Genomic DNA, 57671 nt, shown 5'->3' with positions numbered 1-57671 from the left:
GAGTCAGCGCGTCAGCACTTCTGAATTTTCTCAACAGGATGCGATGCGCTGTTGATCGGCGTATAGAGAGTGCGAGGCTGTTCTTATTTCTTGAGGTTTGCCGAAAAGAACTTCAGCACACGCTCCCGGGCATCCTTTGCTGCTTCCTCCACGTAGTTGCGGCCAGTGTCATTAAAGAACGCATGCGCAGCGCCTTTATAAACCACAATTTCAAAGACCTTGTCAAAATCTACCAGTGCCTTCACGAGTTCATGAATGTGTTCGTTGATTCTCTTGTCAAGACCGCCGTAAAGTCCGAGAACGGGTCCGTTTATGTTCCTGACACGGTCCAGAGGCTCTGGATTCTGTCCGTAGAAAATAACGGATGCTGCAGTTTTACCTGTGCATGCAAGTTCTGCCGACATCGCTCCGCCAAAACAGAAACCGGCGCTTCCAATCGCCCCGTGCGAAACGTTGTCCCTTCCGTTCAGAAAATCGACACCGGCGGAAAGTTCCTCGGCAAGTTTCTGTCTAGGCAGACTGAACATAGAGCCCATCAGCGACTGAATGACGGCCCTCTTGTCCTCATCGTACTTTGAAAGCGATGCCTGGACGAATTCCATGTCCCTCTGTTTCTCCGGCGGAAGTGACATGAAGAATTTCATCGTCATGTTGATATTTTCTTCCGTCATGCCGGGCGGAGCGTATCCGCTTGAGAAAAGATGGGGTGCGAGTACGACGTATCCGTGCCGTGAAAAGCTGTCAGCAACACTCATTATGTGCTTATTCAGGCCAAATATTTCATGCACAAGCACGATCGCCGGAAATCTGCCTTCGCCCGCCGGCTCAGCCAGATATGCGTCTATCTGCCCCGTAGCGCCTGCATACTTCACCATTTTGCCGTTTGTTTTAAATTCGCTCATTCCATTCCCTCAGTTTTGTGTTGCCGAAAACGTCCTCATAGCTATTATCTTTGACGGATCAGACGATTCTCCACGGAGGAAGCCGAAGGCCTTTATTCATTGGATAGTGGCGATGCTCAAATTTATTAATGCGCAATACGTGAAGTGAAACACGTACATCGAGTGCAACCGCAGGAGACAGCAGGTAAATGTCTGAGGGCCGTTCCCCCCGCAACATTTGCCCCGCGTCTGTCTATGACCTTCGGAAATGAAAATTGCTGGAGGATGCAGATGACAAAATATGTCCTTGTTTCGGATGCAACGCTGAGCTACGATTACAGGAATTTCCCACTGCTGGATTTCCTGTCCTGTGCACCTTCCGATATTGTGCCGGAGATGTTCTACAACTACCTCAAGGGGAAGTCTCCACCAGCCCTGCCGGACGGAAGAGTGAAGTTTGCCCCATATTCTGTAAGGAAACTGGAAGCAGCACTACTGAGGGGGAACCGTAGGGAGGATGTTGTTGTAGCGCACGAAGACCATCTTTCAAATTTCATCCGCGACGATACAAAAGTGATTGGCATCAGCACCATGGATCCTCTCGGTACAGGACCGCTCACAGTCTCATACGCCATATTGTTCGGCAGCAAAGGTTATCCATGGGTCCGCAGGGAATGGTACAGACTCATAGCAAAAATAGCCGCGGTGAGGAAAAGCAAGAAGGCAAAACTGGTCGTCGGCGGTCCGGGGGTGTGGGAATTCACTCTCTTTCCAGAGGAGCTTGACAGCTGTGGCATAGATTATGCATTTCAGGGCGAGGCGGATGATGTCGCATGCAACCTGTTCGAAAGCATTTCGGATGGAAACGCCGGTTCAGAATTTTTCTATAACGGATATGTGAGCTTTGATGAACATTTTCACAGGAGCTACAGGAACGACGACAGGTTCCTGACAAGAAAACAGGGAGTGAAGGGCCATCCGTCCCTTGATGATATACCGGAGATTCTTGCGCCATCGGTCAAAGGCATGACGGAGGTTATGAGAGGATGCGGTGTCGGATGCGACTTCTGTGAAGTCACGCTCAGGCCCTCGAGGTATTACCCTACAGAGAAGATAAAGAAGGAAATTGCCGTAAACGCAGCAGGCGGATTCAGTAATGCATGGATACATTCGGACGAAATATTCGCGTACAGGCACGGAAGACTGTTCGAGCCCAACAGGGATGCACTCGTCGAACTGTTCTCATCTGTCATGTCTGTTCCCGGGACCACGTCAATGAATCCCACGCATGGTCGCATTTCCATTCCGGCGGCCTACCCTGCACTGATAAAGGAACTGAGCGACATTGCGAGAGCAGGTCCGTCGAACTGGATCGGCATACAGGTGGGCGTGGAAACCGGTAGTGAAAGACTTGCCAGGATACACATGCCAAACAAGACGCTGCCGCTGCGCATCGGTTCTGACGGCAGCTGGCAGGACATCGTCTGGTGGGGTGTCCACAACTTCAACAGGAACTTCTGGCGGCCTGCGTTCACCTGCCAGGTTGGCCAGAGAGAGGAGACCGACGAAGACAACTGGGACACCGTCGAGCTGATAAACAGGCTGAGCAATTCAATGGTCGACGGCAACCCGTTCGAGTTCACTATCACGCCGATGCAGAACGTGCCGCTCGGTCTGATGAAGAGCAGGTCATTCTCCCGCGTGCAGCTGAACGAATCACAGCTCGCCGTCTATTATGCCTCCTACAGGCACCTTGCAAAGATTGCCGCGCGTGATTCTCCTTCATCCAGTCATGGTAGGGTCGTGTCCAGAGTTGGCATTTCGAGCCTCATACCGATTGGCGGATGGCTCATGATGCGCCGCATCGAACACATCTGCCGCAGCCGCGGCATGGATGTGGAGAAGGTGAAGAGATACGGCCTTGGCTCAGGGCGAGAGGTTCCGAAACCGAAGAGTATTGCCACGTGATACGCGCCAGGTAAACCGCTGTTGCCGCACACACTCGAACGGTTGCGCTCGCAAGCGGTTTATACTTTGTTCTTGCTTGACCCTTCATGGCCAGAGACAGTGGTTCATACGGCGCTTCCCACGGATATCACAGACATGGCGACGGTCATGATTTGGACGGAATGCTGAGTCACCTCCTGTCAGAAGAGAGAAGAGAGTGGCAGGATCCGGAAAAAATACTCGATGCCGTACTTCCGGCGGGCGTCGGCACTGTCGTTGAGGTGGGATGCGGCCCGGGCTATTTCACTCTGCCACTGGCCCGGAGAATCGGCTCTGGCGGAACCGTCATCGCTCTGGACGTAAACGCCACATCGCTCTCAGTATGCAGGCAGAGACTGCTTGAAGCGAACCTGCATAACTTCGAGTTGCTGCGGCTGGATGCCGACAGGTTCTTTCCACTTGCGGATGGGAGCGCAGATTTCATACTGCTGGCGAACGTGCTGCATGACCTGAAGAGGCCGCAGAATACCCTTTCAGATGCACTAAAACTGCTGAAGAAGAACGGACGTGCCGTGGACATAGACTGGAAGAAGGAGTCGTTGCCATTCGGTCCGCCGCCTGAGATCAAATTCTCCTCAGATCACAGCAGGGACCTGCTGATCGAAGCCGGTTTCAGGGATGTTTCCGTTTCCGAGATCGGGCCTTACCACTACTGCGTGCTTGGAACGAAATGAATGCCGCCTTCTCAGTCAGGGATCGATCAACCTTATGTCCTTGAAGAATATCGGATGTAGCCGTCAGACAAATCCCGGAGACGATTAATACAATGCTCGAGGAAACGTTTGCACGTATTGGCAGCTTCTCACAGAGAAACAGCGGCAAAATAATCGTTGCATGGGTAATCTTTATCGTTGTTTTCGGGCCATTTGCACCAATGCTTTTTAGTGAAACTTCATACAACATCTCTTCCGGATTCTTCCCGTCAAATTCCATGTCTGCGCATGCGCAGAAGTATCTCGCGCAGTATTTCCCGAAGGAGGCATCCGCAGGCAGTCAGAGTCTCGTCGTAGTCACCACAGGCACAGATGTCAATTCGCCAGGCGTTGTGTCTGCATTCGGTGCCATTCAGACAGGCGTTAACGGATATCTCAGGAGTCAGGGTGTCGGCGGCAACGTAACGTCGATACTCTCTGTCGAAAACAGCACGCTGACAGCCATCACCTACGGTGCAAAAAAAGAGCTGAACGCCACATACACGCTTCTTTCACAGACAAACAGCGCAGTTACAACGCTGAACGTAACGCTGAACAGGACGCTGCAGATGATCTACGGAGTTCCATCACTCTTTCTTTCCTATTATGCTGCCGTCAACAATTCCTCTGAAGCCAACAACCTTACGCTGCGGCAGCTGAATGGAGCTGACACGCTCGTCACGCTGTATTACGGCACTTTTTACGGTTACTGGAATTCCTCGCGGATATCTGCATCGGCGCCGAGGGCGTATTATGCCATAAATCAGACCGTGAATAACGGCACCTCCACATATTACGCAGTTTCAGTGCAGAACGGCAGCCCGCTTCACAGCATTTCCGCGTCGATTGCTGGTAATTTCTCCCTGTCCGATTATGCGCAGAACAACACACCGGACAGAGTGCATTATGATGCCTACGCTTACATGTACATCCTGAGTGCCGTCCTTCCCGGACTCGGTTCGAACAGTTCGGTTGTTTCCTTCCTTCAGACCGATTTGAACATAACTGCGAGCGATTTTTTCGACAATGCGTTCTACCTCCCGCAGCCAGCCACAACCCCAGCCGTGACTGCTCGCTCGGTAAGTCTTGTTGCGAAAGGTCTCGAATCTAACATGCGGTTCAATCCGCTTGTGAGTGCTGTTCCAGCGTATGTGGCGCCTTATCTGCTGAAAGTCAACGCGACGGCTGACATACCCGCGCTCGTTTCCATCACGCTGTCCTCATCGGGCTTTGCAGGCTATCCCTTTGTTCCCTCTCCCTACATTTTCCACCAGTTCGTCGGGTACGACAATTCCACAACAATTCTGATAGTGACGACAACATCTGTCCTGACGTTGAGTCAGTCAAACGCCATATCCTCCTCGGTACGAACATCGCTCAGCGGCATTGCAGGAAGCAAATACTATATAGCCGGCTCGGAGCAGCAGAGCAGACAGCTTTCAAGCTCAACGCTCTCCGGTATGGTGAGGGCACTCATAATTGGAATAATCCTTTCGGTTGTTATCGTGGGCCTGTACTTCAGGTCCGTCACGGCTGCTTTCCTTCCTCTGCTCATGTTTGCAGTAAGTGCCATCTCGGCGTTCTCGGTCAACGCGCTTCTCTACAAGTACATTCTTCATTCAACAGTATCGTTCATCACACCGACGCTGCTTCTCATATTGCTCCTGGGGCTGTCCAGCGATTACGTCGTCTACATCATGTCGAGGTTCCGCCGTGAACTCAGGAACGGCAACAGAAATCCTGCAATAATCTCCACGCAGTGGGCAGGACACGCCGTGTTCACCTCTGGCGTTACTGTCGCAGTGTCGTACATGGCGCTCTACGTCGCAAACGTGCCTCTCTTCAGCGACTCCGGAATAACAAACGCCATCGGAGTGATGCTGGCCGTGCTCGTGGCAAACACACTGCTCGTGTCCATTCTGAATATCGCACGCTCCAGAATATACTGGCCGGCCAGGATTAACGGCCCGGTCGATGAGCGAAAAACGGTAATGTTCCGCGTGTCGGGTTTTGTCCTATCAAACAAGGGCAAGATAGCGGTCGTATTCCTTGTTGCCGCCATTTTATGCGCCTACGTGTATGCCGCAACACCGACAAATATGGATGTTTTCGATCTGTTGCCCTCAGGCAGCGGCATAAACGCGATCCGTGTAGCCACCGCCGGCTTTCATGGCGATCCATTCGATATTGGATACATTATAGTGCAGTTACCGACACCGCTGATCGGTACAAACGGCACATACAGCGCTAATGAAATGTCACAGATCACCGCTATTGAGAATGCCGTAGCATCCAACACACAGATAAGGCAGGTCCAGGGACCGACATACCCGTTCGGCTACTATGTGCCATACAACCTTACAGGCATACCTGCTGAGTATCACAGCGCCTACAAGTCACAGATCGGCACGTTCATCGGTTCGGATACACATTTTGTGCGCATAACGTTCGAGCTGTCTTCACTGGCGTGGAAGACTTCCGCTTCGGAGTTTGTGAACAGACTGCCTGCAATCATACATGCAAGGGCCGGCGGAAGTTATTCCATGTATATCGGAGGTCTCACGCAGGGTTTCAACGACGCCTATGCGTACACTAGCAGCAGTTTCGGTAATCTTGTTCCAATACTTGCTCTGGCCATCTTCGCCGTGCTATCGCTGCAGCTCAGCTCGCTTTTTACGCCTGCAAGGCTCATTCTCATGGTCCTGTCCTCAGTCGTCATTTCACTCGCAATTACATACATCATACTGTATTATGTGCTGCACATGCCGCTGGTGATATTTCTGCCAATGTTTACCGTGATCACTCTTCTGGCAGTTGGTCTGGATTATGACATTTTCATGGTTACGAGGGTAAGGGAGGAAGTGACGCACGGAAAGAGCGATCAGGAAGGCATTACGACCAGCATTACAGAAAATGGCGGTGTGATCATAACGCTCGGCTCCCTCCTCTTCGCAACCTTCGGCTCACTGACATTCAGCGGTATCGGTATCATGGAGGAGATAGGCCTGGGACTTGCACTCGGTGTGCTGGTCGACACGTTCATCAGCTGGCCTTTCTTTGTCCCCGCAGTTATGCTCTATCTGCGAAAGTACAACTGGTGGCCATCAAAAATAGGGAAGAAGAGACGCGTGGTGTACAGGCGTTTGAGCCCCAGAACAAGATGATTGCAAGACTCGCCGGCAGTCAGTCTCAGTAGACAGGTGCCTTCTCTTCCTTCCCGTCCGCATTATTGGCATATCTCGCAGCCACGTGAAGGAAATCGGCCAGCCTGTTCAGGTATCTCAATATTTCGGGGTTGAATCCCTCCTTTCCTGACGCGGCAACGACTCTCCTTTCTGCTCTTCTGGACACCGCTCTTGCGAAGTGGAGAAGTCCACCGGCTCTTCCTCCGCCGGGAAGTATGAATGTCCGCTGTTCAGGTATTCTGGCAAGCATGCCGTCAATTTCCCTTTCCAGTCGCTCTGTCATTACGCTTCCGACTCTGGGCAGGTTCTTTATCTCCTTGCCAGATGAATTCAGATCGGCTCCCAGCGCAAAAAGTTCGCTCTGTATTCTCCTCAGTATTGTCGCCAGCAGTTCATCTCTGATTTCGGGAATGGCCATGCCGATGACACTGTTCAGTTCATCGATCGAGCCTAGCGCCTCCACCATCGGATCTGTTTTCGCGACTCTTTCGCCTGTTATCAGGCTTGTTTTGCCGGTATCTCCAGTTCTCGTATAGACCTTCGACATCCTATGCCTCAGATCAGCGGTATGAGATAATGGTCAACGCTTATCGCTCCGGCACCGAGGAAAAATAGCGCCAGACCCATGGCGAAATAGGCAATGTCCCTTTCATAACCGAAGGCATAGCTCTTCCCCATAATGCGGGAGTACAGGTAGACGGCCACCAGCGCCTCTACTGCCACGAGCAGACCGACGATCTGCGTTCCGGCCCCTAATACCAGCAGTATTCCTGCCACAAACTGGAAGTATCCCACAAGCAGCGTCACAGGGCCGGGTATGCCTCTGGTCCGCATTACGTTAATTATGGAATTTCGCCTGGAGCCTATCTTTGGGTAGCCGTGAACAATGAGTGCGAAACCGATAACCACCCTGAGCACAAGCAGTCCGTAATCCTGCAAACCCTGTATCAATAAATACGATCCAGCCATCTGATTACCATCTGCGAGCCAAATGAGTGCGAATGACACGGGCATATATTGAACTTTTGGACCAGGCGACCGTGTCCACTCCCCTGAAAATAGTGACTTGAAGGCTTCCGCTCAGCATCTTTGTATTGCTGCATGGCCTCATCAGCCTCCCGCTCCTGCCAGGGTCACGGGCAGACACACCGGGTTCGACCGTGACCATATGTTCCTGGCTGCGTTGAAGTCACGGTCATGTGTGGCACCGCACGGGCATTGTGATGTGCTGTCCACATGGGGATGTACTTTGAGAATCTGTCCCTTAAGGAAAACCGAACGTGCAAGCCGCTGATTTCAGCCGATGGTGATGGTAGTTAACCCGGGAACTATCTTTCCCGGACTTCTCGCCCGGTACGATGCTCGTTCCTATGTTTCTGCACGAAGAAATTGACCGTAATGTTCATATATGAGTGCAAACATAGTTTTTACGAAGTCTCGGATGGTGTTTTTCTTGAAGAAAGAGGACAAGATATTGAGGGTCGCCGAATCAAAGACGTATGATGTAGGCACAGGAATTCTCAGAGTCGACGGTCAGATAATGCAGCACATGGGCCTGGTTCCCGGTGACTATGTGCAGATAACAGGCAGGAAGAGAACCGCAGCCGTCCTGGGAGCTAGTTTTCCCGAGGATGAAAACAGGGGTATAGTGAGGATGGATGGCATACAGCGCAGGAATGCCGGCGCGTCTCTTGACGACAAGGTTGCCATTTCGAAGGTCGTTCCAAAGAACGCCGTCAAAATCACGGTCGCACCGGTCGAGGAGCTGAAGCTCACCGGAGCGGAGGAATATGTCTCAACAGTTCTGGACGGCAGGGTCGTTTCCAAAGGCGACATCGTGCAGCTGAACGTGATGGGCAGCAGGGTTGAACTGATGGTCACCGGCTATGTGCCCAGCGGATCGGCCGCGATAATATCCCGGAACACAAAAGTCACCGTATCGGCCAAAGCGGCCAAAGACTCGCCGGCAACGTTGACCGGTATGTCGTACGACGACATCGGTGGTCTCTCCGATGAGGTGAAGAAGGTCAGGGAGATGATTGAGCTGCCGCTCAAGCATCCGGAACTCTTCGAGCGCCTCGGCGTCGAGGCACCGAAGGGCGTGCTGCTCCACGGGCCTCCGGGCACGGGCAAGACGCTGCTTGCTAAAGCGGTGGCCAGCGAAACGAATGCAAATTTCTACAGCATCGGCGGCCCGGAGATAATGAGCAAGTTCTACGGGGAGAGCGAAGAGCGTCTGCGCGAGATCTTCAAGCAGGCGGAGGACAACGCACCGAGCATCATATTCATAGACGAGATAGACAGCATAGCGCCGAAGAGGGACGAAGTCACCGGTGAGACGGAGCGCAGGGTGGTGGCACAGCTGCTGGCGCTCATGGACGGGCTCGAAAGCAGGGGAAAGGTAGTCGTCATCGGCGCAACGAACAGGCCAAACGCCATCGACGGCGCACTCAGGAGACCGGGAAGGTTTGACAGGGAGTTAGAGATAGGTGTCCCGGACAAGAAGAGCAGGCTCGAAATATTGCAGATACACACAAGGGGCATGCCAATCTCGGACGACGTCAGACTCGAAAAGCTGGCCGACATGACCCATGGATATGTCGGGGCCGATCTGTGGGCGCTGTGCAAGGAAGCCGCAATGCGCTCGCTGAGAAGGATGCTCCCGCAGATAGATGTGGAATCTGAAGTCGTTCCGGCAGAGGTGCTCCGCACGCTGAAGGTGACGATGGACGATTTCGCAACAGCATTCAGGGAGATGTCTCCATCGGGCCTTCGCGAAGTGCTCGTAGAAAAGCCGAATGTCACATGGGACGATATCGGTGGGCTCGGCGGACTGAAGGAGGAATTGCAGCAGGCCATAGAGTGGCCGCTCAAATACGGTGCTGCGTTCGAGAAACTCGATGTTGCCCCGCCCAGGGGCATACTCCTGTACGGGCCTCCGGGCACGGGCAAGACGCTGCTTGCGAAAGCGGTGGCACATGAAAGCGAGGCGAACTTCATCAATGTCAAGGGACCCGAGTTTCTGAGCAAGTGGGTCGGAGAGAGCGAGAAAGCCGTCAGGGAGATATTCAGGAAGGCTCGACTCGCGGCGCCCTGCGTCATATTTATAGATGAAATCGACGCAGTCGTCCCTGTTCGCGGCGGCAATGCAGGCGACGCGCAGGTGACTGAGCGTGTTGTCAGTCAGATGCTTACCGAAATGGACGGACTCGAAGAGCTTCACGGTGTGTCCGTGATAGCTGCAACAAACAGGGCAGACATAATAGACCCGGCACTACTGAGGCCCGGCAGATTCGACAGAATCATATATGTTCCTCCGCCGGATCTCGATTCCAGGAAGGCTATACTGTCCATACACACAAGGAAGAAACCAATTTCTGACGACGTGCACATTGACAAGCTTGCCGAAAAGATGAACAACTACACAGGTGCTGAAATTGCAGCGGTGTGCAACCAGGCGGCCATGATTGCCATGAAGCGTCACATATCGAAGAACAGCGGTGCGCTGGACGAAAAAGCGCTCTCCGGCATCAGGATCACGCAGTTGGATTTCGAAGCGGCAATGAGGACGATAAAACCGCTCTCGTCCGAAGAGATGTCACGCTACGAGGACATGAACAGGAAGTTCAAATCCGAGACGGCATATCCTGAACTGTGAAAAGTGCGGCAACGGGTGCAGTGGTCATAGGGGCCGTTTCAACCGGCGCGGGCAAGACCGCCGTTTCGATGGCACTGATGCGGTTGCTCGCAATGAACGGCGTGGCCGTCGCCCCGTTCAAGGTCGGACCGGATTTCATCGACACTCAGTTTCATGAAATCGCAGCGGGCCTCCGCTCCATAAACCTCGACGGTTTCATGACATCCGCAAACTACATCAGGGAAACAGTGGCGGGAAAGGAGGCGGAGGGATTTTTCTGCATAATAGAAGGTATGATGGGCCTGTTCGACGGGCTCAGCGCCAGAGCTGATTTCGCGAGCACGGCATGGGTATCGAAAGTGCTTGACGCACCCGTCGTGCTCGTGCTGGATGTGTCTGCGACGATGAGAACGGCTGCCGCCGTAGCATCGGGAGTGACGCAATATGCACGCAGAAGAGGCGTGCGCATTGCCGGTGTCATATTATCAAGGACCGGCAGCAAAGGTCACTACGAGGGATGCAGGAGCGCAATCGAGGGTGCCGGGCTCAGGGTCCTGGGTCACATTCCCGAATCACCGGAATTCAGAATCAAAGAAAGACATCTTGGACTCTCGCTCCCTGAAAACATGCAGATGATTGCACCGCTTGTGGATTCAATTGCCGTCACACTGGGAGAATCGCTAGATATCGGCGAATTTATCCGGTTGTTCTCCAGACCTGCAAGGCAAGTTTCAGTCAGGAACAAGCGCACATATGACGCCAGAGCGCGTATCGGTGTTGCCACGGATTATGCATTCAACTTCTATTACCAGGACAACATGGAACTCCTGCGCAGGGCCGGCGCAGACATTGTGCCGTTTTCTCCGATCAACGACAAGTCTGTGGACATGTTCGACGGGCTTTACATCGGCGGCGGTTACCCCGAACTGTACGCCTCGTCAATATCGCAGAATACGCCGATGCTTTCTAGCCTGAGGCGGGCCGCAGAGAATGGAATGCCGGTCTATGCCGAATGCGGCGGTTTCATGGCTCTGTGCAGGAAGCTTGAGTTCCGCGGCACGTCGTACAGCATGGCCGGTGTATTTGACGCGGCCGTAGCTCTCACGCAATCACCGGTAATAGGGTACAGGAAAGTCAGGACAAACGTCACAACACTTCTCGGAAAAAGGGGGCTGAACGCACGCGGGCACGAGTTCCATTATGCCGCAATCACAGACGATGCGCCAGAAGATCGGCAGAGGCTGTTCAGGGTGTGGAATGCTCGGACTGGAAATGAGGAAGCCGCAGGCCTGGTGTCTGGCAACGCGGCCGGCTCATTTCTGCATCTTCATTTCGGCTCGGGGAGGAGCATGGCCAGGAATATAGTCAACGCCTGCATAAATTACTCCAGATCATGAGATTCATGTCGGTACAGGAGCACCATCAGCACATGCTGCCTGTCGCGCGGACGCCGTGAATGCGCCGGGTGTATCATCTATAACTGAAAGAGAAAGTCGCCTGGCTATTTCCACTCTGACTGCCTGAGGTGCCGGCCGTTGCGCCGCGCTCCTGCATATCGCGCAAATCCTTCAGTCTTACAATACTGACCTGCAGATCGTCGATAAGACTCTTCAGCCCATCCACGTGGCCGTCTCCTACGATGACGGCGACGTTGCCGCTGTCTTCCGCAATTTTTCTGATCCTGTCGGCCATGTGCGTGTTCCTGTCGTCAATGAGCACCTTCTTCAAGGAAGGGAAACGCCTGCCGAACTCCTCTATATATTCGGCACCGTTTTCCTCGTACTGTTTCAGTTCCTTCTCGATTTTCTTCTTCCTGGTAAAGCGGGCCATGAATGAATTGATCAGAAGGTACACTTTCTCTCTCAGTGACATTGACTTGAATGCGCGGTCGAAAAACTCGCTGGCATTCATGTCTATGCAGTATATCCTCGCACCTATCAGCTGCGCCGCCTCATACGCCGCAAGCATTTCAGAGCCGACGGTCGTTCCGTAACTTTCTGCCATCTTTGACTGAAAATCTCCGAGAGATTTGTATGTGCGCGATGTAACTTCGCCATGCTGCTTCGTCAGGAGTCCTGCGAGCCTGCACTCGTCGAGTTCGAGACAAACTGCGCCGGGTTTCGCATCAATCACCAGCGATTTCACCGCTCCACCTATGTCAAAGACATGGCCGACTCCGATGAGCACGATCATATTTTTCAATCCACGCCAGGGCTATATCAATGTTGCTGGCAAGCCGCCTGCAGTCATTCCTCCTTCCAGCTGAACACCGCCATTGCCGCCACGAAGAACAGGGCTGCCAGAATAACTGAAACAGCAGCATCGAACAGCGCTTCTGCATTGTTTGTGTAAATCATCACGGAGTTTAGTCCGTCTATGATGTAATAGAGAGGAAGGACGTGCGCAATGCCCTGCAGCCACGATGGCATCGTGGAAACCGGGAAAAATGTGCCTGCAAGAAACATCATGGGAAATGTGATTATGTTGCCTATGACCGACGCTCCTTCTTCAGTTCTTGCCAGTGCTCCTGCTAGCGTGCCGAGCGAAACAAACAGCACGACACCAATCAGTATGAACGGCAGAATCAGAATCGTCAGTATCACGTGCGCGTGGAACAGGACCACTCCTGTCAGAATCATCTCAGCTGCAGAGAGAAGGGCAATGATGAACGAACCTGTGAATCGTGAAAAGAGCCATTCGCCCTTTGTCAGCGGCGTCAGCGAAAACTGTCTGAAAATCTTCTCCTTCTTGTATGAACTCACGATGTATGTCATCATGAACATGGGGGAAGTAAGAATCGTAAATCCAATCAGTCCTGGTATGAGGTAGTCGATATAGCTCGTGGCGACGACGGAATTAGTGCTCTGAATCACGCTTATGACGCTATGGGCGCCGCTAATCCGGGCGTTGAAATGTTCAACAACGAGGTTGATCGCCTGCTGGGCAATCTGCGCTGAAGACTGTGCCGGGTTGTAGTAAAACGGCAGGCTCGTGGTTGTATTGGTCTGAACGGCATTAGTGAAGCCGGCCGGAATGACCAGCGCGGCCGTTACGGAGTGTTGCGTGACGTAGTGCTGCACATTTGCATCTGCGGGGATCATATGCACCTTAACAAGATGCGTCTGGTTCAGTGCTGTAAGAAATTCGGAAGTAATACTGGTTGTTCCGTTCAGATTCTGCACATACAGCGGAACGCTTCCGCCGGTTCCTCCAGAGAAGATGGAACCGAACACAGCAATGAGAATTATCGGGAATATGAATGTGAAAAATACACCCTCGCGGCTGCGTGTGAAATTCTTGAAGTATATGACGAGATCGCTCAGTATATGTGAAAGTTTCATCAGTCTGCCTCCACCTTTCCCACCATTCTGACAAACACGTCCTCGAGTCCTTCCTTCCTCAGCTCCAGAACATCCAGTTTCGCATGTTCAGACTCAACAACCCTGAGCACATTCACTATGTTCTCATTCGCATCTATTTTGACATCCACCAGTCCGTCGGCGCTCGTGCATTCCAGGCCCGTTGCACTCCTGATTCTGGAAGCGAGCCCGGGATTTCCGCTTATTCTGAGGTAGAGCCCGTTTCCGTGCTCCCTGATTATGTCATCCGGGGTGCCTTCGGCGAGCATCCTGCCGTGGTCAACGATACCAACTCTGTCTGCCAGCCTCTCGGCCTCCTCCAGATAGTGCGTCGTCAGCAGTAGCGTCTTTCCCTCGGACTTCAGCCTCTTTATAACATCCCACATGTTTCTTCTGGCCTGAGGGTCAAGACCGGTGGTCGGCTCGTCGAGAAAGATCACTTCCGGATCATTTACCATGGAGAGACAGAGCCCAAGCTTCTGTTTCTGGCCCCCGGAAAGATGCTCAAAGTAGACATTGGTCATGTCAGTCAGGTCCACCAGTGAAAGCAGCTCTTTTGAGTTGTCGCGCACACCGAACAGTATACAGTAATGGCGTATGGCTTCCCTCGGCGTTATCTTGCCTATGAAATTGAATCCCTGCGGTATGACGCCGACCCTCTTCCTGAGTTCCAGTGTGTTTTTCCATGGATCCATTGACAGGATGGATATGCTTCCAGCGTCTGGATGCCTGAGTCCCTCTAGCATTTCTATCGTTGTCGTCTTGCCGGCGCCGTTGGGTCCGAGCAGGCTGTAAACCTCTCCTCTCCTGATATTGAGTGTGAGACCATCCACCGCCTTTATCTCGCCGTAGCTTTTGACGAGCCCATGAGCTGCAATAGCAATTTCGCTCAACGTAATACCTCTTCAGCACCTGTCAGTGCACTTCTTTTTCTAACGGAACAGGCTATTTATAGATGTGGCTGCGCTGATCAGATTCACTGCCGAAGTGAATCATCAATAAACTTCAGCACCTTCGCCGGCAGCCGCCAGCCCGAAGATCCGAAATTCTCGGCCAGGTGATTGAAATCGATGGATTTTGGTATGGGCAGCGCATGTTTGCACATGAGCCAGTTAAGCGCAACCTGCGACCGTGTTCTGGCCACCATTTCGGATGCTTCGGCCAGGACTCTACCGACCCTGCCTTCGAAGACCTTTCCCTTCGCTAGCGGTTCATATGCGATGATGCCTATGCCATGCTTTCTGCAGTATTCGGTGAGTCCGTTTTCCGGCTCCCTGTGGGCCACGCTGTACGAGACCTGGTCAGAGAAAATATCGTGCCTTGAGAGGTAGCTGCGTGCATCCTCCAGAAGCTCCACTCCGAAGTTGCTTACGCCGATATGTGTAATCACACCGTCATCTGCGAGTTTCTCCATTGCCTTCATTGTTTCGCGCAAGGGTATATCGTCGCTGGGCCAGTGTATCTGATAGAGATCTATGTGTTTCCGTTTCAGCCTTTTCAGGCTTCTGCGTGCAGCACTCAGCAGATCATCATACCGTAGATTTGTCTGCCAGACTTTTGTTGCAATGAAGACATCGCTGTCTCCCGCGGCGATGCCGACGAGTTCTTCGGAATGGCCGCCTCCATACATCTCGGCGGTGTCTATGAGACGATAACCCATGCCAATCGCCTTCTTTATCGCGGCGATATCTGCGACGTCATGCGAGCTGTCCGGCGTGAAGCTGCCGCCAATTCTCCACGTTCCCAGGCCGATATCCGGCATCGCGACTTTCTTTTTGACCCCAAACACCAGTGAATCCATTTTCTTCAACGGGTGTAATGGTTATCGCCTGATATGATTTTTGACCTTTCGTTTCATAAGGCTGAAAAACCAAAAAGGCTTCGGTGACTCTTAAATTAGCACTGTCTGTATACATAACATGAGGAAGTCTGTAATATGTTCTTCACAGGTTACTTCGGCCTGCAGGACTCCGTCATAGCCGTCACGATTGCGGCAATGGTCGTTTCGACAGTCAGAAAACAGCCTACGGATTCCACACACTGGATTCCATTCACTATGTTCAGTCTGATGCGTCTGCTTGCCGGGGGAGCCGTTGTGCTCGTTTCCCTAATCACACCGTTCAGGCAGGACACAGTGCTGTATTATGCGTTATCCACTGTGGGAATGGTTATCACGCTCGCCGGAGCCGTCTTCTTCTTTGGAGCCAAGGCACCAGCATCACAGATCATAAGGGAAGGCGGCGATGAAGGACCCGAACTCTCGCCATCCGGTCTCTACCGTTTCTGCAGGCATCCCCTTTACTTCGGCGTCATACTGATTTCGGCGGGCGTGGCGGTGGATTTTGCGAGTCCTGCAGGTGCGGTGCTGTGGGCCGCCTTATTAGTTCCAATCGTGTTCATGTCCGTCAAGTCGATAGATGCGTACTGGGCAGCCAGAACAGGCTCCGTCTACGAGCAATACGCGAAACAGGTAAATTTGCTTCTCCCGTCGCGCAGAAAATCATGGAAACGCGTATTATAAATAAAGACGCTCAAGGCAGCGACCACAGATTTGCATTTCAGCTCAGTCACCTACTGGAAAGAATTTAACTTCAATGTGTCTCATGTCTGAATTATGCCTGTCTCCTTTTCCGCTCCCGGCAAGATCATACTGTTTGGAGAGCACGCGGTTGTTTTTGGCGAGGCCGCGATAGCTGTGGCCATCAACCTGAGGACGCGGACAGTCGTCACAGATGCCGAGGAAAACAGATTCAACGGTCTTCCGCTCAGAAGAGAAGCGCACGACTATCCATATTATTCATTCAACCTAACCGGAGCAGGTGGAAAGAGCGCTACAGTGGACTCCTCGATACCGGCAGGAGGAGGCATGGGCTCATCGGCTGCTCTTTCGACATCGCTCGTTGCCGCTCTCAACAATGACGGCAATGCAGCGAAAACCGCATCTATTGCCTTCAATGTAGAACTCTCTGCCCAGGGCAGGGCGAGTCCGCTGGACACTTCCACATCGGCCCACGGTTCCGGCGTTTACATCAGCAGTAATCCGGTGCCGTCGGAGCTGTGGACCGTGAGTGGTGGCGGCAGCACGTGGCACATAGGTCACGTGGACGTCAGACAGATGACTATCGTCGCCGGATATACCGGAGCAGGTGCCGCAACCGGTCCCATGGTCGCGAAGGTCAGAAGGCTATGGGAGAAGTACCCCACAGCGCGGGATGCGGTTTCCGAAATCGGCACTATAGCGCCGGATGCCATGAAGGCACTGCACAGCGGTGATACTGTTGCCCTGGGCCGACTCATGGAAAGGAACCAGCGCCTGCTTTCTGTGCTTGGCGTCAGCACGAAGGAGCTCGACCATCTGATTGAGGCTGTGAGGCCTTTCTCCTACGGAGCCAAACTAACCGGCGCGGGAGGAGGCGGATGCATGATAGCACTCACCGACAGGCCTGAAAAAGCGGCGAAAGCCATTGCCACGCGTGGCGGCATTCCGTTTATCTGCAGCACCGGAGAGGAAGGCCTGAGGAGGGATACGGTTGAAGGTTGACTCGATATTCGAATGCGCATGGATCATGACTCCGTCGGGAAATGTGGTCAGGCGCGGCGAGTCGATGCGCGATGTGCAGTTCGCGGAAGATGCTGCAATCGCCGTTCTCGACGGTAGAATCGTGGCCTGCGGAAGAAGGGCAACAGTCAAATCGGCGCACAGCGGAAGGATTGTGTCTCTTGGCGACAGGACAGTCATACCGGCTTTCGTAGACTGCCACAGTCACGCACTGTTTGCGGGCAGCAGGGAGAAGGAGCTTGCAAGAAAATTGAACGGCGAGTCATATATGGATATACTCAGGAGCGGGGGCGGAATACTTCACACGTTGACAAAGACTAGGGAAGCAGAGGAAGACCGGCTGATATTGGAGACAGTTCCGAGGCTGCGCGGAATGCTGGCCGGCGGAACCACGTGCGTAGAGGTAAAGAGCGGATACGGACTCAGCCTGGAGCACGAACTGAAGATGCTCGATGCGGCGAACAGGCTCTCCTCCGCGAACCAGACGGTCGTGCCCACGTATATGGGCGCACACGCCTTTCCTCCTCATGCAAAAAGGTCTGAGTACATATCTGAAATAATAAATTCGCATCTCCCTGTCGTCCATGAAAGAGGACTGTCGGCCCTTTGTGATGTTTTCATCGAGGACGGCGCATTTACTCCGGACGAGGGGCTGCGCATCCTTTCCGCGGCCGCCGGACTCGGATTCAGACTCACGGCGCATATAGATGAGTTCTCATGCACGGGCGCCGCAGAGGATATTGCCGCGCTCGGGGCAGTCAGCGTATCACATCTTGCTCACACTCCAAGAAGCAGTTTTCCGGCTCTTGCAGCGAGCGGAACGACAGGCATAGTGCTGCCCTCCACGCCTTTGTTTTCCATGTCCCGGCGTTTTCCAGATGCGTCGTCCATGGTTTCCGAAGGCATGTCTGTAGCCATCGGCACAGACTTGAGTCCCAATTCATGGAACGAGAGCATGATGTTTTCATGCATGCTGGCCGTTTATGCCTGTGGACTCAGGCAGGAGGAGGCGCTCACTGCCGCCACGCTGAATTCGGCCGGCTGTATCGGCATGTCTGGAGAATTGGGCAGTATCGAGGCTGGGAAGCGGGCCGATTTCATCTGTCTGGATATCGATACACCGGGCAAGATTTTCTACAGAAACTCCGATCGCATGATCCAGGCAGTGTATTCAGGCGGTGTCAAAGTCCGGCGCAATACGGTATGATTCTCATTCGGTGAATTTTTAACCGGATATTTGGCCGGTTAATTTTATTAGCCGTAAGAGGGCTCAGTTACCCCACAATCATTCTGATTGATTCAAAGAGCGGACAGTATGGATGATGCACCGACGGAGCAGATGAGCGAAGTACGGCCGAGTCTGAGCGCCCTGATTAATTCGATGACCGAAGCTGTCGTCATAACAGACATGAGGATGCGCATTCTCGAATTGAACAGAACGGCAGGAGAAATGCTCGGTGGTCAGGAAGCTGGCATGGAGCTGAATCTGGGTAGCAGTGAATGGGAGAATTCGAAGCTCGACGCTCTCCTTCATCTATCGACTGGTAAGAGTTTCGAATTCCAGTGCAATATTGCTGAAAGGCAATGCACCGCGACATTCACACCCGTTATAACCGGAGAAGAAGTCAACGCTGTCTATTGCCAGATCAGGCAGACTGCCGAGTCAGAAACGCCTGACGGAAAGCTGTCTGCATTTCTGAACGCGTTCAGCGAACCTCTCTTCATAATGACAAGGCAGGGAAAGATTGCCGACTGCAACGCAGCCGCCGCATCACTGACTTCATCGATTGGTTTTGAAACCTGCAGAGGCATAGAATTTCTCGAGATGGTCGGAAAATCCCACAGGGTTGACTTTGTTGAGATGTTCAAGAAGTGCCAGTCCGAAGGTCACGCGGCACAGGCAGAGCTGGAGATGTCCGGCCCACAAGGTAAATCGGTTTCAGTTCAGTTTGCGATGTCTGCCATCGGTGCTGTTACAGTGGCGGGTTTGTTTCTGCTCTGCGTGCAGGGGGCGAAGGAGAAGGGTGTTCGTGAGGGCGGGACGTCTGAAGATGAACGTGCTGCGGGCCGCAATGTGGGCCGGCTCATGAAGGAACTCCACCCGTTCACAGAGAGAAGCACATATTTCAGCATCCTTGCCGGAAAGCTGTCGGAGACCGGAGTTGCAGATGCCGTGATCATTTTCAGTAATGAGGGGGATAAAATAAGCGTTATCGCGCAGGCTGCCTGTCCGCCTGCTCTCTCCAGGCGGATTCTTTCCCGTGACTATGATTTTCCTTTCGAAACCCCTCTTGTAAGAAGCGGCGTGCCCGTAATTATTGACCAGGTGAGCCCTCATTTCCAAGAGTTCTGCAAGCTGTACAGGGGATACTCGTCAATGCTTATTGTGCCTGTGAAGACAGGAAGGGCAGTTGCGGGTTCGATAGCCGTGCTTCGCAGGGAAGATGGAAAAACAGTGGCAGAAGACCTCACATTCCTAAGGGAGGTATCCGACATGGTCGGAGACAAGCTGCCAACCTTCGTACGAATAGAGGAACTCAGGCACCTGAATCTGATGTTTGAACGGCTGGATGGCCTGGCATCACGCTTTGAAGCGGAGGCGAGGCTAAGCATGCTCCACGCCTCCATTGCAAGGGAATACAGGCTGCTGCTGCATGCGGAGACATCCTGCACCTTCTTTCAACGTCCGGGTGCAATGGCATTTGTCTGCGTTGCTTCCGAGGGACACAGGCTCAGACACACCGCGGGCGAAATGCTGTCCCTTCCTCCCGAATTCCTTTCCGCCATACCGGAAACAGTGGAGAAGGCATCGGCGCGTCATGAGACGCTATTGCACATGCTCGGGTGCCAGGACGGGAACGTCGTGTACATTATACCGCACAATGCCGCAGGTTATCGAGGTTTCACTGCAGCTGTATTGGCAAAAGGCCGTGAGCCTGACTGGATGGAGCTCTCTATCGCAGAACGATCCAGGCGTCATGTCGACTACGTTCTCTCTGCTGCAGAACGCATTTCGTCACTGGAGATGGCTGTTCACAGGGCCCGTCTTCTGAATCTGGTATCGGAAGCATGTATTTCAGCATCAGATCCGGCGACAAGGCTGGAACTGCTAATGAGATATCTCACGGATGCCATTCCAGATTCTGACGCAACCGCATGCGTAGTGCGGGGGAACAGCATTGTTTCACGCACTGTCTACAGGAAACCACGGCCGTCGTCGCGTATCCCCACCCTGCCGGCGGGATTGGATGAGCATATAATTGAAGCATCACGTTCTATGAAGACTTCGCTTATCAAAGGCTCAATCGCTTCCGCACAATCGTCTTCTACCGGGGGTCCGGACTCAAATTATCTTCTCGTGCCGGTATGCGGGCATGAGGGAGGCGCCACTGTTGTTGTCATCAGCGTGCAGCACTTGAGGCGGCTGGAATACGGGGAAATCGAATTCGCCGAATTCCTTTCCGCGGCTGCAGTGGAATACGGCAGAACAACCGGCGAAGCGCTGCGTAACGTCTCTGAATCCACATTTGCATCTTCCCTCTCCTCACTGCTGGGCGGAGTGCTGTCGGCTCCCCCTGAAATACCGTTTCCTGCAGCATTCTCGTCGGAGATCAGCAGATTCGTTCCGCACGACGACCTGCTGCTGCTCGTCGAGGAAGGTGACGGTTTCGGGCGGAAAGTTTTCTCGCTTAAAACGAACGCTTCCAGGACAAAGGGAACTATCATTTCACTTGCAGAAATCGAAGAGGTTCTGGAAAATGACGGAATGCGGCAGGATGAAGGAGCAACACAGATTACATCGCTCTTCGGTACTGTTAAGGGTCATGCAATTGCGCACCGTCTGCGCGACCGTTCAGGCCGCACTGCCGGAATCCTGATGCTGTGGAGGAATGCGTCCGGTGCCTTCAGTGACTACGAAAGAAGACTCGTGCACTCGGCCGTTCTAGCAGCTTCCGGTGCGCTCTGCCGCAACCTGTCCTGAACTGAAGCAATGTCCCCGGCACCGGATCATATCAGATCTTCGAATTCCTTGACCAGCTGCGGATATTTTGACCTGACCGCCTTGAGTATTTCCCTGGTGGACAGATTCTCCATCGTCGCGCCCGAGAGGGCATCTATGAGCATGTCCAGCGTGTGGTCGTCAAGCGATATCAGTTTCTCCTTGGCCATGTAATCCCTGTAGAGCTTCTCCTCAAGAAGATCGCGCCATCCCTCTTCGTACCTCTGCAGAAATTTTTTTGAAACATCGTGCGCCCTGACAGACTCAGCGGCTACCCTGCCGCAGACGCTGCCTGCGATAACGCCATTGCTAATCCCGCCGCCGGTCAGCGGATCTATCATGCGGGCTGCATCACCCACCAGCATGATGCCGTCTGCCGTCACGCAGTCAAGCGGGGCACTCACAGAAACGCCGCCGCTCACAGTCTCTAGTATTTCGGCATTCCTGAAACGCTCGTCTTTTTCTATGAATGCATCCAGGTAATCCTTCGCCTCGTTTGGACCTTTTATTCTCGACAGAAGCAGCCCGATGCCAACATTCGCCGTATCCCTGCTCTTTGGGAATATCCAGACATATCCGCCCGGAGCAACGGAGCCTATGTAGAAATCAGTGAACCGCGGATCCAGATCCAGTCCGACCATCCTGTACTGCAGATTGGAGGTGGTATCCCTCGTCTTCAGATTTGTGTTAATGCCAGCCCATCTTGCAACCTGTGATTCGAAGCCGTCGGCTCCGACAATCAGCCTGGCCGCAACATCATGATACTCTCCCATTCTCCTGACCCTTACGCCTGTAATCTGGCCGTCGTCCCTGAGCAGTGATGTCACCGCAGTCTTGGTCGTAATCTCTGCGCCGGCTCTCGCGGCAAGCGTTGCGAGGTGCTTGTCAAAGGCATCTCTCTCAATGACTGCACCAACTTCATCCCCTGCATTCTTCGCATCAATCAGTATGTGCTTCCCGGATGGACCAAAAATCCTGGCTCCCGTAACCTCATTCACGAACCAGGACGGATCAGGCTTAATGTCGACGTGCTTGAAAATCTCCATCGACACTCCTTCGCCGCAGCGTACAGGTGAGCCTATCTCCTGCCTCTTCTCGACCAGCAGCACTTTCGCTCCATTCATGGCTGCGTATCTCGCAGTCGTGCTGCCCGAAGGGCCTGCCCCCACGACAACGACGTCGTATTCGTCCTTGAAGAACATATGAACACCAGTTTGGAACGGTTGATCGGCTAGCCTGTATTAATTCATTTCAGGTATCGGGAAGCCAGTGCAGACGCATCAGGACTCCGGGCCGCAGAATCACGCTGTGGCCGCAACAGGCACTTTCTGTCCTCTTGTCCTGATCAACGAAAGCGCGCCTACCGGACACGCTTTTACACAAAGACCGCAGTCTGTGCAGTCGTCGTTGAAGTCCAGTATGACCTCATTGAGGTATATTGCGTTTGCAGGGCATGCCCCGACACACGCACCGCAGTGCATGCATCTGTCGTCGTTCAGCTCTATCACAGTACTACCTTCGCGTTTAACAGGCGAACTAGTATTAAATGAATTGTATGTAAAGACCTCTGCCTCACCTGTATTTTTGAATGCTGTTCATGTGTGAGATCGGAATAAGTTTAAATTCAATGTAGTGATTTCCACTACAAATATATGAATCTTATTAAGCTTCTGGGGGAAAATCTGGACGAGTTGCGCAAGGAATACGAGAGCGTCATCGGTGTCCTGAGGAACTGCGGCCTGTCTGAATATGAGGCACGTTCATACATGGCGCTCGTCGTGCTGGGTTTCGGCACACCTCAGAGAGTTGCCGAGGTCGCTCAGATACCCAGAACGTCCGCCTACAAGGCACTGACGATGCTCGAAGGGCGTGGCTATGCTACAACTTCCCAGGGGAAGCCCCGCGTGTTTCACCCGGAGGATCCGCTGGCAAAAGGGGATGAGGTTGCAGAAAACATCAGGGAGGCATTCAGAAAACTGTCACTGGTCAGCGGCATGCTGAGTGAGAAGGGAGTGCCACAGCTCATTTACACGATAACCGGACAGGAAAAGGTCATGGAGAAAATTGCCGAAATGATAGACGGGTCGGTGAACAGACTCATCATTTCCACACCAGCCATCAGGGACATAAGGAAGAGTTTCGGGAAAAAGTTCAGCGATGCCAAGAAGCGCGGTGTGAAGATAACGGTAATAACAGCCCCATCAGTGAAATTGCCGGAGCACACTGAGAGCTACAGGGTTACCGAACTGCTCGCCACAGACATAGTGTGTGACGGCAAGAAGGCGCTCATTGCATCGCCGGACCTTTCCGCCTGCGGATTCTCAGACAACTCCTCGCTTGCCGAGCATCTCGAATCTTTCCTCAGGCTGCTGACAAACAAGCTCGCTCTCAACACTCCGCAGCCTTCCGAGTCCTGATTACTCTGTTGTCTGATCCGCACTCTCGCTCTTCATCGATCTGACGATCCTGTTCATGCGCCGTTCCCTGCTGGAACTTGCCCTGAGGAATGCTTCGTCCCTCGTTTCCTCGGTCACCAGTATGACCACCCTGCCCACAGAGCTTCTGCCTGTCCTTCCCTTCCGCTGTATGTATCGTATCTCGCTGGGAATCGGTTCGTAAAATACCACCATATCCACGTCAGGCACATCGATGCCCTCCTCACCGATGCTGCTTGCGACGAGCACGCTGTACTTCCCGGCTGAGAAGTCGGCAATCGTCTTCTTCTGTTCTTTCTGCTTCATGCCTTTCTTCTCCCCCCGGTCTGCCTGTCCTATGAATCTGGCAAAACTAATGCCTCTCTTCTCCAGTTCGGGCACGATGGTCTCTATGGTATCCCTGTACTGGGTGAAGACCATTATGAGGCTGTCCTTCTTGATACTCAGCTGTGCTTCCACAATTTCAGTCAATCGCTTCAGCTTGGGGTGTGAAATGGCCGTTGTTCCGGCCAGAGCTTCGCTGACTTTCTTCATACGCTCATCGCCGATGAAGCTCTTCTCCACCTTGCTCTTCTCCGAGGATGCCTGCATTCTCGTAAGGTAGAGACGCAGCGGCTCAATACCCTGCGTTTCCAGCAGCTCGGAGCAGTGGTATGCGTGTATCGCCACCACGCTGTTGTGCATCGCACCGAACAGATATCCTCCTTTCTTTTTCCTGCCCATTATTGATGCCCTGACGGACAGAAGATCCTTGCGCGAAACCATGTCTGCTTTCTTGTACCGCAGGAAACCCATGCGCTGCAGTTTCACGATCTTTTCATGAAGAAGTTCGTCAATGGGCTTCAGCAGTCTTCTCATTTCAGGACTCAGCTTCACCCGTTCGATTTCCTCGTCGACGTTCTTCACGTACGAATTGACATCTATGTCCTTCCTTTCCCTTATCTCAACTTTTTCGATGCTGAGAGCCGAGAGTATGTCCTCTATCTTGGCTTTCTTCGAACCGGGGGAAGCGGTAAGGCCAAGGATCCTTGCTCCCGCCTCCCTGCATTGTTCAGCGACGTTTACGTAGGAATAGTTGCCCACTGCCCTGTGCGCTTCGTCAAAGATGCAGATGGCCACACTGCTCAGGTCGTAAAGTTTCTCCTTCAGGTCATTTTCGATGACCTGCGGTGTGGCGAAAATCACTTTCTTCATTTTCCACAGTTCCTTTCGTTCCGAAGGCTTCGCCGAGCCTGTGAAGAGAGCAAATGATTTCAGTACAAACATCCTGTTGAAACTCTCCAGATGCTGCATTGCAAGCGGTCTCGTCGGGGCGAGAAACAGCACCTTCTTTCCGCCCAGCCTTATCATCTCGGCCGCAGCCATCATGGCGATCAGCGTCTTGCCGAGACCCGTTGGTATCACGACAAGCAGGTTGTTTTTGACTGCAATGCCGGACAGTTCCACCTGAAAATCCCTGTACTGCACCTTTCCGGTCTCTATGAACGGATGGGAAACAAAACCGTCCTTCTCCTCGAGTCCGCGACTCGTATCTATGACTGCAAAATCAAAAAGAGTCGACTGACCGTCTGGCACATCGATGCCTATTGCTTCACCAATATTTGATTGTGACTCATGGCTTTATCGGCAAGCGTGCAGTCCGGACCTATTATGCTGCCGCTGACAGTGCATCCGCATCCCACTCTCGAGTCCTTCATGATCACACAATTGTCCAGAACGCTCCCTTCCCCAATCGAGCATCCTCTCTCGACATAAACGTTCGGACCAATCCTGGTTCCCCTGATTTTTGCCCCCTTTTCGATCGAGACGGGCCTCTCTATCAGGCACCCCTCAAGTTTCACTCCCTTCTCTATACCCCTGCTCTCTGCGATCAATACTGTGGATTGTGCGCGGAGGTATGAATCCAGCGAGCCGCAGTCAATCCAGTAGCCGTTGAAACGGTATCCGAATATACGATCCGAGCACAGTTGGGGAAAGATCTCTCTTTCAAGCGAAAATGTACCGTCATTCATGAAGTCAAGCACGCTCCTGCGCATGACGTAAGTTCCGGCATTAATGAATCTGCTCACCGCCTGTTCCTTTTTCGGCTTTTCCATGAAACCGGTTATCCTGTCATCCGTGTCGATTTGCAGCACCCCGTAGGGCTCCGGGTTGTCCACCTCCCATGCAGAAATGGTAGCTATTGCACTCATTTTTCTGTGAAATGAAATGATATCCGGAACATTCAGGCTGGAAACAACATCGCCGTTGAACACGACAAACTCTTCGTCAAGTTCGTTGCGCAGGTTCCAGAGTGCGCCGGCCGTGCCAAGGGGACTCTCTTCAGTTACGACCTGTATATCTCTCCCGGCAACTGCATAATCTGTTTTAAAATAATCTGAAAGTTCCTGAGCCCTGTATCCTGCAGCTATAAACACCCGCTCTATGCTGTCCGGTATGCTGTCCACTATTCGCCTGATGAGCGGTATGCCTGCGAGCCTCACAAGTGGTTTGGGCGTACTGTTTGTCAGGGGCCTGAGCCTTGTCCCGAGACCCCCTGCGAGAATGACTGCATCGGTCAAGGAGTTTAACATCCTTTTCGGGTGGAACAGTTCAGGGGGATATGGATACTACGTTGTTTCCTCTGAGTATGACTGAGCCGATCTTCCTGGTCTGATCCGCCGTTCTCTCTTCCGTATCTTCCAGCACCAGGTTCATGAATTCGTCGTAACCGACGAGTCTGCCTTCGAGCATCCTGCTGTCCTTGAGCAGTAGCGTTACACGTTTGTTAAGTGATTTCTCGAGCAACACCAGCGGCATTACCATAAATATCGTAAATTGAACATGCACATGAAATTTAATGCTTTCGCCCATTCCGCTCAACGTTGTTCAAAATGAAAATAAGGTAAAGTGTTTGTTCGCTACTCTTCGCAGGGGTGGCTGCTCAGTAATCTTCTCCGCCCATTCCACCCATGCCGCCAGCTCCGCCCTTTGGCGGCGCCATGTCCTTTGCCTTGGACGCTATGACGTCGTCAATCTTCAGTATCATGACGGCGGCGTCTGTGGCAGAATGGATTGCCTGCCTGCCAACTCTAATCGGCTCGATGACTTTTTCTCTCTTCATGTCGCCGACCTTGCCCGTTATCACGTTAACTCCAGCAGAGACCTGTCCGTTCTTGTGCGCCTTCCTTATGTCGATGAGTATGTCAATCGGGTCGAGGCCTGCGTTCTCGGCGAGCGTTGTGGGCACAACTTCAAATGCCTCCGCATACGCCTCGATTGCAATCTGCTCCCTTCCGCCCACGGATGTGGCATAGTCCCCGAGTTTAAGCGCCAGCTCCGTTGCCATTGCACCTCCCCCGTAAGTCATTCTGCCGTCCTCTATCGCGACAGCGACCACGCTGGTGGCATCCACTAGCGATCTCTCTATTTCGTCAACGACATGCTCAGTCCCGCCGCGTATCAGTATTGAAACGGCCTTCGGATTCTTGCATCCAGTGACAAAAGTCATTCTGTCGTCGAGAACCTTCTTTTCCTCCACAGACTGTGCGTTTCCCAGGTCCGACGAAGTGAGGTCGTCTATGCGGCTGATTATGTTTGCACCGGTCGCCTTGGAGAGCTTCTCCATATCCGACTTCTTCACTCTCTTCACGGCGTAAATCTTCTCTTTCGAGAGATAATGCGCTGCAAGATCATCTATTCCCTTCTGGCAGAAGAGCACGGTGGCGCCACTCTGTTTCACTTTCTCGACCATGCGTTTTATCATGTTTTCCTCTTCGGCAAGGAACTGCTGCAGCTTCGACGGATCGGTTATCTCTATCTTGGCATCAATTTCGGTCTTCTTGATTTCGAGTGCCGCGTCGAGCAGTGCTATTTTCGCTTTCTCAACGACCTTGGGCATGGCCGTGTGCGACGCCTCCTTGTCCACTATGATGCCTTCAATGAGCTCTGTCTCGTCGATGCTGGCACCGTGCTTCTTGACAAACTGTATGTTGTCGTCATCAACAACGTATTTTCCGTCCCTCTCCTCGGCTACCGCAGTCACGGCGTCGACAGAAATCTTGGCCAGCGTCTCCATCGAGCTGCTTGCGCTCTTGCTGTACATCGCTGTTCTTGCGATGTCATTCAGTATGTCCTTGTCTTTCACCGACACGGGGAGTGATGCCTTCTCGAGCACTTCGATTGCCTTGCTCTCAGCCATCCTGTATCCTTTTATGATTACGGTGGGGTGAACATTCCGCTCTATGAGCGACTCGGCCTTCTTCAGCAGTTCTCCGGCAAGAACGACAGACGTCGTCGTGCCGTCTCCGGCCTCTTCATCCTGTGTTTTAGCAACTTCGATAATCATCTTCGCGGCCGGGTGCTCGACTTCGAGCTCCTTCAGGATCGTCACGCCGTCATTTGTTATCGTAACGTCTCCGAGGCCACCCACGAGCATCTTGTCCATACCCCGGGGTCCAAGGGTTGTTCTCACGGCGTCGGCAATGGCCTTTGCCGCGGAAATGTTTTCAAATTGGGCCCCCTTGCCCTTTTCCCTTCTCGTTCCTTCCTTCAAAACCAGTATTGGTGTATTTCCAGCTTGTCCTATCATTTTCTTACCTCATACTTTATCAGGGAACCGGACATCGCCATAAGCGGTGTGTCTGATTTACGTCCTGAACTTTGATGTTGGTAAGTAAGCACTTCTATAAAAGCATTGCTACGATTTTTCCTTTTATGCCGGCAGTTGAAGTTTTTTGCGAAAAGCCTTTGTAAATTTCGAGTTGATGATCAATTCTCGCGCAATATTCAGAGGTGCTTCCGGCGAGCTGACAGAACCGTTTTCTCTCCGATACCCGTTGAACGCGATTTATACCTCCATTTGAGTTGTTCGACGCTTGAACAATTTTGTCGAAGCACGTGCCCACAGCCCGGACCCATCCGGTTCAGGGAGAGAAGGCTGGCGAGTCATCTGACCGTAGATATGTTCATTCGCCAATGCGTCGCAGAACTTTCAGCGCGTTAAGTGTGATAATCTTACTGGGCTCCCCGGCCTTCTCAATGGCAAACGGAATCGCAGCCTCATTCGGATGAAGCTTTACCCACTTGGCCAGAGGGCTTTCGGCATCAGGATTCACAGCATCGAGGTTCCATCTGCCGTCCTGCCTCCTCTTTTTCTTCAGTGTGGAAATGGCGTAACCCAGCCTCCTGTCATCAGTATATCCCAGTGCAGTCATGAAATCAAGGCCAACAAGAAGGTCATAGTAATAGTGAACAGGATAATGGAAGCGATACCATGGTCTGTAGCGGTCTCCCTGCTTGTGTAGTTCGCGCTCCAGGAAGAATTCTGCGGCATTCTCAACGGCATTTTTCATGCTCCGTGTCCATTTTTGACGTGGATACACTGCAAAAGCACTGAGAGGTTCCCAGGAATCGAGATTTCTTCCTTTGTCTTTCCCGAAGTTCCCGCACGACCATCCGCCACGTTCTGACTGGTTCCTGACAAACCACTCGAATGCCCTTTTCACCTTTGGATGATCCGCATATCCAAACTTGACCAGGGCCCTGGCTGTGTTGCCTGCCACGCAAAGGTGGCCATTTTTCTTGCTGAACGCACTGAATCCGCCGTCTTCCGTCGCAAAATCTTTAATCCAGATCTGACAGGCTTTTTCGATACGTGGTTCCTCCCTTGTGAGGCCCAAATCTGATAAAATCAAAAGCATCCAGTTCGTCGAAACATATTTTGGGCGGTAGAGATTCTTTTCGTTCACCCAAAATCCACGGGGGGTTTGCTTTTCCAGTATGTCCCCAGCCCAGCCGACTCTTGCAATGTTCTTCCTTGCAGACTTCACTTCGGATGTCGTCTCCGGCGTACCCAGCAGCTCAGTCATAGTCAGGAATCTCATGGACGGCTGGTCTTCACCAAGAAGCCAGTCGATCACAGAGTTTTTCAAGATTATTTCCTTCCTTTGAAATTGAGATCAGTTCTTTCTCAGTGATCCACCGCCAGCCTCTCTTGAAAGTCTGAGCATGTCCTCAGCCAGCTCGCCGGGTTTCGTTATCATCGGGTAATGTCCGGCTTCAATAACCTTGTTAGGGCCATCCAGTTTTCCTTTGAGAATTTCCTCCACATTGTCTCCGCCTGCTGTGCAGAATATGTAAGCGCTCCTGATTGAGTCAAAGTTCTCGGACAGTGTCACAGGATCTGTCATGTGACGCAAAGGCCATGGAGTTGCCTTGGACAGCAGCCATTCGCGATATGCACCCGAAACGTCTTTCCCGATGAGGTCCAGAATCTCCCCGGTAAGGGGTATAGCCAGTGCATCCGGCGGCGGGGAAAACTCAGCGGGACTGAAACTCCCCTGTGGCGTTCTTATCTTTTCGGGTCTGAATGCATCCAGATAAAGCAGCAAACTCACTTTTTCCGGCGCACGATCCGCCACAGCCGCCACAACCTTTCCGGCGAAGCTGTGTCCTACCAGCACGACATCGTTCAGATCGTTATAATCAATCACGTTGAGAACGTCCTGTATTGCAGTCTCGACGCCAACGTCTTTCGATGCCAGGTGTACTCTCTCTCCCATTCCGGTCAGCGTAACCGGCCAGACAGAGTGGCCCTGCTCCTCGAGCTTCGGAATCACTCTCTTCCACACCCACGACCCAAGCCATGCACCAGGCACCAGAACAAACTCCGTCATGGCATGCGCAGATTCGAATAAACTTTATCAACCTATCATCAAGGGAGCCGAAAGACACGCCACTGCCCGCGAAGACGCGGAAGCTGGCCGGACATCATTCTTCCGAGATTCCTCTGCAGTCGATTCAGGGAAGCGAGGAAACTTCTATCAAACCGCTCTCGATCATCTCATCGGCCTTTCTCTTCATCAGCTGTAAATCGAAGCAGTAATATGTGTCCTGCGGCCAGTTCATTTTTCCTACTGCTCTCTTCAGCATGGCGATAGTTGTCTCACGCTCGTTTTTCTGATGGTGCACGAATGCGGCGGCATAGAGTATGATGCGCTTATGACTGCCATGATTGCCATAGCTCTTAGAGACAGGATTAAATCCATTCACACCACTACCAGTCCGAGAAGCAACTGGGAAGATGGCAATCTGGAAGATTGAGATAACACAAACCGACTGCCCTATGGTTGATACAACTAAGATGTTTTCGAACACCTTCATTTTGATGGTGAATACACAAATAATTGATGAAAAGTTTCAATATCTATTCAGTCTTGTCAGCTCACCGACTGCTAAGGAACTGGGAGATGCAATAAAATTTCTTTCCTTTCATCCCAAAGTTTACCACTTCACCCTTCTATCTAAGTTCAGGAACGTGGCGATAGCATCTTACAGGATGACACAGACATCAATGTACAGGAAGACCGAGAGCCTTGGTTTTCGGCTGCACCCTATCCTCGTTATGAACGGTAATGAAAGATGGTTCTTCGTGAATGATGCCGGCAAGGAAATAAGTGAGTCGCTAATTAACGACAAATTCACGAAAGTACTGAAAATTGAGAGACTGAGCCAGGAACGGTTCTCGCTGGAGTATCCCTGGATATTTTACAAATTCTATATGACCGCTCTCCTGAAGGGATTTTCCGAGAAAGATGTCAAATTCCTGAAACTCGCGAGTGAACAGGGGTTCTTTGACTGGCCCAGAGCCACTACACTTACCGAACTCAGCAATAAGATGGAACTTCCAAAGAGCACACTCTCATACAGGGTCAGAAAGCTGCAGAAGAATGTGGCAAAATTGCTTTCCCAGGATTTTTCGGCATTTAAGGAAAGCTGAAAATACATACTATGATTGAACCGTGCTGACATCTTATCAGCCGGTGCACGACCAGTAGCTTCAGGCAGTTTTTGCTCATATTACACAGTTGCACTGGTTCAACAAAATCACTTGAGGATATAAGCTCATTACAGACGACACAGGCGGCCGGGGAAAACAGTTCACTCGTGATGTCACGGACTGCGTCTGATGACAATTTACTGCCCCCGGGGGCAATGAACGGTGTCTCGAGCAAGGCTGAACGTGGAAGCGTTCATCGATAGGAATTGAAGCGACCGAAAGGTGACTCGAAAAAGAGGGGAATAAATAAAATGGCATCTTCAGCAGTTGCAAAAGAAAATGTGGGCCAGAAAGGATATGTGGAAGTTAAGAATGAGTTCGGCAGAGTTTTCAGGGTAGGCGAAACACCAAAACAGATTTTGGGCTATTCCAGAATGGTTGTTATTATCGCCGCATGGGTGGCAATGATGCTTGCCGGCCTGCTCGAATATACATGGGGAGCACTGAGCGGAGATCTTGCGGCAGGCCACCACTGGGGGCTTGGCGAGATTGGCTGGCTGTTTTCCACCTTTGTCATATTTGAGTCGTTTGTACAGATTTTTACCGGAATGCTGAGGAACAAAGGACTGCTTCCGGTGAGATGGGCCACGATTCTTGGGGGAATCATATGCGGCGTAGTGGCGTATGGCTGGTTCGCAGTGGTCCCCAATGGTCCTGTGGGCGCATTTGAAGCATTCCTATCATACGCGGTTCTTGGAGGAATCGGCTCCGGGATGGTCTATTCTGGTGCCATCAACATTGTTGCCAAATGGTACCCGGAAAAGAAGGGGTGGAGAACAGGCTTTGTAAATGGTGGCTGGGCATATGGCGCCGTCCCCTTCATTCTCGGATTGGGGGCTGCCACGACTGCAGGCGGAGCTCCTAGTCTGCCGCTTGGAAACCCGTTGAACTTCTTTGGTACCGCCAATGGCTACATTTTGTTCCAGGGAATCATGATGACCGTGTTGATAGGCATAGCCGGATTTTTCATGAAAGACCCTCCGAAAAACTGGTGGCCCAAGGACATAGATCCACTGAGCTGGCGGAAGAAATCGACACGCGATCTGTTGAGCAATCCTCCCGCGCTTAAACATTACACGCTGAGGGAGATGTGGGGAACCAGGCAGGCGAAGTGGATTGGTCTTCAGTATGCATTTTTCATAGGTTCGTCCCTGTTCGGTGTTGCGTTTTACTATCCGTTTGCCATTGCGATGGGCCTCGGAACGCTTGCTGCGGTAGCCGGTTTTGCCGGTTTCGCACTGACCGATGGCATTTTCAGACCATTTTACGGCTACCTTTCCGAATTCATAGGCAGGAAAAATACCATGTCGTTCGGATACTCGATGAATTTCATCTTCCAGCTCGGGACTCTGCTCTCCGGTCTCGACCACAACACAATCATGTTTGTGTTATGTGCAGTGATATCAGGTGGATTCTCGGGAACCAATTTCCCAATGACGGCAGCAATGGTCGCAGACTACTATGGAGAAACAAACAACGCCACCAACTATGGATCAATTTATGCATTCAAAGCGCTGGGAGGCAGTTTCTCAAGCGGAATTGCAGGCATTATAATGACGGGCACTGTCTTCGCAACAGCGTCACCTACTACTCCAGAGTGGATCAGGGGTTTCGTGTTTGGCGCGCTTCTCGCGCTTATTGCAGCCCTCATCGTAACATTCCTTGCAAAGAGACCGACTGCAGAGGATCTTCACAAAGCGGAAGAGAAAGCGGCGGCCGCAGAGAAGAGAAAAGCCGTCGCGAGAGCGGGAGAGCATCACGGATAGTGCGCTCAAACAGCAGTATAATTACCTTCCGCACCGCTCAAACCTTTTCCTCTTTCACACATCAGAATTATCTGTCTTTACTGTAACTTGGATGTAAATCAGATTCAAATCAGACGATGTCTCAAACTTCGGAGTCCAGAATAGCCTTTCGTGCAATGCGCTGAGTTCTGTAATTCATATAAATCAAAAAGAACAGCCCTAAGGCAAGAGTGAATGCCCCCATGACGGCGCTGAAGCCGATGCGGCCCGTCTCCATTAAAGCCAGGACCATGTTTACGACTCCGATTATGCTCAATAATAGACCAATGCCTGTAAAATAAATCATCGCCGTTATGTCGTAGCCTGTCACTGTTCCCAAGCCAACGCATGAACAACGGCTGCCAGGGTACATGCACTCGCTGGAATTCACATGCCATAGACGTGAATGACCGCACTTTGCGCATTTCATAGTGCTACTCATTTCCATTATACTCTCACAAACAATTTAACCATATGGCCGTGAAATAGTCTCTCCGAACCGGGTAAAAAGATAATGGGCAGTAATATCCAATACGCTCCCGTCCTGCACTGAGCACCGACTGAAGGCGTACGGATGCCGCAGAGATTGAAATCTTCCGGACGGAAGTTTCTGAAATGTTTCAGGAAAGTTTGAACGGTTCGATCTTTCCGCTCTCGATCATCTCATCGGCCTTTCTCTTCATCAGCTGTAAATCGAAGCAGTAATATGTGTCCTGCGGCCAGTTCATTTTTCCTACTGCTCTCTTCAGCATGGCGATAGTTGTCTCACGCTCGTTTTTCTGATGGTGCACGAATGCGGCGGCATAGAGTATGATGCCCTGCTGAACGCTTTTTTCAGCACCGCTCGCCTTATGCCACAACCCCTCGACGACTTCATGCACCTCCCAGAACCTTTCCTCGTTGAAGAGCTGCTTTGCATGTTCGAGTGTCTCCCCGATGCCGCCAGTCTCCTGCACGTCATCAGAGAGCACCGAGACTGTTAGCACCCTGTCTATCCTTGAAAGCAGGCGCACCGCTTTCTCCCCGGCTTCCCCCTCAGGTGCAAAAAAATCGATTTCAACGGCCACACCAGATATGCGCGAGCTGTTCAGCCTGCATCCGAGCCTCTCCAGCGCCGAGCGCATCCTCTCCCTGACCTTCGCATACTGTGATATTTGTATTGAGTCGGAATTTGCGATCCTGACGAGATATCTCTTCCCGTTCATGCAAGCCCTTATGTCCGCCGGTAAATAATTGATTGCCGAATGCCGGGAGCCGCTGCACGGTGCCATGCAGCCGGCGGGGCATCAATCTACATATATCCCTTCCTTCTACTTTGGGTTCATGAGGAACACGGCAGGTGACGGTCTGTACTCCGGCTCTCTCGCCCGAGGCTGCACCCAGTGCATAAGGGGGGCGAAGATGGTGCTCTTTGTCACGGGCGTATGTGACGTCGGCTGTTTCTACTGCCCGGTTTCCTTCAAGCGGGCGAACGTCGACGCAGTCTATGCAAACGAGAGACTCGTCTCGTCGGATGATGACATACTGGACGAGGCTAGACGGATGCGCGCGCTCGGCACCGGCATCACCGGCGGAGACCCGCTCATAGTGCCAGAGAGAACGGCACATTATATTTCGCTTCTCAAGAGCGCCTTCGGCCGTTCGCATCACATTCATCTCTATACGGGCAGGCCGAACCTGCGCGCTCTGCCTCTCATAGCCGGTGCCGGACTCGATGAAATCAGAATTCACCCCCCGGAGTCGACGTGGAGCAGATTCCCCGGAACCAATTTCGACAGAATGCTCAGGGAGTCACGCGCGCTGGGCATGAGAGCGGGACTGGAGGTGCCTGCGATACCGGGCATGGAGCGCGACCTGTCAGAGCTGATCGAGGCGGCGGCACGCTCCGGCGCGCAGTTTGTCAACCTGAATGAGCTGGAAATGTCAGAGAGCAACGCAGCGAATCTGCGCTCGAAGGGATACGAGCTCGCCAACGACTATTCCAACTCGATAGCGGGCAGCGCCGCCACGGCTGAGAACACGGTGCGCGGTCATTTTTCTATACCGGTGCACTACTGCCCTTCCGCCTTTAAGGATTCGGTGCAGCTGCGCGAGAGGATGAAGCGGATGGCCGATGTCGTAAAGTGGAGCGGCGACGTCGTGACGGAGGACGGCACGCTCGTAAGGGGCGTGATTGAGACATCCGAACTCGAACGCTCTCTTTCGGAGATAAAGCGGAAGTTCAGCATACCTTCAAAATTCATCAGGGCCGATCATGAGCGCGGGAGGATTGAAATCGCGCCATGGATTGCCGAGGAGATAGCTCCAGACGTGGGCGCAGAAACATTCATAGTGGAAGAATTTCCGTCCGCCGAAAGGACCGAAGTCGAAAGGCGCTCTCTCACGCGACGCTGACGCTCTGTATGTTGTGATGTCTGTTAACTATGTCTCTGGCGATCCTGAGATTCTTGCCCTCTTTTCCTATGGCCCTGCCTTTGACTGCGGGATCGACTGTAACCGTCGCATGCATTATGTTACCCCGCTCCTCGAGCACCACGTCCTTCACTCCGTAATTGTGGAATACATTCTTGACGAACTGGACGGGCTCGTCTGAAAATTCTATGATCTGTATGTCCTTTCCAGTAAGCTGTTTCATTCTTATCGCGTTCGCGCCCTTCGCGCCTACGGCCCTCTGCGCCTGTCCCTGAACGACCACGAAGACGAGCTTGTCAGGCGTATCCAGGCAATCCTTCACCTGGCAGTGTGTCACGCTCTCAAACATCGATATGTACCGCAACGTGTCCGAATTGAATTTCATATTCTGCAAGAACGTTACGCTCCGAGCAGGGACGCAGAACCCTCATCGGTAATGGCCACAACCGAAACGCCGAAAGGTTTGCCGCACGCGACGCCGAGTTCCATGGTGCCGCCGCTGTATTTGTGTGTCTTGATGCTCCTCAGCCTGGCGTAGTGGGCCGCCTTCGGTGCATTTGAAGAGTATATCAGTGCCTTTGCCTTCTTCTTCTCCAGGCACCGCTCTACCTCCCTCTCTCCGATTACAACCTTGCCGTCAGCCACTGCGAGCTTCAATGCGCTATCGATATCCATGTTCATCCCTTCTTACCGGGCACGTATTCCACGTTTACAGCGCCGGTGCCCAGTGTAACCGGTTGGCCGACTATAATATTTTCCGCGACGCCGTCCAGATGGTCCTCTTCGCCGATGATGGCGGCCCGCAGCAGGTGCGTCGACGTTATTTCGAACGCCGCCCTCGCTAGCACGCTCGATTTGCGTCCCGAAATACCATGCCTTCCTATCGCCTTGACGCTGCCGTCGTTTGTCATCATATCGGCTACGAGCATGATATGCCTTATGTCTACAACGAGTCCCTGTTCCTCCAGCGTCTGCGATGCCTCGCTGATGATGGCGTTCCTCGCAGCCTCCACACCCAGAACCATGTATATCTCCTCGATGTTGTTCGTTTTGATCTTCGACTTGTCGAGAAGCGGTGCGGCGAGTCTTGCCGGATTGCTCGAGCTCAGTTCCTCAAAGAGTTTCCTGTCCTCGGACTCGAGATACTGGCCGTATGTCAGTTCCAGCGAGAGTATTTCCTCGAGATTCGATCCTTCGGTGTAAATGACGTATTCGGCACCCTCCTTCTTCAGTACCGCCCTCGTTATGTTCGTGACGCCCTTGATCCTCGTATCCTTCGCAATCTCGGATTTCTGATGCAGCAGCCTGAATGACGGTTCCTGCACCTCTATGATGATGCCCTTGGAAGGCGTGTAGGAAACAATATCCTTGAGCCCCCTGGACTGCTGAAGGGCGTCGTATATCACCTGTTCCGTTATGCCCTTTCTCTTCATCCGTTCGGCATCAGGGAGTATGTGCACCTTCATGCTGCCGAGATCGGTCTCCAGCGAAGCCACATCGAGCAGTGATGCAATTTCAATCCTGTTGCTCACCCACATCGCAACATTTCTGTCCTCCGCGCACTCCCGGGCTATGTGCACTTCCATCATGGGTGTGCTCGGCGCTCTCCTCGCGTCGACAATCTCTATGAGTCTGGGAAGTCCAAGTGTAACGTTGATTTCAGCGACACCCGCGTAGTGGAATGTACGCATGGTCATCTGTGTTCCCGGTTCGCCGATACTCTGTGCAGCTATGATGCCTGCCGACTCGTTCGGGTCAATAAGATGGCCGTCGTATCTGTCGCACGCCTTCGTCAGTATCTTCTTCAGCGTGGAATCCCGTACCTCGATGCCCTCGATTCTGTTGGCCACCTTCTCTATGACGCTCTCCGGCAGCGTACGCCCCATTTCCTGAAGCAGTTTTGACAGGCGTTTCTGCAGATCGCTTCCGACACGCGCCTTCCTCTCGACGTATGTGTCAAGCTCGTTCGAGACAGGCTTGGCCTTCTTCTTTGTGGTGCGCGCATTCATTGCTCTTCACCTTCGCCGAGGTCGTATTCCGTTTCCTCCACTTCCTCTTCTTCCTGTCCTTCCATCATGTCATTCTCTATGGTCGCGTAAGCGCCTGTTCTCTTCTCGTCAATCTTCGCGAGCAGCTGAGCTTCGTCGCCCAGTGCCTCGATCAGTATGCCGTCGACATCTACGGCATCGCCCTGAACGCTCCTGCACGGATCGACACCGTCCTCTCCGTAGAAGAGCTGGACGATGGAATCTGCCGTGTTGCGCACCGTTCTGTCTTCCGTGACCTTGATGTCCTCGAGCGCGTTGATGAGCCTCCTCTGCATGTAGCCGGACCTGGACGTCCTGACGGCAGTGTCGACCAGTCCCTCTCTGCCTCCCATGCTGTGGAAGAAGAATTCGGTCGCGGTCAGACCGTCCTTGTAACTGTGCTTGACAAACCCTTTCGCCTGCGCACCGAGATCTCCCTGCTTGAAGTGCGGCAGCGTCCTGTTCCAGTATCCCCTGGAGAGTCTTTCTCCTCTGACCGCCTGCTGACCGATGCAGCCGGCCATCTGCGACAAATTGAGCATTGAGCCCCTCGCGCCGCATTTCGCCATTATGACTGCCGAGTTCTCCATACCAAGATACTGCCCTGCTATGTTCCCTGCCTCGTCCCTTGCACGACCCAGTACCTTCATGACCTCGACTTCCAGCGTTTCTTCCATAGACCTGCCTGGCATCTGTTCGAGTTCACCGTTCTTGTACATGGTGACGAGTTCCTCGACGCGCTTTACCGCAGCATCGAGAGAATCTGAAATCCTCTTCTTTGCATCGACCGGTATGTCCTCGTCCGCCAGCCCTGCGCTGAATCCCCTGACCATGATGGAGGCAATGCTCATCTTCGTTGCATTGTCTATGAACTCCCTCACGACATCGGAGCCGTAGTCTCTCGCAAGCTTGTCAATAATCTTGCCCTTGAATGACCCTATCGCTTTCTCGTCAATCGTTCCTACCTCGAAATTGCCATCCTTGATGCGCACATAGGCATCGTACTCGCATTTCTCGTAAATGCACGGTTCGCAATTTACGCAAATGGATGATTTGAACGCCATGTTGAGCGTTTCAGGCAGAATGAGCGAGAAGAGCTGCTTTCCGCTCCACTTTTCCACACCGTCCTTTCCGGTGAACAGCGGTTTCGGCAGCTGCCTGTGCCTCCTGACGCTCGAGAGTATGAGCATCGTTTCCTCCTTGGTGAACATGGAATTCATGTACGTGAGCAGGAAGGAACCGGTGATGTGATCGTGTATCGCTCCGATGACCGGCCCTCCAAATCTCGGAGAGAGGACGTGTTCCTGCACCCTCATCAGCACCTTCGCCTCGGCCCTTGCCTCCTCGCTCTGCAGTGCATGCATGTTCATCTCATCGCCATCGAAATCGGCGTTATACGGAGGACAGACGCTGAGGCTCAGCCGGAACGTTCTGCTGGGCATGACCCTCACTTCGTGTCCCATCATGGACATCCTGTGAAGCGACGGCTGTCTGTTGAACAGCACTATGTCGCCGTCGGCAAGATGTCTTTCCACAATGAAGCCCAGTTCGAGCATTTCAGCAACCTGCGTCGCGTTCTTGTCTGTGACCTTGATCCTTCTTCCGTCCGGCCGTATGACATAATTCACTCCGGGAAGGTATCTGGATCTGCCTTCGCCGATGACCGCAACGGGCTCCGGCCCCCTGCTTACCATCTCCTTCAGTGCGTCTATGTTGTACGGATTCACGGTCAACGGCATCGTGAGCTCCTTTGCCGCATCCACAGGTACGCCGACCTCATTTATTGATAGCAGCGGATCTGGCGAAATGACGGTCCTGGCGGAGAAGTTGACTCGCTTACCGCTCAGGTTTGACCTGAACCTGCCCTCCTTTCCCTTCAGCCTCTGCACGAGTGTCTTGAGCGGTCTGCCGCTCCTGTGCCTGGCCGGCGGCAGTCCCGACGTCTGGTTGTCGAAGTATGTGGTGACATGGTATTGCAGCAGTTCCCAGAGATCTTCCACTATCAGCTGCGGCGCTCCCGCGTCACGGTTCTCCCGCAGCCGCTGGTTTATGCGCAGCACATCGACGAGCTTGTGCGTCAGATCGTCTTCAGATCTGTCGCCGGATTCCAGCGTTATCGAAGGTCTCACCGTCACTGGCGGAACGGGCAGTGCCGTCAGCACCATCCATTCGGGCCTGCAGACGCGCGGATCGAGTCCGAGCGGTATGAGGTCTGAATTGGGTATGCGCTCCAGCCTCTCCCTTACCTCTTTCGGCGTCAGCTTGTGCCCCTCTTCCCTGAAGCTAGTCGGTTTGTCCAGGGTGATTTTCGCCCTCGTTGCGCCGCAGTGCGGGCAGACTGCCGTAGAGGCAGCCTCTCTGACAGTCTCCTTCGTGACGAGTCCCATGTCTGCCACGTCCCCTCCGAATTCCTCCACACGATCCATGCTCTTGCGGAACTCGTCCGCCTGCTCCTTCGTGAGAAGAAGTTTTCCGCATCTTCTGCAGGTCGCTTCAAGCAGTTTCTTTATTTCCTTCACGTAACCGACGTGTATGACATTCATGGCCAGGTCAATGTGCCCGAAATGGCCGGGGCACTCGTCGACCTTGCGTCCGCATGTCTTGCATCTCAGTCCCGGTTCTATTACGCCGAGATGAAGATCCATGAGTCCCATGTCTATGGGGAAACCGTCATCATCGTACGTGTCCGCAGTGATGATCTTGACGGCGGACATCTTTCTTATCTCGTCGGGTGACAGCAGCGCAAACCTGATCGACGAAATCCTCTTGGAAACACCTCTTGCAATCATTTCAAATCCTCCAGTTGCAGGCGCATGACAACGCCCAGTGACATCAGTTCGTACATGAGCAGAAGGAAGGCATAACTCGTCTGTATCAGGTGAATGTTTGTCGTGTTGCCGCATGCCGGACAGCGCACGACACCCCTCCTGTCCTGATACGCTATGTGCCCGCATTCGGGATTGCCGCAGACATACTGGTATGTGCCGTCCGATTCGTCAAGGAGCCTGTCTTTGATCACCATCGCGGCACCGTGCGCAATCAGCGTATCCCTCTCCATCTCACCGAACCTGAGACCGCCCTGTCTGGAACGTCCTTCCGTCGGCTGCCTGGTGAGTATCTGGACAGGTCCCCTGCTCCTGACATGCAGCTTGCCGGAAACCATGTGGTGCAGTTTCTGGTAGTAGATGACGCCGATGAATATCTCTGCCTGAATCATTCTGCCGGTCGTGCCGTCGTACATGACCTCCTTGCTGTTGTTCCTGAAACCGAGTTCAAGCAGTTCCTGTCTCAGGGCATCCTCTTTTTCGCCTGAAAAGGCAGTGCCGTCCACGAGCCTGCCGGAGAGGGAGGCGACCTTTCCGCCGACCATTTCGAGCACATGTGCCACCGTCATTCTCGACGGTATACTGTGCGGATTGATCATGAGATCGGGAACGACGCCGTCGCATGTGAACGGCATGGATTCCTGCGGCACCAGCAGTCCCACAACGCCCTTCTGGCCGTGTCTGGATGCGAATTTGTCGCCGAGTTCCGGAATGCGCTCATCCCTTACTTTGACTCTGACGAGCCTCGAACCGTTTTCCGACTCAGTGAGAATGACGCCGTCGACATAGCCCGATTCCCCGGACCTGACCGTTATGGACGTCTCTCTCCTCTTCTGGGGTGTCAGGAAGTCCGTCTCCTCTTCCAGGAAACGCGGCGGTGATGTCTTACCTATGAGCACATCGCCTCCGTTGACGCGTGTCTCCGGCGATATCAGGCCGTCTTCGCCGAGGTTGCTGTATGCAACATCGGCCCTGGCGCCACGCACGTCCGGGCTGGGTATCTCAAAGTGATCCTCCTGACCGCCGGGGTAGCGCCTCTCCTCTGCCCTGTAGCTTCGCAGGAATGTGGATCTGCCCAGTCCCCTCTCTATGGATCCTCTGTTCATTATGATGGCGTCCTGCATGTTGTATCCGTAATGTGATATGATTGCAACGACGAAATTCTGTCCGGCCGGCCTGTCGTTGAAACCGGTGAAGTTCATCTGCGTTGTCTGGACAAGCGGCTTCTGCGGATAATGAAGCAGATGACCTCTTGTATCGGGCCTGAGCCTGTAGTTGGATGCACCGAGACCGAGGGACTGTTTTGCCATTCCCGCTCCCATCGTGACACGCGGTGACGGATTGTGTTCCGGATACGGGACGAGTCCTGCACATACACCGAGAACGACCATCGGGTCAACTTCCAGATGCGTGTGTTCCCTGTTAATCACGCTGTCCGTTTCAAACGTCTTGTTGCAGAATCTGCACTGCAGCCTGGCGTGTGTGTCCTGCTGCTCCATGTTAAGCCATTTCACATCGCCCCTGGAGATGAATGCCGAGCAGCTCGGGCACCTCGCGGGCACGGAATACGGTTCGACGCAGATGTAGCTGTCATCCTCCTCTTCCGCATCAATCCATTCGACTACGCCGCCGCGGACGAGTTCTCCCCAGCTCCTCTTGTTTTCGCCGACCTCCAGAAGCATCTGCTGGCTCAGACCAGTTGCTCCGTTCCTGAGAACAATGAGCGGCCGTCTCAGCCTGCCTTCATCGCAGTTGATGTAAACATCCTTCGTGATTCTGTCAAAATGAACATTGAGTTCATGCGAACGCTGCCCGTATATCTTGCCAGATCTTCTTCTCTCCCTTATTTCGTCCACGAGCTTTGTGCCGTCTTTTACGACGCCGATCAGATCGCCGTTGACGTACACCCTTGTCTGCTGCATCATTTCCGAGAACTTCGCTTCCCTGACACCCAGATCCTTGAGCTGAGTGACTACCTCGGCTTCCGGTATGCCTTCCGATACATCGACAATCAGTGCGGCGTTCTTGACGAGACCGCAGTTCTGACCTTCGGGCGTCTCGTTCGGACAGAGGCGGCCCCACTGCGTCGGATGCAAATCTCTGGCCTCGAAGTGCGGCTGACTCCTCGTAAGCGGGCTCGTGACCCTTCTCAGGTGACTCGCCGTGCTCATGTTAGATGTCCTGTCCAGCAGCTGGCTCACGCCGGCCCTGCCGCCAACCCAGTTTCCGGTCGCCAGCGCATGGAGCAGCCTGTGCGTGAGCAGGTCCGGCCTTATCGCGCTCTGTATCTTTATCTCCTTCTTCCTGGAGACACTTCTTTCGAGCTGGTACTTCAGATCCTTTATCAGATTTGTGAATGCGACCCTGAACAGATCCTCCATGAGGTCTCCCGCAAGCTTGAGCCTCTTGTTCGCATAATGGTCCTTGTCATCTTCCCTTCTGACGCCGATGGAGAGTTCGAGAACATTCCTCGCTATCCTGCCCAGAAAGACGGCCTTCTTCATCCTGTCATCCTGAGTGTCACCGAGGTGCGGAAGGAGCGATCTGTCTATGATTGATTCAATCTTCTTGATCCTGAATTCCTTGGCCTGCCCTGTCGCGAATTTCTTCTCAAGGTAGCCGAGTGCGTCCTCCCTCGTGTATATGCCGTTCGGAGGGTAGTTCTTCTTGTCCTGGGCATCCTCTATGTTTGCATAGACAATCTCCTCCATACGCGGATCGCTCACAATGGATTCGAAAATCTCATTGTCGCTCTCCATGCCAAGTGCTTTCATCAGTATAATCAGCGGTATCTGGCCGGATGCTGCAGGCACAGTGACCATCAGTATGCCGTCCTTTTTCTTTTCGACGACTGTCAGTGCCCTGTACCCTTCCTTCTGTGAGAAAACCTTGGCCACCTGTATCTTGGTGCCGTACCGCTCGTTGTATTCCACCAGTATCCTGTTCGGTGCGAGGTCCTCGAGCGTTATGAGCACCCTTTCTGTCCCCCCGACTATGAAATAGCCGCCGGGATCCATAGGGTCTTCGCCTTCCTGCTGCAGCTTTGCAACGTGCTCCTGCGTCGTGAGTTCGCGCTCGCTCCCTTCTTCGAGTATATTCTCCTTTGTCAGATTGCAGGAACTGCTCTTCACCATGATCGGCAAATCGCCTATGTGCACATTCTCCTGCTCGCGCTCGATGCCGTCCTCCACGACGGTGAATTTGAGGAATATCGGCGCCTGGTAATTCAGATTCCTGAGACGCGCCTCCATCGGCTTGAGTTCGTGGCTCGCACCGTTTGCCTCCCTCACGACTGGTTTGCCCACCGTGATGGTGGATTTTGCCATGGGGTCAATGAGGCCGGTCTTTTCGTCCCTCCTTCTGCCTATGCGTATCTCGATGATCTTGCCGTCCGTCTTCTCCGGATCGAGTCTTATGACTCCCCTCTCCATGTCGTCCGGGCTCACCCTTGCGTTGTCTACTATGCGCTGCATCCTGCTGTTTGCATTGCTGTAGCTGCTAAGAAAATCGTTGAACGACGCTATGTGGTGGTTTACAATGCTCCTCTCTCTGAAATACGATACTACAAGCTCCTTCAATCAAAACACACTCCTATGAATTGAGTTTGAAACATCCGTTTGTCCCGCGGTTCATCTTGTAATCAGTCTGTAGGCAACGAACTGCTCTGCAGTCTTGCTTTTCCTCTTGATTTCGACAATCATCCCTTCCCTTATACCTTCCTTTGCCGCGGAAGTGGCCTCCAGCACCCTGATCGCGGGGTCTGAAAGCTTTATCTTCGGCAGCTGCTCTCTTGTGATACCGATTTTTTTCAGAACTCTTTCGGATTCTTTATCACCGAGCAGACGATGTTCGGGAACCATCTCATGATTTAGAATATTAAAAGCAGGCATCTCGCATCTCGTCCGTATACTAGTGCTAACTGAAATCTATATATATAGTATTCGGTATTCCCCTACCCTCTATCCAATCGCGCAGTCCCTGAAGCCCGTTATGCTTTCGGTACCGCAGGGAATCCATGCTCATTTTTTTGCGCCCTTTGATAGCGCCTCCGCATTAACCAGCGATATGAGTGCAATCCCTTCCCTCCTCAGTGCGTCTGCCGCCCCTTCCCCCCTGTCAACTACGACGATTGCCCTTTCCACCCTTCCGCCTGCTTCCACAACCCATTTAACCGATTTCAGAATGGAACCCCCAGTCGTGCTCACATCCTCCACGATGTCCACCGTCTCCCCGGGCTTTATCGCACCCTCTATCATATTCCGTGTGCCGTGTTCCCGCTGTTCCTTTCTTATCATGGAAAACGGTTTGCCGGTCTCCAGTGAGACTGCGACGACGATGGGTATCGCTCCAAGCTCCATTCCCGCGACCCGGCTGCCCGCTACGTGCGGCGCCATTTCCGACGCTATGGCACGCAGTATCGCAGGATCGGTGTATGCCTTTTTTATGTTGACGTAATAGCTGCTCCTTCTGCCTGAAGTGAGTTCGAAATCTCCGAACATCAGTGCTCCTGCCTCTGTCAGTGTATCAAACAGTGTTTGTGTCAATCGGTGCGCCCGTTGTGCAGCAATGCCAGGTGCATAGTAAAAGTTTGTGCCGGCGTTGCACGGGTGCCCGCCGCCAGGTGTACCGGCGTGTGTCTGTGAACGCCGCTGCGTTACCACGGCACGCTTTTCAATCCTGTTCTGTAACCGATGTAATTAATGAGTCTGTGCAGAGGGTATATAACCAGCAGGACACAGATAAAACCGTATATCGCATATCCGTCTATGAGATACCGGAACGTGTATGATGGTGCAACTGCAATAGCCAGCAGGAACGCTCCAGCCGTAAAATCATACTGGTCGAGGATTGGCGCCTTCTCGCCCCTCTTCATGCCCCTCCTCCTCTTCCAGAGCGCACCGGCAAGATCGCCACACATGGAACCTGCGGACAGCGCAATCAGAACAGGCAGTATTGCGAGCGACGGCACGTAGACGGAAGACAGGTTCCTTCCCAGAGGAATGGAAATAATACTCTCCAGGTAGCCCATTGCGATGCCGGACGAGATGCCAACAAACAGCCCTCTCCACGTCTTACCCTCTCCGAGCAGTCTCTTGCCATGATACATCCTTCCGCCGTCGATAGGCTTTCCGCCGCCGAATATCGCAGCGCTCGTGTTGGGCAGCATCGCGGGCAGGAAAAACCAGAGGGCTTCAGCAACAGACCAGAGAGGCTCCATGCCTCGGCATCGGACACCTCTTAGTTAATTTTATCGCGATTCAGAACAGTCTTCCGTTTCGCGGTCCCACATTCCTCTTTCCGGAGAAAAAATCGGCAGCGGCTCCCGGCGCATCGTCCACTTTTTCCGCGCCAGTTACTGTGAAATACGAAAGCCTCTTGTCGAGCACAACGGCTATGCCTCTGTCGGTGTCGCTCCTGATCATCCTGCCTGCGGCCTGCAGAAGCTTCCTCAGTGCCGGCCCTTTGACCGCTATGTCCCATCCCTTGCCGTACAGTATGTCGTAATAATTGACAAGAGCGCGCTGCTTTGCAGTCGGCTTCGGGTATGGTATGCCCACGATGATGACCATCTCCAGGCTCTCGTCCGGAAAATCGAGTCCCTCGCCTATCCTTCCGCCGATTACTGAAAAAAAGACAGAGCCCCTGACAGATTTGAAGCGTTCCACGCACTCCATCAGTTCGATCTGTTTCATATCCTTCCTCTCCACGAGCGTCTGGGTGTCCATGCGTCGTTCGATGTTAAGCGCCAGCAGCGAATCAAGCAGGCCGTACGACGGCACGAATACAATCGTGTTTCTGTGCACACTGTTGCACACGTCGACAATCCTGTCCGCAATGGCTGCTATCATGCCGGCATCACGGGCTATGACCTCGTAACGCGTCGTCATGTCGTCCACGTACACTATTTTCCTGTTTTCGGCAGGAAAGTCGGAAGGCACGGAGAGCAGTATGCTGTCTTCCGGCAGCTGAAGCAGCGTTCTGTAGTCGGGAAGCGAACCGAGCGTGCCGGACATGTGTATCGTGACGTAGGCGTCCTGCAGAGGAGCGGCAGCGATGGCAGGATCGAGGCAGTAGACCTCGAGCGACGGGTTGTCTCCGCCGTTCACCACCTTGACGTGATGTCCGGGCTCCGCCTCCGTCCAGAAGCGAATGAAATCGCCCATCGATCTTATATAGGAACGCGGCAGTCTGCCCTTTTTCAGTTTTGCATCCCTGACAAGATCGCCCTGGTTCGAGAGCGTCGCTGCGATTGCAGAGAAAGATCGCGAATTGACGCCGAGTTCCTCCATGAGCCTCATTTCAAACTCTTCGGGCGGAACAAGGCCGTCCTCGTCCAGAACATAATCTGCCGAGATGGCCCTGATTGCAGTTTCCACTATCTCCGAAAGATCACGTATGCTTACGCCTGAGATTATTTCCGGGTCACCATATTCTTCGGCCTCGTTGCGCATGCCCTGCGCGGATCTCACGCCGAATTTGACGCTCTCGATCTCGCGCAGATAGTCCGGCAGGTTGTGTGCCTCATCGAGTATGATGATCAGCTGTCCCGTCTGCGTGCCCATCCATTCGAGGAGCCTTCTGCGTATGAAAGGATCAAAAAAATAGATGTACGGGGCAGTGACGACATCTGCGTCGGCGAGAAACGATTTCGACATTTCGTACGGGCACATCTGCATGGCCATGCATCTTTCCGTCACCTGTTCGGCGTCCGGCATCTCCTCCCTAAGCCACTTCGACAGATGCTGCCTGTCTGCGTTGAGCAGCCCATAGTAGTAGGGACAACCTTCGTGCTCCGATTTTGTCCTCTCCTTGAGGTAGCCGCAGTACGCGGACAGTTCGTCGGCGCTCCCGGAACGCATCTCGTCATCCTGTCTCGCCAGGAGGCATCCGTTATTCCTGCCCTGTATTGCGATTCCGAGCACATTCCTCCTCTGCTTTATCATGCGGAGCTCGCGCATGACCTGGCGCTGCTGCGAATTGGTTCTTGTCAGGTAGAGTATCTTTCTGGTCCCCATACTGTCAACTGCGGCGGAAAGAACGCTCGCCGTCTTGCCGCTGCCGGTAGGACTCTCCATTATGATGTGCCTCCCGGTTGTGAGCGCGTCAAACACGCCGTGCATCATCCTGATCTGACCGGTTCTCGGAACGTAGGGAAATGATGTGCCGGCCGCTCCACCGGCACTGTTCTGTCCGTTCATCGATGCATCCTGCCGCAGAAGTTCAGGCCGCTCTGATTATATACCTATGCCTGAGGTGGCAGCATCCAGCCTTGCGCAAAACACTAGTGCGCCGGCGTCATTTCCTCACAGGAAGCTGTCTGGACATGCCCCAGACGTCGTCCGGAACATTGTCGTAAATGGATGTGTCGACACTGGTGACGTCCTCTTTTATTTCTGTGCCGTTTATCAGTGCCCATATCCTTTCCTTCCGGAAGAGCCAGTAGTGGATACGCCACTCCCTTCCGTCGTAGAGTGTTGTCTCCTCTCTCTCCGTCGTGAGTATGCCGCTGTCCTCGAGCATATAAAACGCATCCCTGTCCTCAGGTTCGAGCATGTTGTCAATAATCCTCTCGCTGTATCCGAAGAAGTTCATCACGTGCTGTGCCATAGCCATGGCCTGCTCTGCCGGCATGTCATTCCTGTCTATGCTGTTCCTTATCGCCACGCTGAGATTGTCGACAGTCAGTGTTCTGTCCCTAATCGAATTCCCCTTGGAATCAGCCATTTAAATTTTCACCCTGTCATGACGTGCAGAAATATTATCGCGATTCTGTTGCGTATGGGTTTTTAGCATTTTTATGTATATAAACGTTCCTCATGATTTCCAATCGGTCCCCAGCCTCACTGTCCGCATGTGGTTCTTTCAACAGCGCTCGTGACTGCACGCTGATATTCCGCTCGCCGCACACGGCGCGATACGACGACTGGAACGGCTCTCAGATCAGCCTCATGGTGGCAACAAACACGAGGCCGGCTGCAATAAAGTAGCCAAGTCTCGCGTACTCGCTCGCATCCCTTTTCATGATGCCGGCTGTAAAGAGCACGGCCAGTATGATGAAATTCCCGAATGCGCTCAGGACGAGCGAAGTCTGATATCCTGCGCTACCGGCACCGGCTGCGAAACCCCCGGCCGCAACATATACTATCTCCGCAATGAAATCCAGCAGCAGCCCGAACAGCACTAGTGCAATGATAACGGTGGTATGTGTTGCCGTCTCTATCAGTGAAGCCATTTCCTTTTCCAAGGGCACTCGTCCTTCCCCGACGGAAGTGCCGCTGCCCGAAGGCTGATTCGCGGTCATTGACCAAATCCCTCCAAACATTATGTTTGACGCTGTATATAATACAGAATCAATAAATTATTTATAAGCGCAAGCGCGGGATTCCACGCCAGTCCGAAAACTAGTGCAACTGCTCCTGTAAACTGTTGTGACGCATTGTTCGGGACGTCTGCTGTCTGTTCAGTTAACTTTCCCGCCGTTAGGCCGTATGCTGCCTTCGTTCACGACATTAATCATTTCATTCCTTTTGAAGAATGCCTCGACAACTTCGACGACTTCCTTCCCGACCCTGTTCTGTGCCTCGCGCGTCTGTGCACCGATGTGCGGCGTCATTACGACCGCCGGAAGCTGCGAAAGAGCCGGGTTTATCGCAGGCTCGCCTTCATAGACATCAAGACCAGCGCCGGCCAGTTTCCCGCTCTTCACCGCTTCCACCAGCGCAACAGTATCGACCATTTCGCCGCGCGCAGTGTTTATCAGTATGGCGCCGTGCTTCATTTTGGCCAGCTCTCCAGCACCGATGAGATGGACGTTTCCGGCCATCATGGATGCATGCAGACTGATGATATCGGACTCCGCCAGCAGCGTTTCCATAGACACGAGCTTTGCACCTACAGTGTCTGCCACGTCCTGTCTGAGGAACGGGTCACTTGCGATTACTGTCATCTGGAATGCTCTCGCCCTCCTGGCCACTTCTCTTCCCACACGTCCCAGCCCGATGATGCCAAGAACCTTTTCGCTAACCTCGGCTCCGGTGAATTTGAGCGTTTCCCATTTTCCATCGTGCATCGATGCGTTCGCCTGTCCAGCCTTTCTGCTGATCATGAGCATGAGTGTGAATGCAAGTTCCGCCGCTGACACCACATTTGCCCAGGGCGTGTTTGCTACCGCTATGTTCATGCCGCTCGCAGCCGCTATGTCGATATTGTCTGTGCCGACACCCGCCCTCACAATGAGCTTCGCATTTTGCGCACTGCCTATGAGTTTACCAGTGAGTTTGGTCCTGCTCCTGACGATTATGCAGTCGTAGTCCCCGATGATGCTCGGGAGCTGGTCTGCCGTTATGCCGTTCCTGAAATCCACTTCAAAACCGTCGATCGACTGCAGCGCCCGCACATATTTTTCATCAACGGCATCTGTTATCAGTATTTTCGTCATGCTGTCACCTCTGTCAGAGAGTCGAGCAGGCCGCCCATCTCCTCTGTGGTCAAATCCCCCATGTGCCCAATCCGGAATGTCTTCGATTTCAGTTTTCCGTATCCCTCTGCAATCTGGTACCCGCGTTTCGCGAGGCCCTCGTCAATCTGTTTAAAATCCATGCCGGAAGTGTTGTTGACGCATGTTATGGTGTTGGAGTGGAATCCCTCCTGCGAGAATAAGCTCATGTGGTCAGAAGCCCACTTTCTGGCCATCTCAGCCATCCTGAAGTGCCTGTCTGCCCTCTTCTGCATGCCCTCATCCTTTATCCTGTCGAGCTGATAGTCCAGTGCGTAGAGCAGCGAAATCGGCGGTGTGGTCGGAACGAGATCGCGATCGGCGAATTCCTTTATTTCCACGAGATCGAGGTATCTCCCCCTGTCGCCCACGCCCTTGGCCTTCTCGAGCAGTCTTTCCGAAACGACTGCTATCGCCATGCCGGGAGGCAGCGCAAGTGCCTTCTGGGTGCCGAACAGCAGAAGATCCGGTTTCACCGACTTCATGTCTATTATGTTCCCGAAGGCGGAGGTCACAGCATCAACCATCAGAAGAACGTCGGGTGTCTTTCTCAGATGTGCAGCTATGCTTTCCAGTGGATTCATGACGCCCGTGGAAGATTCGTTGTGCGTGACTGCCACTGCCTCGACCCCATCTGCAGCGCTGCCGATGAGCTCCGGCACAATCGCCTTTCCCCATTCTGTCGAGACCACAGCAGCTGTTTTGCCGTTGCTTCTGGATATTTCCACCCATCGCTCGGCGAAGGATCCGCAAGTCAGGTGCAGTATGTTTCTGGAAACAGCGCTTCTCACTCCTGCTTCCATTGCCCCTGTGGATGAGGCTGGAATAAGAAAGATATCATTCTCCGTGCCGAGCAGTTCCTTGAGCCTTTCGACCACGGAATGGTGGAGTTTCTTGTAATCGGAACTGCGATGCGTGATCATGGGTTTAGTCATCGCTTTGAGAACATCCCTTCTTACCTCTACCGGCCCCGCAGTGAAAAGAAGCCTATCCAACGTATCCACCATAATTCTGCAAACTGGAGGACTAGTTATATCTTGCGCATAATTGACAGTGCGCCACTGCCGCCCGCCAAAGTGCGCTGAATGAGGGCGGGCGCCGGAACACTGCGTTCTGCGGAGAGTGCATTTCAGATTCTCTTCATCTTTCCCAGGACGGGTTCATAGATCATTCCCTTGTCCAGAAGGCCCTCAACTGCTTCCGAAAGGCGTTCTGCCGTCAGCTGTTTTTCCAGAGCCATTTTTTCCACATCCTCCCACTGTGCCCCCCTCGGATCGGAATCGTCAAGACTCCCTATTATGTGCAGTATCGTGCTCTCGTCCTCGGTCAGCTCATCGCCGTCTGGCGGTTCAGCAACCGCCTGCGTCACGATCGGTGCAACAGCGGCATCCTCTACGCCCCCTATGGAACGCAGTGCTTCCACAACAACGCCGCGGTATGCGTCGAAATCAGCCTTCCCATAGTGTTCCAGAGCCAGTATCGCGCCCTCGGCATATCTTCTCGAAATACCGAGTCTTGCGAGTGCATCGGCATTTGGCGGAGAGAGTTCCAGCGCAGACTTGCAGGCGTCAATCCTTCTGAGCGTCTCTCTGCATGTCTCGTAAGTCCAGAAATCCCTCTGCTCCTGTGTAATCCTGGCGATGCTTTCCACCCTGACGGAGACGTAGACCGCTCCCTCCTCTGTCGTAAATGACCGTGCTTTGCCTACTGCCGCGACGAAAGCCGGCGGCTCTATGGACTGCAGGGATCTGGAGGCGCCCTGCTGATACTGGCCGGCGGAGATTCTGAAAGTTCCTGTCGGGTCTGCAATCTGTGCATTGTACATTGTCCAGTTTTCGCCCTTGTTCTCCTCAACCTCCGTGAGCACACCGGCAATCATCATCCTGCTCACCTTCGCGCCCAGCGGCGTCACTATGTAGACCGTGCTCTTCTCCTCGCCCTCTCGCACCTCATAATTGGAGGAGCTGAATTCCGCGGCAAACAGTCTGTGTGCCATCTCACGCACCCTCACATCCCCAGGGATTGAATCACCTCCTGATACAGTGCGGAAGCCTTCTCCTTCACATCGGCGGTGCTGCGTGAGGCATTTCGGCAAGTCATGCTCAAACCGAAATCATCGCTGAACACATTGCCGTTGAAATTCATTCGTGCAAAGAGGAGTTTTTCTGCTACGTCTGAAATGACCGCATCCTGGCTCAGCGTCTCCTCGGCTCTCTTCCTGGCATCGTCAAGCGTCATGCCTGTGAGCGCTTCAGACAGCTCCCGGTGGAGTCCAACTGTCATCGAACCAGTTCCGTCGTCCACCACCATGCTTATGCGGAAGTCAGGTACGCCTTCCACCCTTCCATGCGTCCTGCATTCCCCTGCTCTCGTTGCCCTTCCACATTGAGGGCATCTGAAAATGAATCCAGTTCCCGGCCTTATTTCTATGATAGTCCCGCTGACAGTAGCATCCATTGCGCCCCCCCTTTCGGCAAGTGCGCCGATGTCGAATGACTGTGACCCCTCTTCGCGTATCGCGACCGCCTTCATCTCTGCCGCAATTTCAGACTTTTCATCGAATTTCAGCTGGGGAATGCCTTTCCATGACCGGACGTAGGCACCGGAGATCGTGACGCTCTGCCCTTCGGAGTGGGGAAAGTCCCTCCATCCCGTAAAGGCAATTCTGCCGGTCTCGTCGGCGAGCGTGCCGGAGAACATGACGCTCTTCCGGCCCTGCGTTTCGATCTCCTTTCTCTCAACATTAATAATCCGTCCTGTGACTGTAACATTTCCCATGCCGTCCCTCAGTTCCATGATTGTGCATTTCCTGGGAGTGCCGAATCTGGCAACGCTGGGCAGATCTACGTCAGTGGCTATTTCCACCGCTGTCCGTTCGCTGAAGTTCAGCTGTATTTCGCCATTCCTCTCCCTGCTGTAAGCCCCTGAAAGTTTCACGACGTCCCCTTTCGACAGGCCGAAGTCTTTCCAGGCGGTGAAACGCAGCGTCTTGGTTTCATCGCCGATGAGTCCGTAATGTATGTTAATGTCACGTCCGTTGCTCACGATCTTCTTCGGTGTAATGGAAATGATCTTGGCTACTGTCGTCACATCCGCGTCGTTCGGTCCGATGTCCTTCATTTTCTTCGGCTCTCTTGACCAGTTCTCTATCCTTTCCTTAATCACTATTTTCGAACGCGATGACATATTGAGCTGTGGCCTGTCCCTGTATGAGGTTGCGTATGCATTTCTGACCGAAATGATGTCGCCCTTGCGGATTTCCGTTTTACCGTAATCCCAGACAGTGAATGGCATACTGCCGGTCGCATCCTCCAGCAGTCCTGAAAGGAGGACGCGCTTCTGTCCCTCAATATCAATCTCCCTGGTGCTGGCATAGACCACTCTGCCGCTTGTGTCCAGTCCATTTTCTCCTGCAGAAATTTCTGCAAGGTTTTTTTCCACTCCCATGGAGAGGGCATCCGGATCGCCGCCGTACTTCTTCACGATACTTCGCTTAGCGGAAGGCAGGGACACTCTGTACTGATTCACGTACAGTTCCAAATCCTTCAGCAGCGCATCTTTTTCCACTTTGCCGCCAAGTGCGGTATGCATGTCTTCGACATGACTGTTCATTTCCGATTCCAGGCAAATCACCTACTGTCTGCGGTAGAGTGCATTGGAATTATTTAAACGAATCAAGCGGGTGGCCGAAACATCACGCCGGTCACTCGCTGAAAGAGTTGCCGGCGGGGTAATGTGCTTTCAGATGTTCCAGCAGCGCTTCTCTGCTCCTTCTCAGATGAGATTCGAACCATGTCTTTACAACATCGGCAAGCACTTCGTGAAACTTGTTCCCGTTGAAACTTCCAATGGGCACGTCGTAAAGCACGTACTGGCCGAATATCCTCTTCCACCCGCTGTATTTGTAGTAGTGCTCTCCTTCGAAGTATTCAAAAGTCATTCTCACGTAGAAATGTCCGTCGTGCGTATGATAGAACAGTTTGAGTCTGTCGCCCATGCGCCCCTCTTCGGTCGTCCTGTCTGTGAGTTCGATGGAGTTTACAGAGCCAAACCGGAAATCATCCCTTATCGACCAGTCGTCCGGGAATTCTTTGAATCTGAGGAATTCGCTGTACTCAGGCTGAAGGGAGAAATGAATGTTCAGCTTGTTGAACCGCAGCCAGATCTTCCAGAAATCCTCCATAGCCATACGGCTGATTTCCGCCTTAGCCCTGGTCAGTTCCACGACATCATTCTTGATTGTCGCTGTCTTTCTGTCAAGCTCCGCTTCAAGTGCTTCAAACCAGTCGTCATCCCTGGGTTTCGGTTTGCTCGGCATCCTTATCTCTCGCTACTGAATTGAGTCTGTATATTTAAGACACTTTAAGACTTCTTCCGTGATGGCTAGTGCATTCGAGTCGGGAAACATTTAAATCTGAATCATGAATTCAATCTTATGTCCTCACCGAAGATCAGCAAGATTCTGGAAGAGTACGATGTTTCTGATGTAACCGTTGCGACATTGTGCTCGCACTCATCGCTTCAGATATTTCATGGCGCAAAGAAAGAGGGTCTCAAGACACTTGGAATCGCGGTCGACAGGGATACCAAGTTTTATGACGCGTATCCTCTCGCGAAACCTGACGAATTCCTCAGGGTAAAAAACTACAGGGATATCGAGGAACTGGAGGACGAGCTTGTCAGCAGGCATGCGATTCTCGTTCCGCATGGTTCGTTCGTCGAGTACATGGGCGCGGACAGGTTTTCAAAATTCGGCGTACCAAGCTTTGGAAACAGGGAAGTGCTCAAGTGGGAATCCGACCGGTCAACACAGAGAAAGTGGCTCACCTCTGCGGGCATCATGATGCCTGAGGAGATAAGCGATGCAAGAATGATAGACAGGCCGGTTCTTGTAAAATACTCAGGCGCAAAAGGCGGACGCGGCGCATTCATAGCGAAGGATTACATGGAATTCAAGATGGCAATCGACTATTCGCAGAAGTACACGATACAGGAATATGTGCTCGGAACTCGTTATTACTTCCATTACTTCTATTCTCCCCTGAGCAGTGAAGGGTACAAAATGAATGGTGGTGGAACGCTGGAAATGCTGTCCATCGACAGAAGGGACGAATCGAACATAGATGAGTTGTACAAACTCGGCTCTGTCGAAGAACTGAAACGCCTCGGTTTCTTTCCCACATTCGTAGTGACCGGAAACTATCCCGTTGTCGTCAGGGAGAGCCTGCTTCCAAAGGTCTTCGAAATGGGTGAGGCCACAGTATCCAAGTCCCAGGAACTCTTCGGCGGCCTCGTGGGACCGTTTGCGCTTGAGACAATCGTGACGGACAAACTGGAGATTAAGGTGTTCGAAATATCCACAAGGATTGTCGCAGGAACCAATCCGTTTGTCGGCGGCTCTCCTTATTCGGAAATGATGGCGCCGGGTCTCTCTACCGGAAGGCGCATTGCCCGGGAGATCAAACTGGGATTCTCGACGGGCAGGATCGGAGAGGTAATCTCGTGAGAGCGCAGCCATGGTGAATCTGATTGTAGCGGAAGCGGAACTCGAGCTTATTCCCGAGGAGATAGCGCGCCGTCCTGCCGCCAGAGCAAGCGCGGGACGCAGAAACAGGAGGGCAGAAGAGTGCCTGCTGGATTCAAGCCTGCACCATTCGGCGATGAAGGGTCTGAGTGATGCGGAACGCAGGGGCAGGCCGGACATAGTGCATTTCTGTCTCCTTCTCGCACTGGATTCAAGCATCAACAGCTCGGGAAAACTGAGGACATTTGTTCATACACGCAACGACATTGTCATCGGGTTCGACCGTACTGCAAGGCTTCCGCGAAATTACGGGCGGTTCACAGGACTGATGGAAGAGCTCCTTTTGAACGGACGGATCGGCACCGGGGACAGAACACTTGCTTCGGTGCGGGAAATGTCGCTTCCTGCGCTTGTTTCAGAACTCGGAGCAGATGCGTTTATTTTCAGCAGGGAGGGCAGGCCCGATCACAACCTCTCCTGCATCTCACGAGAGGCTGATACGACCCTGATTATCGGCGGCTTTCCGCACGGAGATTTCAATCCGGGCACAACAAAATTTCGGCACGACGAGCTTTCGCTCAGCGGAGAGCGCCTGATGGCATGGACCGCTGTTTCACTGATCCTGTCGCACTATCACACGTATCGCCCAATCCGGGAAACCGCCATTTGACAGGATTGTGTCCGTCAAATAGATGAAAAAAAGAGATGAAAATATAAATCGCCGGTCAGTGTCATGGTACAATACAGGGTAGTATATCATGTCTGGAAACAACGACGACTCGGCCCGGCGCCTTTCAATAGAGGATCGGACCGGCCTCGACTCCTACGATTTCGGTTCAAACGATTTCATCAGGGTCGATACGTCGGTCTGCAGAACATGCGAAACGAAACCATGCCTCTACGTCTGTCCGGCAAAGGTATACAAGACTGACGGTGCAGGGGAGCTGGTATACAACCCGGAAGGCTGCATGGAACTTGGTGCCTGCGTAATAGTGTGCCGCCATATCGGGAAGGGCGCCATTCAGTGGAAATATCCGGAGGGCGGAAAAGGCATAGCCTATCACTATGGCTGATCGCCCGAAAGGATGTGGCGCATTTAGCTATTGTCTATTCTTCCCCGCATGCAGGGTTTTGGTGAAAGCAAAATGACCGCCGGTAGAATCGTAGTCAGGAAGGCCGACAGAAAGGACGGCGCAGCTTTCGCGGATCTCGTCAGGAGTCTCGCAGAGTACGAACGCCTGCCACTGCCTGAGGATGAGCAGCTTCGCAGAATTAGAGAGCATGCCTTCGGTCGGAAGAAGCTGTTTGAGCTTCTCATCGCATACAGTGGAAAGGAGGCTGTGGGGTACACCGTCTTCTTCATGACTTACTCGACATTTCTAGCCAGGCCCACGCTTTTCATCGAGGACATATTCGTCAGGGAGGAGTTCAGACGTTCCGGTGCCGGTTCTTCCATGTTTCTGAAGCTCATAGGCATCGCGAAACGTAGAAAATGCGGGAGGATCGAGTGGATGGTTCTCTCATGGAACAGCCTGGCCATAGGTTTCTACGAACGGATTGGCGGCAAACGGCTCGAGGGATGGTTGCCGTTCAGACTGATCGAGGGCGATTTTTCCGGCGCGGAAGAAACACTCAGGAGAAGACTCGGCAGGAAGCCGTCAGGCGCCGAGGGGGAGATTTGAACTCCCGAGTCGCAGAGCGACACGAGCTGACTGTCGTAAACATTCCAGGCTCGCGCCTTACCGGGCTGGGCCACCTCGGCTCCGGGCATTGTAATCTTGAAATCGTATTTAATGAAAGTGTCTGCATTCCGCTGCAAAGCACTGCTTTAACCTCTGTACATGCGCGCCGATATGCCGTTCCAGAATCACAAGGCTCAGGTGGGTGCAACCTGAGGTAACTTCTCAACGCATGCTTTCCATTAACTGAGGGACATTGTCAGCTTTTCCCTGATTTTCAGTTTACTGAACATTTATTGCCAGGTACGGCATTGCAGTGCCTGTGCTAGCATATAAGTCAGTAACGCAAA

At 53.0% G+C, this 57671-nt stretch carries 52 protein-coding genes and 1 tRNA gene; 17 read left to right on the top strand and 36 right to left on the bottom strand.

Translation table 11 applies throughout. The annotated features are described in order from the left end of the window. Window positions 1-83 precede the first annotated feature (83 nt). Window positions 84-902 (bottom strand): dienelactone hydrolase family protein, encoded by an 819-nt coding sequence (locus KIS30_06435; protein ID MBX8646374.1) that lies wholly within the window; start codon window positions 900-902, stop codon window positions 84-86. 270 nt (window positions 903-1172) lie between these two features. Here KIS30_06435 and KIS30_06430 point away from each other — a divergent pair, with 270 nt between their 5' ends. From KIS30_06430 to KIS30_06420, 3 genes are all read left to right on the top strand, one after another. Then, window positions 1173-2849 (top strand): B12-binding domain-containing radical SAM protein, encoded by a 1677-nt coding sequence (locus tag KIS30_06430; GenBank protein ID MBX8646373.1) that lies wholly within the window; start codon window positions 1173-1175, stop codon window positions 2847-2849. Window positions 2850-2935: 86 nt separating this feature from the next. Continuing rightward, a complete protein-coding gene (locus KIS30_06425) occupies window positions 2936-3562 on the top strand; it encodes a methyltransferase domain-containing protein (GenBank protein MBX8646372.1) in 627 nt (208 codons plus the stop codon). Between the two features lie 92 nt (window positions 3563-3654). Then, a complete protein-coding gene (locus KIS30_06420) occupies window positions 3655-6744 on the top strand; it encodes an MMPL family transporter (GenBank protein ID MBX8646371.1) in 3090 nt (1029 codons plus the stop codon). A gap of 25 nt (window positions 6745-6769) precedes the next feature. Here the strand turns inward: KIS30_06420 and KIS30_06415 are convergent, their stop codons facing one another. The 3 genes from KIS30_06415 to KIS30_06405 form a co-directional block, all read right to left on the bottom strand. After that, window positions 6770-7312 carry a cob(I)yrinic acid a,c-diamide adenosyltransferase gene (locus KIS30_06415; GenBank protein ID MBX8646370.1) on the bottom strand — a complete coding sequence of 181 codons (543 nt, stop codon included), beginning with the start codon at window positions 7310-7312 and terminating at the stop codon, window positions 6770-6772. Between the two features lie 8 nt (window positions 7313-7320). After that, the gene (locus tag KIS30_06410) at window positions 7321-7734 is read right to left on the bottom strand and encodes a DoxX family protein (protein MBX8646369.1); all 414 of its coding nucleotides are present in this window, start codon (window positions 7732-7734) and stop codon (window positions 7321-7323) included. A 141-nt stretch (window positions 7735-7875) separates the two neighbouring features. Further along, complete coding sequence (locus KIS30_06405; GenBank protein MBX8646368.1) at window positions 7876-8001, bottom strand: transposase; 126 nt, start codon at window positions 7999-8001, stop codon at window positions 7876-7878. Between the two features lie 205 nt (window positions 8002-8206). Here KIS30_06405 and KIS30_06400 point away from each other — a divergent pair, with 205 nt between their 5' ends. Further along, entirely contained in the window at window positions 8207-10423 is a 2217-nt protein-coding gene (locus tag KIS30_06400) for a CDC48 family AAA ATPase (GenBank protein MBX8646367.1), read from the top strand. Then, window positions 10420-11799: a cobyrinate a,c-diamide synthase gene (locus tag KIS30_06395; GenBank protein ID MBX8646366.1), complete on the top strand. Its 1380-nt coding sequence runs from the start codon at window positions 10420-10422 to the stop codon at window positions 11797-11799. The genes KIS30_06400 and KIS30_06395 overlap by 4 nt, the downstream gene beginning before the upstream one ends. 73 nt (window positions 11800-11872) lie before the next feature. On the opposite strand, the gene KIS30_06390 is transcribed toward KIS30_06395, so the two are convergent. The 4 genes from KIS30_06390 to KIS30_06375 all read right to left on the bottom strand — a co-directional run bounded on the left by KIS30_06390 (window position 11873) and on the right by KIS30_06375 (window position 15562). Continuing rightward, window positions 11873-12595, bottom strand: a complete 723-nt coding sequence (locus tag KIS30_06390) for a TraB domain-containing protein (protein ID MBX8646365.1) — start codon at window positions 12593-12595, stop codon at window positions 11873-11875. A 53-nt stretch (window positions 12596-12648) separates the two neighbouring features. Further along, window positions 12649-13743, bottom strand: coding sequence for an ABC transporter permease (locus tag KIS30_06385; protein MBX8646364.1), 1095 nt, complete (start codon window positions 13741-13743; stop codon window positions 12649-12651). Beyond that, window positions 13743-14654, bottom strand: coding sequence for an ABC transporter ATP-binding protein (locus KIS30_06380; GenBank protein MBX8646363.1), 912 nt, complete (start codon window positions 14652-14654; stop codon window positions 13743-13745). The genes KIS30_06385 and KIS30_06380 overlap by 1 nt, the downstream gene beginning before the upstream one ends. 83 nt (window positions 14655-14737) lie before the next feature. Continuing rightward, entirely contained in the window at window positions 14738-15562 is an 825-nt protein-coding gene (locus tag KIS30_06375) for an aldo/keto reductase (protein MBX8646362.1), read from the bottom strand. A 135-nt stretch (window positions 15563-15697) separates the two neighbouring features. Here KIS30_06375 and KIS30_06370 point away from each other — a divergent pair, with 135 nt between their 5' ends. From KIS30_06370 to KIS30_06355, 4 genes are all read left to right on the top strand, one after another. Further along, complete coding sequence (locus KIS30_06370; protein MBX8646361.1) at window positions 15698-16282, top strand: DUF1295 domain-containing protein; 585 nt, start codon at window positions 15698-15700, stop codon at window positions 16280-16282. A gap of 93 nt (window positions 16283-16375) precedes the next feature. Further along, entirely contained in the window at window positions 16376-17302 is a 927-nt protein-coding gene (mvk, locus tag KIS30_06365; GenBank protein MBX8646360.1) for a mevalonate kinase, read from the top strand. Further along, window positions 17292-18527, top strand: a complete 1236-nt coding sequence (hutI, locus tag KIS30_06360; GenBank protein ID MBX8646359.1) for an imidazolonepropionase — start codon at window positions 17292-17294, stop codon at window positions 18525-18527. Before mvk ends, hutI begins: the two co-directional genes overlap by 11 nt. 108 nt (window positions 18528-18635) lie before the next feature. Then, window positions 18636-21302: a PAS domain-containing protein gene (locus tag KIS30_06355; GenBank protein MBX8646358.1), complete on the top strand. Its 2667-nt coding sequence runs from the start codon at window positions 18636-18638 to the stop codon at window positions 21300-21302. 26 nt (window positions 21303-21328) lie between these two features. On the opposite strand, the gene KIS30_06350 is transcribed toward KIS30_06355, so the two are convergent. Together KIS30_06350 and KIS30_06345 are read right to left on the bottom strand one after the other, a co-directional pair. Next, window positions 21329-22522 carry an NAD(P)/FAD-dependent oxidoreductase gene (locus tag KIS30_06350; GenBank protein MBX8646357.1) on the bottom strand — a complete coding sequence of 398 codons (1194 nt, stop codon included), beginning with the start codon at window positions 22520-22522 and terminating at the stop codon, window positions 21329-21331. A gap of 99 nt (window positions 22523-22621) precedes the next feature. After that, window positions 22622-22825, bottom strand: coding sequence for a 4Fe-4S binding protein (locus KIS30_06345; GenBank protein MBX8646356.1), 204 nt, complete (start codon window positions 22823-22825; stop codon window positions 22622-22624). A gap of 147 nt (window positions 22826-22972) precedes the next feature. Between KIS30_06345 and KIS30_06340 the strand changes: the two genes are divergently transcribed. Beyond that, window positions 22973-23737: a TrmB family transcriptional regulator gene (locus tag KIS30_06340; GenBank protein MBX8646355.1), complete on the top strand. Its 765-nt coding sequence runs from the start codon at window positions 22973-22975 to the stop codon at window positions 23735-23737. Here KIS30_06340 and KIS30_06335 read toward each other — a convergent pair whose 3' ends face one another. From KIS30_06335 to KIS30_06305, 7 genes are all read right to left on the bottom strand, one after another. Further along, window positions 23738-25330: a DEAD/DEAH box helicase gene (locus tag KIS30_06335; protein ID MBX8646354.1), complete on the bottom strand. Its 1593-nt coding sequence runs from the start codon at window positions 25328-25330 to the stop codon at window positions 23738-23740. 8 nt (window positions 25331-25338) lie between these two features. Next, window positions 25339-26316 (bottom strand): NDP-sugar synthase, encoded by a 978-nt coding sequence (locus KIS30_06330; GenBank protein MBX8646353.1) that lies wholly within the window; start codon window positions 26314-26316, stop codon window positions 25339-25341. A gap of 31 nt (window positions 26317-26347) precedes the next feature. Continuing rightward, window positions 26348-26560, bottom strand: coding sequence for an RNA-binding protein (locus KIS30_06325; GenBank protein ID MBX8646352.1), 213 nt, complete (start codon window positions 26558-26560; stop codon window positions 26348-26350). Window positions 26561-26678: 118 nt separating this feature from the next. Beyond that, window positions 26679-28325 (bottom strand): TCP-1/cpn60 chaperonin family protein, encoded by a 1647-nt coding sequence (locus KIS30_06320; protein ID MBX8646351.1) that lies wholly within the window; start codon window positions 28323-28325, stop codon window positions 26679-26681. A 376-nt stretch (window positions 28326-28701) separates the two neighbouring features. Continuing rightward, on the bottom strand, window positions 28702-29667 hold the full coding sequence (locus tag KIS30_06315; protein MBX8646350.1) for a terpene cyclase/mutase family protein: 966 nt from the start codon (window positions 29665-29667) through the stop codon (window positions 28702-28704). Window positions 29668-29694: 27 nt separating this feature from the next. Next, entirely contained in the window at window positions 29695-30411 is a 717-nt protein-coding gene (locus KIS30_06310) for an alpha/beta hydrolase (GenBank protein ID MBX8646349.1), read from the bottom strand. Window positions 30412-30535: 124 nt separating this feature from the next. Next, complete coding sequence (locus tag KIS30_06305; protein ID MBX8646348.1) at window positions 30536-30898, bottom strand: hypothetical protein; 363 nt, start codon at window positions 30896-30898, stop codon at window positions 30536-30538. Window positions 30899-30902: 4 nt separating this feature from the next. On the opposite strand from KIS30_06305, the gene KIS30_06300 reads away from it, so the two are divergent. Further along, window positions 30903-31514, top strand: a complete 612-nt coding sequence (locus tag KIS30_06300; protein ID MBX8646347.1) for a helix-turn-helix domain-containing protein — start codon at window positions 30903-30905, stop codon at window positions 31512-31514. A gap of 311 nt (window positions 31515-31825) precedes the next feature. Beyond that, on the top strand, window positions 31826-33340 hold the full coding sequence (locus tag KIS30_06295) for an MFS transporter (GenBank protein ID MBX8646346.1): 1515 nt from the start codon (window positions 31826-31828) through the stop codon (window positions 33338-33340). Window positions 33341-33461: 121 nt separating this feature from the next. Here the strand turns inward: KIS30_06295 and KIS30_06290 are convergent, their stop codons facing one another. After that, the gene (locus KIS30_06290) at window positions 33462-33698 is read right to left on the bottom strand and encodes a hypothetical protein (protein MBX8646345.1); all 237 of its coding nucleotides are present in this window, start codon (window positions 33696-33698) and stop codon (window positions 33462-33464) included. Window positions 33699-33978: 280 nt separating this feature from the next. Further along, window positions 33979-34563 (bottom strand): DUF309 domain-containing protein, encoded by a 585-nt coding sequence (locus KIS30_06285; GenBank protein ID MBX8646344.1) that lies wholly within the window; start codon window positions 34561-34563, stop codon window positions 33979-33981. A gap of 118 nt (window positions 34564-34681) precedes the next feature. Between KIS30_06285 and KIS30_06280 the strand changes: the two genes are divergently transcribed. Then, complete coding sequence (locus KIS30_06280; GenBank protein ID MBX8646343.1) at window positions 34682-35752, top strand: radical SAM protein; 1071 nt, start codon at window positions 34682-34684, stop codon at window positions 35750-35752. Here the strand turns inward: KIS30_06280 and KIS30_06275 are convergent. From KIS30_06275 to KIS30_06200, 16 genes are all read right to left on the bottom strand, one after another. Beyond that, a complete protein-coding gene (locus KIS30_06275) occupies window positions 35739-36155 on the bottom strand; it encodes a NusA-like transcription termination signal-binding factor (GenBank protein MBX8646342.1) in 417 nt (138 codons plus the stop codon). The genes KIS30_06280 and KIS30_06275 overlap by 14 nt on opposite strands. A gap of 14 nt (window positions 36156-36169) precedes the next feature. After that, window positions 36170-36445, bottom strand: a complete 276-nt coding sequence (locus KIS30_06270; protein ID MBX8646341.1) for a ribosomal L7Ae/L30e/S12e/Gadd45 family protein — start codon at window positions 36443-36445, stop codon at window positions 36170-36172. A 2-nt stretch (window positions 36446-36447) separates the two neighbouring features. Then, window positions 36448-37779, bottom strand: a complete 1332-nt coding sequence (locus tag KIS30_06265; protein MBX8646340.1) for a DNA-directed RNA polymerase subunit A'' — start codon at window positions 37777-37779, stop codon at window positions 36448-36450. Then, on the bottom strand, window positions 37776-40586 hold the full coding sequence (locus KIS30_06260) for a DNA-directed RNA polymerase subunit A' (GenBank protein MBX8646339.1): 2811 nt from the start codon (window positions 40584-40586) through the stop codon (window positions 37776-37778). The genes KIS30_06265 and KIS30_06260 overlap by 4 nt, the downstream gene beginning before the upstream one ends. Continuing rightward, the gene (locus tag KIS30_06255; protein MBX8646338.1) at window positions 40583-44200 is read right to left on the bottom strand and encodes a DNA-directed RNA polymerase subunit B; all 3618 of its coding nucleotides are present in this window, start codon (window positions 44198-44200) and stop codon (window positions 40583-40585) included. Before KIS30_06255 ends, KIS30_06260 begins: the two co-directional genes overlap by 4 nt. A 51-nt stretch (window positions 44201-44251) precedes the next feature. After that, entirely contained in the window at window positions 44252-44512 is a 261-nt protein-coding gene (locus KIS30_06250; protein ID MBX8646337.1) for a DNA-directed RNA polymerase subunit H, read from the bottom strand. A gap of 129 nt (window positions 44513-44641) precedes the next feature. Then, the gene (locus tag KIS30_06245; protein ID MBX8646336.1) at window positions 44642-45121 is read right to left on the bottom strand and encodes an orotate phosphoribosyltransferase; all 480 of its coding nucleotides are present in this window, start codon (window positions 45119-45121) and stop codon (window positions 44642-44644) included. A gap of 155 nt (window positions 45122-45276) precedes the next feature. Continuing rightward, a complete protein-coding gene (locus KIS30_06240) occupies window positions 45277-45840 on the bottom strand; it encodes a CDP-2,3-bis-(O-geranylgeranyl)-sn-glycerol synthase (protein MBX8646335.1) in 564 nt (187 codons plus the stop codon). A 40-nt stretch (window positions 45841-45880) separates the two neighbouring features. Further along, entirely contained in the window at window positions 45881-47821 is a 1941-nt protein-coding gene (locus KIS30_06235) for an ATP-dependent DNA helicase (protein ID MBX8646334.1), read from the bottom strand. A 97-nt stretch (window positions 47822-47918) separates the two neighbouring features. Beyond that, window positions 47919-48347 (bottom strand): hypothetical protein, encoded by a 429-nt coding sequence (locus tag KIS30_06230; protein ID MBX8646333.1) that lies wholly within the window; start codon window positions 48345-48347, stop codon window positions 47919-47921. Between the two features lie 211 nt (window positions 48348-48558). Next, window positions 48559-48924, bottom strand: a complete 366-nt coding sequence (locus tag KIS30_06225; GenBank protein MBX8646332.1) for a hypothetical protein — start codon at window positions 48922-48924, stop codon at window positions 48559-48561. A 159-nt stretch (window positions 48925-49083) separates the two neighbouring features. After that, a complete protein-coding gene (locus KIS30_06220; protein ID MBX8646331.1) occupies window positions 49084-50061 on the bottom strand; it encodes a hydroxyacid dehydrogenase in 978 nt (325 codons plus the stop codon). Then, the gene (locus tag KIS30_06215; protein MBX8646330.1) at window positions 50058-51125 is read right to left on the bottom strand and encodes an alanine--glyoxylate aminotransferase family protein; all 1068 of its coding nucleotides are present in this window, start codon (window positions 51123-51125) and stop codon (window positions 50058-50060) included. The genes KIS30_06220 and KIS30_06215 overlap by 4 nt, the downstream gene beginning before the upstream one ends. Before the next feature lie 122 nt (window positions 51126-51247). Continuing rightward, a complete protein-coding gene (locus tag KIS30_06210; protein MBX8646329.1) occupies window positions 51248-52114 on the bottom strand; it encodes a hypothetical protein in 867 nt (288 codons plus the stop codon). Between the two features lie 11 nt (window positions 52115-52125). Then, complete coding sequence (locus KIS30_06205; protein ID MBX8646328.1) at window positions 52126-53730, bottom strand: hypothetical protein; 1605 nt, start codon at window positions 53728-53730, stop codon at window positions 52126-52128. Between the two features lie 91 nt (window positions 53731-53821). Continuing rightward, window positions 53822-54436, bottom strand: a complete 615-nt coding sequence (locus tag KIS30_06200) for a hypothetical protein (GenBank protein MBX8646327.1) — start codon at window positions 54434-54436, stop codon at window positions 53822-53824. A 117-nt stretch (window positions 54437-54553) separates the two neighbouring features. Here KIS30_06200 and KIS30_06195 point away from each other — a divergent pair, with 117 nt between their 5' ends. The 4 genes from KIS30_06195 to KIS30_06180 all read left to right on the top strand — a co-directional run bounded on the left by KIS30_06195 (window position 54554) and on the right by KIS30_06180 (window position 57324). After that, entirely contained in the window at window positions 54554-55624 is a 1071-nt protein-coding gene (locus tag KIS30_06195; protein MBX8646326.1) for a formate--phosphoribosylaminoimidazolecarboxamide ligase, read from the top strand. 10 nt (window positions 55625-55634) lie between these two features. After that, window positions 55635-56312, top strand: coding sequence for a 16S rRNA methyltransferase (locus KIS30_06190; protein ID MBX8646325.1), 678 nt, complete (start codon window positions 55635-55637; stop codon window positions 56310-56312). Between the two features lie 88 nt (window positions 56313-56400). Then, on the top strand, window positions 56401-56715 hold the full coding sequence (locus tag KIS30_06185) for a 4Fe-4S dicluster domain-containing protein (GenBank protein MBX8646324.1): 315 nt from the start codon (window positions 56401-56403) through the stop codon (window positions 56713-56715). A 72-nt stretch (window positions 56716-56787) separates the two neighbouring features. Continuing rightward, window positions 56788-57324, top strand: a complete 537-nt coding sequence (locus tag KIS30_06180) for a GNAT family N-acetyltransferase (GenBank protein MBX8646323.1) — start codon at window positions 56788-56790, stop codon at window positions 57322-57324. Here KIS30_06180 and KIS30_06175 read toward each other — a convergent pair. Next, window positions 57306-57404 (bottom strand) — tRNA-Ser (locus KIS30_06175). The genes KIS30_06180 and KIS30_06175 overlap by 19 nt on opposite strands. Window positions 57405-57671: the final 267 nt, after the last annotated feature.

The organism is Candidatus Sysuiplasma acidicola (assembly GCA_019721035.1).
Lineage (GTDB): Archaea > Thermoplasmatota > Thermoplasmata > Sysuiplasmatales > Sysuiplasmataceae > Sysuiplasma > Sysuiplasma acidicola.
The sequence above is the reverse complement of the archived record's forward strand: the minus strand, read 5'-3'. Positions and strand labels throughout refer to the sequence as shown.

Coding starts and splice junctions, on each gene's coding strand:
- KIS30_06355 (MBX8646358.1), top strand. CDS start 18,636: ATGGATGATGCACCGACGGAGCAGATGAGCGAAGTACGGCCGAGTCTG.
- KIS30_06280 (MBX8646343.1), top strand. CDS start 34,682: ATGAGGAACACGGCAGGTGACGGTCTGTACTCCGGCTCTCTCGCCCGA.
- KIS30_06185 (MBX8646324.1), top strand. CDS start 56,401: ATGTCTGGAAACAACGACGACTCGGCCCGGCGCCTTTCAATAGAGGAT.
- KIS30_06420 (MBX8646371.1), top strand. CDS start 3,655: ATGCTCGAGGAAACGTTTGCACGTATTGGCAGCTTCTCACAGAGAAAC.
- KIS30_06210 (MBX8646329.1), bottom strand. CDS start 52,114: ATGGCACACAGACTGTTTGCCGCGGAATTCAGCTCCTCCAATTATGAG.
- KIS30_06200 (MBX8646327.1), bottom strand. CDS start 54,436: ATGCCGAGCAAACCGAAACCCAGGGATGACGACTGGTTTGAAGCACTT.
- KIS30_06325 (MBX8646352.1), bottom strand. CDS start 26,560: ATGGTAATGCCGCTGGTGTTGCTCGAGAAATCACTTAACAAACGTGTA.
- KIS30_06220 (MBX8646331.1), bottom strand. CDS start 50,061: ATGACGAAAATACTGATAACAGATGCCGTTGATGAAAAATATGTGCGG.
- KIS30_06350 (MBX8646357.1), bottom strand. CDS start 22,522: ATGTTCTTCAAGGACGAATACGACGTCGTTGTCGTGGGGGCAGGCCCT.
- KIS30_06385 (MBX8646364.1), bottom strand. CDS start 13,743: ATGAAACTTTCACATATACTGAGCGATCTCGTCATATACTTCAAGAAT.
- KIS30_06205 (MBX8646328.1), bottom strand. CDS start 53,730: ATGAACAGTCATGTCGAAGACATGCATACCGCACTTGGCGGCAAAGTG.
- KIS30_06190 (MBX8646325.1), top strand. CDS start 55,635: ATGGTGAATCTGATTGTAGCGGAAGCGGAACTCGAGCTTATTCCCGAG.
- KIS30_06225 (MBX8646332.1), bottom strand. CDS start 48,924: ATGACCGCGAATCAGCCTTCGGGCAGCGGCACTTCCGTCGGGGAAGGA.
- KIS30_06295 (MBX8646346.1), top strand. CDS start 31,826: ATGGCATCTTCAGCAGTTGCAAAAGAAAATGTGGGCCAGAAAGGATAT.
- mvk (MBX8646360.1), top strand. CDS start 16,376: ATGCCTGTCTCCTTTTCCGCTCCCGGCAAGATCATACTGTTTGGAGAG.
- KIS30_06300 (MBX8646347.1), top strand. CDS start 30,903: ATGGTGAATACACAAATAATTGATGAAAAGTTTCAATATCTATTCAGT.
- KIS30_06435 (MBX8646374.1), bottom strand. CDS start 902: ATGAGCGAATTTAAAACAAACGGCAAAATGGTGAAGTATGCAGGCGCT.
- KIS30_06270 (MBX8646341.1), bottom strand. CDS start 36,445: ATGGATATCGATAGCGCATTGAAGCTCGCAGTGGCTGACGGCAAGGTT.
- KIS30_06245 (MBX8646336.1), bottom strand. CDS start 45,121: ATGTTCGGAGATTTCGAACTCACTTCAGGCAGAAGGAGCAGCTATTAC.
- KIS30_06340 (MBX8646355.1), top strand. CDS start 22,973: ATGAATCTTATTAAGCTTCTGGGGGAAAATCTGGACGAGTTGCGCAAG.
- KIS30_06370 (MBX8646361.1), top strand. CDS start 15,698: ATGTTCTTCACAGGTTACTTCGGCCTGCAGGACTCCGTCATAGCCGTC.
- KIS30_06230 (MBX8646333.1), bottom strand. CDS start 48,347: ATGGCTGATTCCAAGGGGAATTCGATTAGGGACAGAACACTGACTGTC.
- KIS30_06390 (MBX8646365.1), bottom strand. CDS start 12,595: ATGATCGTGCTCATCGGAGTCGGCCATGTCTTTGACATAGGTGGAGCG.
- KIS30_06235 (MBX8646334.1), bottom strand. CDS start 47,821: ATGAACGGACAGAACAGTGCCGGTGGAGCGGCCGGCACATCATTTCCC.
- KIS30_06240 (MBX8646335.1), bottom strand. CDS start 45,840: ATGGAGCCTCTCTGGTCTGTTGCTGAAGCCCTCTGGTTTTTCCTGCCC.
- KIS30_06195 (MBX8646326.1), top strand. CDS start 54,554: ATGTCCTCACCGAAGATCAGCAAGATTCTGGAAGAGTACGATGTTTCT.
- KIS30_06415 (MBX8646370.1), bottom strand. CDS start 7,312: ATGTCGAAGGTCTATACGAGAACTGGAGATACCGGCAAAACAAGCCTG.
- KIS30_06375 (MBX8646362.1), bottom strand. CDS start 15,562: ATGGATTCACTGGTGTTTGGGGTCAAAAAGAAAGTCGCGATGCCGGAT.
- KIS30_06410 (MBX8646369.1), bottom strand. CDS start 7,734: ATGGCTGGATCGTATTTATTGATACAGGGTTTGCAGGATTACGGACTG.
- KIS30_06250 (MBX8646337.1), bottom strand. CDS start 44,512: ATGCCTGCTTTTAATATTCTAAATCATGAGATGGTTCCCGAACATCGT.
- KIS30_06305 (MBX8646348.1), bottom strand. CDS start 30,898: ATGAAGGTGTTCGAAAACATCTTAGTTGTATCAACCATAGGGCAGTCG.
- KIS30_06400 (MBX8646367.1), top strand. CDS start 8,207: ATGGTGTTTTTCTTGAAGAAAGAGGACAAGATATTGAGGGTCGCCGAA.
- KIS30_06275 (MBX8646342.1), bottom strand. CDS start 36,155: ATGAAATTCAATTCGGACACGTTGCGGTACATATCGATGTTTGAGAGC.
- KIS30_06285 (MBX8646344.1), bottom strand. CDS start 34,563: ATGAACGGGAAGAGATATCTCGTCAGGATCGCAAATTCCGACTCAATA.
- KIS30_06430 (MBX8646373.1), top strand. CDS start 1,173: ATGACAAAATATGTCCTTGTTTCGGATGCAACGCTGAGCTACGATTAC.
- KIS30_06310 (MBX8646349.1), bottom strand. CDS start 30,411: ATGACGGAGTTTGTTCTGGTGCCTGGTGCATGGCTTGGGTCGTGGGTG.
- KIS30_06265 (MBX8646340.1), bottom strand. CDS start 37,779: ATGAATGCGCGCACCACAAAGAAGAAGGCCAAGCCTGTCTCGAACGAG.
- KIS30_06260 (MBX8646339.1), bottom strand. CDS start 40,586: ATGATTGCAAGAGGTGTTTCCAAGAGGATTTCGTCGATCAGGTTTGCG.
- KIS30_06320 (MBX8646351.1), bottom strand. CDS start 28,325: ATGATAGGACAAGCTGGAAATACACCAATACTGGTTTTGAAGGAAGGA.
- KIS30_06180 (MBX8646323.1), top strand. CDS start 56,788: ATGACCGCCGGTAGAATCGTAGTCAGGAAGGCCGACAGAAAGGACGGC.
- KIS30_06215 (MBX8646330.1), bottom strand. CDS start 51,125: ATGGTGGATACGTTGGATAGGCTTCTTTTCACTGCGGGGCCGGTAGAG.
- KIS30_06425 (MBX8646372.1), top strand. CDS start 2,936: ATGGCCAGAGACAGTGGTTCATACGGCGCTTCCCACGGATATCACAGA.